Source organism: Streptomyces sp. NPDC002577, from assembly GCF_053594815.1.
In genome coordinates this window covers 170990-228660 of the sequence record NZ_JBSFWK010000005.1, presented here as the reverse complement: position 1 = coordinate 228660, position 57671 = coordinate 170990, and the positions used below count along the sequence as shown (strand labels likewise).

42 protein-coding genes, 1 tRNA gene and 1 pseudogene (2 of these 44 running past the window's edge) are annotated in these 57671 nt (G+C 69.4%); 21 read left to right on the top strand and 23 right to left on the bottom strand.

Features of this window, described 5'->3' with window-relative positions:
- Positions 1 to 363, top strand: partial view of a DUF1707 SHOCT-like domain-containing protein gene (locus ACWD4J_RS10255; protein ID WP_451394884.1) — the end only. Its footprint begins 582 nt before the window's first position; 363 of the gene's 945 nt are visible here — the last part of the coding sequence; its start codon lies off the left edge, out of view; the stop codon is at positions 361 to 363.
- Positions 364 to 393: 30 nt separating this feature from the next.
- Here the strand turns inward: ACWD4J_RS10255 and ACWD4J_RS10250 are convergent, their stop codons facing one another.
- Positions 394 to 1737, bottom strand: a complete 1344-nt coding sequence (locus ACWD4J_RS10250; protein WP_451394883.1) for an SGNH/GDSL hydrolase family protein — start codon at positions 1735 to 1737, stop codon at positions 394 to 396.
- Between the two features lie 330 nt (positions 1738 to 2067).
- Here ACWD4J_RS10250 and ACWD4J_RS10245 point away from each other — a divergent pair, with 330 nt between their 5' ends.
- Positions 2068 to 3417: a DUF445 domain-containing protein gene (locus ACWD4J_RS10245; protein ID WP_451394981.1), complete on the top strand. Its 1350-nt coding sequence runs from the start codon at positions 2068 to 2070 to the stop codon at positions 3415 to 3417.
- A 26-nt stretch (positions 3418 to 3443) separates the two neighbouring features.
- On the opposite strand, the gene ACWD4J_RS10240 is transcribed toward ACWD4J_RS10245, so the two are convergent.
- Positions 3444 to 3758, bottom strand: coding sequence for a hypothetical protein (locus ACWD4J_RS10240; protein WP_451394882.1), 315 nt, complete (start codon positions 3756 to 3758; stop codon positions 3444 to 3446).
- 78 nt (positions 3759 to 3836) lie between these two features.
- On the opposite strand from ACWD4J_RS10240, the gene ACWD4J_RS10235 reads away from it, so the two are divergent.
- Together ACWD4J_RS10235 and ACWD4J_RS10230 are read left to right on the top strand one after the other, a co-directional pair.
- Positions 3837 to 4634, top strand: a complete 798-nt coding sequence (locus tag ACWD4J_RS10235) for an alpha/beta fold hydrolase (RefSeq protein WP_451394881.1) — start codon at positions 3837 to 3839, stop codon at positions 4632 to 4634.
- A gap of 227 nt (positions 4635 to 4861) precedes the next feature.
- Positions 4862 to 6454, top strand: coding sequence for a MauE/DoxX family redox-associated membrane protein (locus ACWD4J_RS10230; RefSeq protein ID WP_451394880.1), 1593 nt, complete (start codon positions 4862 to 4864; stop codon positions 6452 to 6454).
- A 198-nt stretch (positions 6455 to 6652) separates the two neighbouring features.
- Here ACWD4J_RS10230 and ACWD4J_RS10225 read toward each other — a convergent pair whose 3' ends face one another.
- On the bottom strand, positions 6653 to 6850 hold the full coding sequence (locus ACWD4J_RS10225; RefSeq protein ID WP_451394879.1) for a DUF397 domain-containing protein: 198 nt from the start codon (positions 6848 to 6850) through the stop codon (positions 6653 to 6655).
- Complete coding sequence (locus ACWD4J_RS10220) at positions 6850 to 7695, bottom strand: helix-turn-helix domain-containing protein (RefSeq protein WP_451394878.1); 846 nt, start codon at positions 7693 to 7695, stop codon at positions 6850 to 6852. The genes ACWD4J_RS10225 and ACWD4J_RS10220 overlap by 1 nt, the downstream gene beginning before the upstream one ends.
- A gap of 221 nt (positions 7696 to 7916) precedes the next feature.
- Here ACWD4J_RS10220 and ACWD4J_RS10215 point away from each other — a divergent pair, with 221 nt between their 5' ends.
- The gene (locus ACWD4J_RS10215) at positions 7917 to 8585 is read left to right on the top strand and encodes an ATP-binding protein (RefSeq protein WP_451394877.1); all 669 of its coding nucleotides are present in this window, start codon (positions 7917 to 7919) and stop codon (positions 8583 to 8585) included.
- A gap of 140 nt (positions 8586 to 8725) precedes the next feature.
- Here the strand turns inward: ACWD4J_RS10215 and drmB are convergent, their stop codons facing one another.
- The 5 genes from drmB to ACWD4J_RS10190 form a co-directional block, all read right to left on the bottom strand.
- The gene (drmB, locus tag ACWD4J_RS10210; RefSeq protein WP_451394876.1) at positions 8726 to 10591 is read right to left on the bottom strand and encodes a DrmB family protein; all 1866 of its coding nucleotides are present in this window, start codon (positions 10589 to 10591) and stop codon (positions 8726 to 8728) included.
- Complete coding sequence (locus ACWD4J_RS10205; protein WP_451394875.1) at positions 10588 to 13842, bottom strand: helicase-related protein; 3255 nt, start codon at positions 13840 to 13842, stop codon at positions 10588 to 10590. Before ACWD4J_RS10205 ends, drmB begins: the two co-directional genes overlap by 4 nt.
- Positions 13839 to 15743 (bottom strand): UvrD-helicase domain-containing protein, encoded by a 1905-nt coding sequence (locus tag ACWD4J_RS10200; protein WP_451394874.1) that lies wholly within the window; start codon positions 15741 to 15743, stop codon positions 13839 to 13841. The genes ACWD4J_RS10205 and ACWD4J_RS10200 overlap by 4 nt, the downstream gene beginning before the upstream one ends.
- Entirely contained in the window at positions 15740 to 20503 is a 4764-nt protein-coding gene (locus tag ACWD4J_RS10195) for a sacsin N-terminal ATP-binding-like domain-containing protein (RefSeq protein ID WP_451394873.1), read from the bottom strand. Before ACWD4J_RS10195 ends, ACWD4J_RS10200 begins: the two co-directional genes overlap by 4 nt.
- Positions 20504 to 20711: 208 nt before the next feature.
- The gene (locus tag ACWD4J_RS10190; RefSeq protein WP_451394872.1) at positions 20712 to 20921 is read right to left on the bottom strand and encodes a hypothetical protein; all 210 of its coding nucleotides are present in this window, start codon (positions 20919 to 20921) and stop codon (positions 20712 to 20714) included.
- Between the two features lie 733 nt (positions 20922 to 21654).
- Between ACWD4J_RS10190 and ACWD4J_RS10185 the strand changes: the two genes are divergently transcribed.
- Genes ACWD4J_RS10185 through ACWD4J_RS10175 form a run of 3 tightly spaced genes read left to right on the top strand, consistent with a single transcriptional unit; the run spans position 21655 to position 25679 of the window.
- Positions 21655 to 23805, top strand: a complete 2151-nt coding sequence (locus ACWD4J_RS10185; RefSeq protein WP_451394871.1) for a helix-turn-helix domain-containing protein — start codon at positions 21655 to 21657, stop codon at positions 23803 to 23805.
- Between the two features lie 3 nt (positions 23806 to 23808).
- Positions 23809 to 24804, top strand: a complete 996-nt coding sequence (locus ACWD4J_RS10180; RefSeq protein WP_451394870.1) for a hypothetical protein — start codon at positions 23809 to 23811, stop codon at positions 24802 to 24804.
- Positions 24801 to 25679 (top strand): DUF6339 family protein, encoded by an 879-nt coding sequence (locus ACWD4J_RS10175; protein WP_451394869.1) that lies wholly within the window; start codon positions 24801 to 24803, stop codon positions 25677 to 25679. The genes ACWD4J_RS10180 and ACWD4J_RS10175 overlap by 4 nt, the downstream gene beginning before the upstream one ends.
- 51 nt (positions 25680 to 25730) lie before the next feature.
- Here the strand turns inward: ACWD4J_RS10175 and ACWD4J_RS10170 are convergent, their stop codons facing one another.
- The 7 genes and pseudogenes from ACWD4J_RS10170 to ACWD4J_RS10140 all read right to left on the bottom strand — a co-directional run bounded on the left by ACWD4J_RS10170 (position 25731) and on the right by ACWD4J_RS10140 (position 34660).
- Positions 25731 to 27083 (bottom strand): DNA cytosine methyltransferase, encoded by a 1353-nt coding sequence (locus ACWD4J_RS10170; protein ID WP_451394868.1) that lies wholly within the window; start codon positions 27081 to 27083, stop codon positions 25731 to 25733.
- Between the two features lie 11 nt (positions 27084 to 27094).
- The gene (locus tag ACWD4J_RS10165) at positions 27095 to 28090 is read right to left on the bottom strand and encodes a DNA cytosine methyltransferase (RefSeq protein WP_451394867.1); all 996 of its coding nucleotides are present in this window, start codon (positions 28088 to 28090) and stop codon (positions 27095 to 27097) included.
- A complete protein-coding gene (locus tag ACWD4J_RS10160; RefSeq protein ID WP_451394980.1) occupies positions 28087 to 28482 on the bottom strand; it encodes a very short patch repair endonuclease in 396 nt (131 codons plus the stop codon). The genes ACWD4J_RS10165 and ACWD4J_RS10160 overlap by 4 nt, the downstream gene beginning before the upstream one ends.
- Positions 28462 to 28827: pseudogene (locus ACWD4J_RS10155) on the bottom strand (very short patch repair endonuclease); the annotation flags it as partial. The pseudogene ACWD4J_RS10155 and the gene ACWD4J_RS10160, both read right to left, overlap by 21 nt.
- A gap of 54 nt (positions 28828 to 28881) precedes the next feature.
- Entirely contained in the window at positions 28882 to 31815 is a 2934-nt protein-coding gene (locus ACWD4J_RS10150; RefSeq protein ID WP_451394866.1) for a Z1 domain-containing protein, read from the bottom strand.
- A 20-nt stretch (positions 31816 to 31835) separates the two neighbouring features.
- Positions 31836 to 33383 (bottom strand): ATP-binding protein, encoded by a 1548-nt coding sequence (locus ACWD4J_RS10145; RefSeq protein WP_451394865.1) that lies wholly within the window; start codon positions 33381 to 33383, stop codon positions 31836 to 31838.
- 221 nt (positions 33384 to 33604) lie between these two features.
- Entirely contained in the window at positions 33605 to 34660 is a 1056-nt protein-coding gene (locus tag ACWD4J_RS10140; protein WP_451394864.1) for an SEC-C metal-binding domain-containing protein, read from the bottom strand.
- Positions 34661 to 34931: 271 nt separating this feature from the next.
- On the opposite strand from ACWD4J_RS10140, the gene ACWD4J_RS10135 reads away from it, so the two are divergent.
- The 4 genes from ACWD4J_RS10135 (at position 34932) to ACWD4J_RS10120 (ending at position 38209) form a co-directional block, all read left to right on the top strand.
- A complete protein-coding gene (locus ACWD4J_RS10135) occupies positions 34932 to 35747 on the top strand; it encodes a class E sortase (RefSeq protein ID WP_451394979.1) in 816 nt (271 codons plus the stop codon).
- Between the two features lie 192 nt (positions 35748 to 35939).
- Positions 35940 to 36248, top strand: coding sequence for a DUF6412 domain-containing protein (locus ACWD4J_RS10130; protein WP_451394863.1), 309 nt, complete (start codon positions 35940 to 35942; stop codon positions 36246 to 36248).
- A gap of 175 nt (positions 36249 to 36423) precedes the next feature.
- Positions 36424 to 37242: a YidC/Oxa1 family membrane protein insertase gene (locus ACWD4J_RS10125; protein WP_451394862.1), complete on the top strand. Its 819-nt coding sequence runs from the start codon at positions 36424 to 36426 to the stop codon at positions 37240 to 37242.
- 109 nt (positions 37243 to 37351) lie between these two features.
- Positions 37352 to 38209 carry a fumarylacetoacetate hydrolase family protein gene (locus ACWD4J_RS10120; protein WP_451394861.1) on the top strand — a complete coding sequence of 286 codons (858 nt, stop codon included), beginning with the start codon at positions 37352 to 37354 and terminating at the stop codon, positions 38207 to 38209.
- 221 nt (positions 38210 to 38430) lie between these two features.
- On the opposite strand, the gene ACWD4J_RS10115 is transcribed toward ACWD4J_RS10120, so the two are convergent.
- Complete coding sequence (locus tag ACWD4J_RS10115) at positions 38431 to 38907, bottom strand: heme-degrading domain-containing protein (RefSeq protein WP_451394860.1); 477 nt, start codon at positions 38905 to 38907, stop codon at positions 38431 to 38433.
- The gene (locus tag ACWD4J_RS10110; protein WP_451394859.1) at positions 38904 to 39983 is read right to left on the bottom strand and encodes a Gfo/Idh/MocA family oxidoreductase; all 1080 of its coding nucleotides are present in this window, start codon (positions 39981 to 39983) and stop codon (positions 38904 to 38906) included. Before ACWD4J_RS10110 ends, ACWD4J_RS10115 begins: the two co-directional genes overlap by 4 nt.
- Before the next feature lie 332 nt (positions 39984 to 40315).
- On the opposite strand from ACWD4J_RS10110, the gene ACWD4J_RS10105 reads away from it, so the two are divergent.
- The 5 genes from ACWD4J_RS10105 to ACWD4J_RS10085 all read left to right on the top strand — a co-directional run bounded on the left by ACWD4J_RS10105 (position 40316) and on the right by ACWD4J_RS10085 (position 45055).
- Positions 40316 to 41158 (top strand): hypothetical protein, encoded by an 843-nt coding sequence (locus ACWD4J_RS10105; RefSeq protein WP_451394858.1) that lies wholly within the window; start codon positions 40316 to 40318, stop codon positions 41156 to 41158.
- A gap of 111 nt (positions 41159 to 41269) precedes the next feature.
- Positions 41270 to 42049 (top strand): HAD-IIA family hydrolase, encoded by a 780-nt coding sequence (locus ACWD4J_RS10100; RefSeq protein ID WP_451394857.1) that lies wholly within the window; start codon positions 41270 to 41272, stop codon positions 42047 to 42049.
- Between the two features lie 168 nt (positions 42050 to 42217).
- Positions 42218 to 42829: a hypothetical protein gene (locus ACWD4J_RS10095; protein WP_451394856.1), complete on the top strand. Its 612-nt coding sequence runs from the start codon at positions 42218 to 42220 to the stop codon at positions 42827 to 42829.
- Between the two features lie 12 nt (positions 42830 to 42841).
- A complete protein-coding gene (locus tag ACWD4J_RS10090; RefSeq protein WP_451394855.1) occupies positions 42842 to 43510 on the top strand; it encodes a class F sortase in 669 nt (222 codons plus the stop codon).
- A 468-nt stretch (positions 43511 to 43978) separates the two neighbouring features.
- Positions 43979 to 45055 carry a glycoside hydrolase family 6 protein gene (locus ACWD4J_RS10085; RefSeq protein WP_451394854.1) on the top strand — a complete coding sequence of 359 codons (1077 nt, stop codon included), beginning with the start codon at positions 43979 to 43981 and terminating at the stop codon, positions 45053 to 45055.
- A 115-nt stretch (positions 45056 to 45170) separates the two neighbouring features.
- Here ACWD4J_RS10085 and ACWD4J_RS10080 read toward each other — a convergent pair whose 3' ends face one another.
- The 3 genes from ACWD4J_RS10080 to ACWD4J_RS10070 form a co-directional block, all read right to left on the bottom strand.
- Positions 45171 to 47108, bottom strand: coding sequence for a galactose oxidase-like domain-containing protein (locus ACWD4J_RS10080; RefSeq protein ID WP_451394853.1), 1938 nt, complete (start codon positions 47106 to 47108; stop codon positions 45171 to 45173).
- Entirely contained in the window at positions 47105 to 49123 is a 2019-nt protein-coding gene (locus tag ACWD4J_RS10075; RefSeq protein ID WP_451394852.1) for a glycosyltransferase family 2 protein, read from the bottom strand. Before ACWD4J_RS10075 ends, ACWD4J_RS10080 begins: the two co-directional genes overlap by 4 nt.
- A 439-nt stretch (positions 49124 to 49562) precedes the next feature.
- Positions 49563 to 49636 (bottom strand) — tRNA-Lys (locus ACWD4J_RS10070).
- A gap of 207 nt (positions 49637 to 49843) precedes the next feature.
- On the opposite strand from ACWD4J_RS10070, the gene ACWD4J_RS10065 reads away from it, so the two are divergent.
- The 4 genes from ACWD4J_RS10065 to ACWD4J_RS10050 all read left to right on the top strand — a co-directional run bounded on the left by ACWD4J_RS10065 (position 49844) and on the right by ACWD4J_RS10050 (position 55303).
- On the top strand, positions 49844 to 51211 hold the full coding sequence (locus tag ACWD4J_RS10065; RefSeq protein WP_451394851.1) for a peptidoglycan-binding protein: 1368 nt from the start codon (positions 49844 to 49846) through the stop codon (positions 51209 to 51211).
- A gap of 344 nt (positions 51212 to 51555) precedes the next feature.
- The gene (locus ACWD4J_RS10060) at positions 51556 to 52725 is read left to right on the top strand and encodes an SPFH domain-containing protein (RefSeq protein WP_451394978.1); all 1170 of its coding nucleotides are present in this window, start codon (positions 51556 to 51558) and stop codon (positions 52723 to 52725) included.
- Positions 52726 to 52913: 188 nt separating this feature from the next.
- The gene (locus ACWD4J_RS10055; RefSeq protein ID WP_451394850.1) at positions 52914 to 53513 is read left to right on the top strand and encodes a lytic polysaccharide monooxygenase auxiliary activity family 9 protein; all 600 of its coding nucleotides are present in this window, start codon (positions 52914 to 52916) and stop codon (positions 53511 to 53513) included.
- A 242-nt stretch (positions 53514 to 53755) separates the two neighbouring features.
- A complete protein-coding gene (locus ACWD4J_RS10050; RefSeq protein WP_451394849.1) occupies positions 53756 to 55303 on the top strand; it encodes an MFS transporter in 1548 nt (515 codons plus the stop codon).
- Between the two features lie 81 nt (positions 55304 to 55384).
- Here the strand turns inward: ACWD4J_RS10050 and ACWD4J_RS10045 are convergent, their stop codons facing one another.
- On the bottom strand, positions 55385 to 56278 hold the full coding sequence (locus ACWD4J_RS10045) for an SCO0930 family lipoprotein (protein ID WP_451394848.1): 894 nt from the start codon (positions 56276 to 56278) through the stop codon (positions 55385 to 55387).
- Between the two features lie 274 nt (positions 56279 to 56552).
- Positions 56553 to 57671: the 3' portion of a hypothetical protein gene (locus tag ACWD4J_RS10040; protein WP_451394847.1), read on the bottom strand. It continues 447 nt past the right edge of the window; the window shows 1119 of its 1566 coding nt (coding positions 448–1566); its start codon lies off the right edge, out of view; its stop codon occupies positions 56553 to 56555.

The window sequence follows — 57671 nt, the reverse complement described above, 5'->3', positions numbered from 1 at the left end:
ATCGGCATCATGGGCGGCTTCGACCACCGCGAGGAGGGCGTGCCGGGCGAGCCCGGCGCACCGCGCGTCATCGTGACGGGCGTCGCCTTCTGGGGCGGCGTCGGCGTCGAACGCAAGATCACACGCGCGGAGAGGCAGCGGCTGAAGGAGGAACGCCGCCAGGAGAAGCTGGAGCGCAGGGAGGCCCTCAGGGAGCTGCACACGTCGTTCCGTGACGACGTGCATGAGGCTCACCGCAAGATGCTCGACGGGCACCGCGACCTGATGCGCGAGCGGCACGAGGAGCGCCGCGAGCTTCACCGCGAACGCCGGAAGGCCCGCCGCGAGGAGCGCGAGCAGCGGCGTCGCGGGGACTGGGACTGACAGCCCCGGAGCGCCTCGGCCCGCGGCGGGTCACAGTTCGGCGGGGGCCGAGCCCTTCACATGGGCGAGGTTGAACGTCTCCGCCATCCGCCGGTACCCCGCATCGCTCGGATGCAGATGGTCCCCCGAGTCGTACTCCGGCCGCAGCTTGCGCGGGTTGTACGGATCCTGCAGGGCCTTGTCGAAGTCCACGACCTCGTCGAACACGCCACCCGAACGGATCTGCGCGTTGACGGCCTGCCGCACGCTCTCCAGAGCGGGCAGATACCCGCGGTGCCCCTGGAACGGCATCAGCGTCGCCCCGACGACCCGCAGCCCCCGGCTGTGCGCCTGCCGGGTCAGCTCCCGCAGCCCCTCCGTGATCTTGTCGGGGTCGGTCTGGCTCGGTGTGCGCAGGATGTCGTTGATGCCGAGCGCGATGACCACGGCCTTGACGCCCGTACGGCTGAGCACGTCGCGGTCGAACCGCGACAGCCCGCTCGGGTTGTCGGTGGCCTGCCCCTGCCCGGTGGTGCGCTGCTGCCCCAGCCCGTCGGCGAGGATGCGGTTCCCGCTGATGCCCTCGTTGACGACGCTGTAGCGCGGCGCGCCGGACTCGTCACGGAGCCGGTCCGCGAGGACGTCGGTCCACCGGTGGTTGGCCCCGACCGTGGACGTCACCCCGTCGGTGATCGAGTCGCCGATGACGACGACCGTGCCCGTCGACTCGTTGCTCAGCACGTCCAGCGCGGTCAGATACCGCCAGTACGGGCTCTGCTCGGTGTACGCGGCGCCGCTCACGTTCTCGGTCCGGTCGCCCTCCGCGACGTACGAGATCTGGCGGGCCTGCGGGTGGTACGTGACCGGTCCTGAGGGGGTCGGCGAGTACGTCGTGACGAGCATGTCCGTGTCGTGCGGCACCTCCATGCGTACCGCGTCGCTCACGACCTGCTGCCCCGCCGGGATCACCACCGAGGTGCTGCCGGAGAACGTCAGCCGCCGCAGCGTGCCGGCCGCGGCCGTCGCGTTGCTGGGCGCGGCGGCCACGGCGATGGAGGCGTGCGTGATGGTCAGCGGCTGCTGTCCGTACAGGTTCGACAGCGTGATGCGAGCGCTGGTGCCGCCGACGCTGGTGTGCACGACGTTGCGGACGGAGTGGCCCGCGAGCCCCTCCTGCCCCGTGCCGGGCTCGGCGGCCGCGGGCGAGGTGGCCCAGGAGCCGACCCAGGTTCCGGCGGAGGCCGGAGCCGCGGAGTTCTGCGGGTTCCGGGGCCCGGCCAGGGTGTCCTGGGAGCTGGTGTCGGCGCGCGAGACGCCGAGATATATGGCGGTCGAGACCGCCACGACCACCGCGACGATCGCGGCGAGCAAGGCATAACCATGACGCTTGGTCATGCGGTGCGTTTCTCCTCAGGCAATGGGAGCCCGAGGCTCCGATCTTGGTCTCCCCATGATGGGGCATGGGGTGGAGGGCGGCAGACGGCACCCCCGACCTCTCAGACGCCGGGAACTCATGGGGCGTTCCGGGAGTCGGTCAGTAGAGGGCGTGCTCTGAAGCACACGGCGCGGGCGCCGGCACGAGGGGGAGAAGGGCACAGGAGGGAGCAGGAAGGGACAATGCGTACGGGGGGCGGCGACAGCGGTGATGCCGGCGAGAAGGGCGACAGCCGCGACAGCAGCGACAACGGCGACGACGGCAAGGGGTCGAACGGGCCGGTGGATCGAATGGAACGTACGAAAGCGGATGAAGCGGACCTGGACACGGGGCAGCATGCCCGTGCCGCCGGACCGTCACACGAGGTGTCCCCCGAAGGGTTCACCTACAACGCCGCCGACGAGGAGAAGCGCCGCGGCGTGCGCCGTATGAAGGCCACCGCGAGCGGCCTCCTGCTGTTCGTCGCGATCGTCTACGTCCTGGCCAAGTGGGCCGAGAGCTCCGGCGCCGGCCCGTGGACCGGCTATGTCGCCGCCGCCGCGGAGGCCGGCATGGTCGGTGCCCTGGCCGACTGGTTCGCGGTCACCGCACTCTTCCGCCACCCCCTCGGCCTGCCCATCCCGCACACCGCCATCATCCCCACCAAGAAGGACCAGCTGGGCGTCTCGCTCGGCGAGTTCGTCGGCGACAACTTCCTGTCCAAGGACGTCGTACGCAAACGGCTGCGCGCCGTCGGCATCAGCAGCCGCCTCGGCGCCTGGCTCGCCGAGCCCTCGCACGCCGACCGCGTCACTGCCGAGCTGGCCGCGGCGCTGCGCGGCGCCCTGACCGTCCTGCGCGACTCCGACGTCCAGGCCGTCGTCGGCGAGGCCATCACCCGGCGGGCCGACGTCCAGGAGATCGCGCCCGGCCTCGGCAAGATGCTGGAGAAGATCGTCGCGGACGGCGGCCACAAACGGGTCGTCGACCTGGTCTGCGTACGCGCCCACGACTGGCTCGTGGAGCACGCCGACTCCGTCATGGACGCGGTGCAGGGCGGCGCCCCCGGCTGGACCCCCCGGTTCGTCGACAAGAAGGTCGGCGAGCGGGTCTACAAGGAGCTGGTGCGCTTCGTCACCGAGATGCGCGACATGCCCGAGCACCCCGCGCGCGGCTCCATCGACCGCTTCCTCGCCGACTTCGCCGTCGACCTGCAGTCGGACACGGACACGCGGGCGCGCGTGGAGTATCTGAAGCGGGAGGTCCTCGGCCGCGGCGAGGTCCAGGACCTCATCGCGTCCGCCTGGTCCGCCGTCCGCGCCATGATCGTCGCCGCGGCGGAGGACGAGCGCAGCGAGCTGCGCCTGCGGGTGCGGGCCTCGCTGCTGTCGCTCGGCGCCCGGATGGCCGTCGACGGACGCCTGCAGAGCAAGGTCGACGGCTGGATCGAGGGCGCCGCGGTGTACGTGGTCGCGACCTACCGCGACGAGATCACGTCCCTCATCACCGACACGGTCGCCGGCTGGGACGCCGAGCACACCTCGAAGAAGATCGAGGCCCATATCGGCCGTGACCTGCAGTTCATCCGGATCAACGGCACGGTGGTGGGTTCGCTGGCCGGGTTGTTGATCTATACGGTGTCGCGGGTGCTCGGGGCGTAGCCCCCACCCTCGACCGGGCCGGCCGGCTACGAAGCGCGACGGTCGGCGATCGCCCAGGAGGCGAGCGCGACGCCACCCGCGACGGAGAACACGGCGGGCCAGGCGCCCATCTTCTTGGCCAGCGGATGCGACCCGGCGAAGGCGGCGAGGTACGCGCCGGTGAGCGCCCCTGCGGCCTTGCCCCCGGCCTGCCGCCGCCACTGCTGTGCGGCGGCGGCCCCGGCCACGGCGAGCACGGCCCCGCCGAGCTGGCGCTTCTTGGTCCACCGGGCCACGCCGTAGCCGCCGATGAGCCCACTCGCCGCCACGACCGCGGACGGTACCTTCTGTACCTTCGCCATGACCTGTCTCCTTGCCTGTCGGTCTGTTTCTGCAGGCTACGCCGGGCCGGACGGCAGTTCGGAAGGGGGATACCGACGATGGAGCACGTCGAACATGAGGTCGTCGAGCACGAGGGGGTCCGGCTCGCGTACCGGGACCGGGGCGGCCCGGGCAGCCCACCGGTCCTGCTCCTGCACGGCCTGGCCGGGCACATGGGGGAGTGGGACGCGTCGGCGGAGCTGCTGCTCGCCGACGGCCACCGGGTGGTGGCGTACGACGCCCGGGGCCACGGCGCCAGCACGCGCCGCCCGCCGGACATGACGCGAGCGGCATGCGTACGGGACGCGGTGGCCGTGATCCGCGCACTGGACCTCGCCCCGGTGACCTTGCTGGGCCAGTCGCTCGGCGGCCTCACGGCGCTGCTCACCGCGGCCGCGCACCCCGACCTGGTCCACGCCCTGATCCTGGTGGAGGCGGGCCCGGGCGGCCCGAACCCGAATCTCCCGAAGCAGATCGGCGACTGGCTGGACGGCTGGCCGACCCCCTTCAAGTCCCTTGCCGAGGCCGAGCAGTTCTTCGGTAACGAGGCCTGGGCGCGCGGCCTGGAAGAGCGCCCCGACGGCTGGCACGCGCGCGTGGACCGCGACGTCATGGTCTCGGCCGTCGCCGAACTCGCCACGCGCGCGTACTGGGACCAATGGGAGCGTGTGCGTTGCCCGACCCTCGTCGTACGGGGCGCGAACGGCACGATGCCGGAGGCGGAGGCGGCGGAGATGCCGGCGCGCCGCCCCGGAACGACGCAGCTCGCGGTCGTACCGGACGCGGCCCACGACGTGCATCTGGACCAGTCGGCTCGGCTGTACACGCTGGTCAAGGACTTCCTGGCCGGTGCTTGACCGCGTGGCTGGTGCTGGGCTGACGAGCCACACGGCTGGTGCTGCCGAGCCACACGGCTGCTGTTGACGAGCCAACCGGGTGCTGTTCCAGGGCCCGGCGGCTGTTCCCGCGCGAGGGTCGGTACGCCTGAGTCGCGGGCGTCACGGGGCGACCCGCAGGGCGGCCTCGTGTCCCCATGTCGAAGGTGCTGTGCCGAGAGCGATGTGGGGTGAACGGAATGGTCCGTGTGGCAGCGATCGCACTCGCCGCCGTCTTCGGAGTCGCGGCGGTCGCCAAGCTGACCGACCGCCGCGGCCTGCGCCGGGCGATCGCCGACTTCGGTCTGCCGACCCGGGCCGCGGCGCCTCTCGGGTGGCTCCTGGTGGCGTGCGAGTCGGCCGTCACCGTGGCTCTGGCCGTACGCCCGTGGTCTCGCGGCGGAGCGCTGGCGGCCCTGGGACTGCTGCTGGTCTTCAGCGTCGCCATCGCTCTGAACGTGTCACGAGGGCGGACCCCTGCCTGCCACTGCTTCGGCGCGCTGCAGGCGGCTCCGGTCGGATGGCCGACTGTCACACGGAACGGGCTTCTTGCCGCACTCGCGGGGTTCGTCGCCGCCGGCGGTCACTTCGCCTGGCTCTTCGCAGTGGCGGCGGTCGCGACGTCAGTGGCCTGGGCGGTACTGGCCCGCAGGGCGGTACGAGCCGACCGGGCGGGAGTGGACAGACGGGCCGGCCTGTGGGGGGAGTGGAGGAAGCGCAGCAGGAAGGTACGGCCGGGCATGCCCGCACCCGACTTCGCGCTGCAGGACGAGTCGCACCAGCGGTGGACGAGGGACCGTCTGCTGACGGCACGCCGCCCGCTGCTCCTCCTCTTCAGCGATCACGCGTGCGGCGCCTGCACCGCGCTGCTTCCCGAGGTGGCCCGATGGCAGGACAGCTACGGCGATCGCCTGACGATCGCAGTCGTGAGCGGCGGCTCGCGCCCGGTCGCCGCCGCAGACGGCAACGGCACCGGGCCAAGACGCCTCCTGGCAGACCCCCACCGGGAAGTGCTCGCGGCGTACGGAATCACGGCCACACCCAGCGCCGTACTGATCGACGCCGAGGGAATCGTCATGGCCGCCCCCGCGATCGGCGCGACGGAGATCGGCGAGCTGCTCACCAACGCACTGAAGCCCCGAGGCAGGTCGAGGTCGACCATCGCCCGACGGGCGGTGCTGTACGCCTCGGCGACGCTGGTCCCCGCATTCGCCTCGGCCTGCGCGGCGGCCCGCAACGTGACGGGTGCAGCCCCGTCCGGAGTCAGCCCGACCCCCACCGGTTCCGGGCGGCCGAAGGAACTCAAGGAGGGCGACACCTGGTTGTGCGACCAGCGCTACGCCCTGTGCACCTCGGCCGCGTGCGAGCCGTCGCCCACCGACCCCGGCATCGTCATCTGCCGCTGCGAGATCCAGGACGGCTACTCCGCCGGCCTCACCTCATGCGCCGAGCGCGCCCCGGCGGGCGACAAACTCTTCTCCAACTTCTCGGTCCAGAACATCGCCAGCAGTACGCGCGCCATGACCTGCCCGTCCAGCGGCCAATGGGGCAACTGCCTCGACGTGGTCTGCCTGATCGACCCACGCAACCCTCAACAGGCCTTGTGCCAGTGCAAGTCGGTGACGAGCGAGAACTTCCTGACGTTCGGCGGCAACTGCGACACGAGGACCTGCGACACGGTGATCTGGTCGGCGGCGACGCAGCAGTTGCCGGGGGTGGCCGAGTATCAGAGCGGCATGAAGAGGATCGGTCTTCCGGTGACGTTTCCCGAGGCGTGCCCTAGTGGGGCGCCGCGGTCGTGAGCAGCCCGAACAGGCAGGCCACGCAGCCCGGGCCTACGCCTCAGTGCTCGCCAATTGGGTTCTGAGTCTCACCCGAACCCGGCCAAAACCGGGAGATAAAGGAACGGTCGGTGAGACTCGGAACCCACATGTGCTCTTGCCGCTGACGTGTGCGCAGTCAACTTAGGTGCAGATGGCCGAGAATTGCCAAAGGTGGCCCTACGAGGGCCGTATGCCATGCGCGACCGCCAAGAACTGGGTCCACGCCTCCGCCGAGATCTCGATGCGCGGGCCGTCAGGCAGTTTTGAGTCACGTACGAGCATGCCGGTGCCGGTGTGCGCGCATTGCACGCATTCGTTACCACTGCCACCGCTGTATGACGACGTGAACCAGTCCGGTCCTTGCTGAGTGGGCATCAGCACTCCTTGCTTATACGGCGGATGAGCTCGGCCGACGACTCAAGATCAAGGGCCTGTGCGCGAAGGTACTGGAACGCGAGCCTATAGCGCTCCAATTCCTTCGGCTTCTCCATGAACAGGCCGCCGCCCAGAACATCGACATACACCACGTCCAGTTCGGCGGCCGGTCCGCCAAGAATGACGAAGCTTCCGACGGCCGCAGCGTGAGCACCTGTGGCGAACGGCAGCACCTGGACGGTGACCTGCGGTAGTTCGGTGACGGAGAGCAGATGCCTCAGCTGCTCCCGCATGACGTCGCGCCCGCCTACGAGACGTCGCAGTGCAGCTTCGTCGATCACGGCCCAGATGTGCGGAGGCTCTTCGCGTTGGAGGAGCTCCTGTCGCTTCATGCGGATGTCGACCATGTGCTGAACCTCCGATTCGGGGCAGCGCATCTCGGAGGCGCGATGGACTGCCTCCGCGTAGGCGCGGGTCTGAAGGAGGCCCGGGACATACATGGACGCGTAGTGGTCTTCTCGGACCGCTTCGTCCTCAAGCGTGAGCATGAGGTTCATGGAGTCAGGGATGGGATCGGCAAGCGATCGCCACCAGCCCTGGATCTTGGCGCCCTTGGCGAGCTCGACCAGGGCGGAACGCTCCTCGTCGGAGGCACCGTATTCACGGCAAAGAGCATCTACAGCAGGCCACTTGACCGACCCTTCCTTGGTTTCGTAGCGGCTCAGCGTCGCCTTGGAGATGCCGACGCGCGCGCCCGCCTCCTCCAGAGTCAGGCCCTTGCGTTCCCGGAGGCGGCGCAGATCGGCGCCCAGTTGACGCCTGCGCGTTGTTGGTCCCACTGCCATGTCCGACACCCTTCGTGGCGATCTATCAGATCGTGGGCCGTGTCGGGGCGGCGCGGCAAGGTGGTGCGCGCCGGGGGCGCGCGAGCCCTGACCATGCACCAGCCCAGCGTTGATGAGAGTTCCATTTCGAGAGTTCCAGTGCAACTCTGAGTATGGGCCCGGTTGCAAGGCGCATTCCGGTGAACGTGGATGGAGGGCTCGTGGACGGCGTCACTGCTTGCATGTCGAGGAAGCCGTGGGATCTGGACTTCACAGCTGAACCGGAGGCGGTGTCGGCTCTGCGCCGCATCATGCGATCGCACCTGGGCCTCTGGGGCCTCCACGAGGCGGTGGAGGCCGCCCAACTCTGCGTAAGCGAACTCGTTTCGAACGTCATCACGCACGTGGGCGCAGGCACCCCGGCGACTCTCAGCGTCTCCATGAGCGGAATATATGTACGGATCGAGGTGCACGACCCCGACACCCGAGCCCTGCCGACACTCCTCAACGCGACCACGGACTCCGAGTCGGGCCGAGGCATGGCACTCGTCGACGCGATGGCCGACCGCTGGGGCGTCCAACTCCGCGCTGACCGCAAGGTGACCTGGTGCGAGCTGGCGACCGGGCTGTGCTCGCCCGACGGCCACAGCGGCGGTGCCCGCGTGACACGGGTCGAGGCGATGCTCGGCCTCTACGAAGCGGCAAAGCTGCCTCGCCCGGCGAGCCGCGACCGGAGTCCGTTGAGCCTGGCCGTGGCAGAGGCGACGGCGGTCGATGCCATCGCCGATCTACTCCACTGGCTCCGGGCGCACGGTTGTGATCCGGATGAGGCCCTCGACCGGGCCCAGACCCACTTCGAAGCTGAACTGGGCAGCTGCGGCGGACAGTTTGCTCACAGATCGAGCGCCTGATGGAAGAACCCCCACGCAGGCCCCCTCAGTGCACCGACCAGGAGAGTCCCATCGAGGAGGCCGCGCACAGAGGGTCGGTGCTGCACCACCCGGCGCGGTGCAGCGCCGATCTGTGTCGGCGTCCCCCTGCGGGCCGGATCCTAGTGAGCCAGTATGTTCGCGAAGAAGCCCAGGTGAGGATCTTCCGGGGTGCCGACGAGCAGCGCGCGGTCGAGCAGGATGTTGTTGTGCTCGCAGCTCGTCTCCGGGAGCATCACGCAGGCGTGGCAGGCGGCGAGGTTGGTGCCGTCGGTTCCGGAGGCCTCGGACTCCACGCAGAGCGGGTCGGCGGAGCACCAGGAGGCCCGACGGATCGCGGAGCGGATGGTGCCCGCCAGTCGTTCGGGTTCGCCCTGTGCGACCAGACCACCGAGGCTGCCCGCCGAGTCGCTCGTCGCGGTGTAGATGAGCAGGCCCGCCATTTCCTCGTCGGCGTAGAGGCGTTCACGGAGGGCCGCGGCAGGGTATCCGGCGTCCAGGCTCCACTCGTTGATCAGGACGTGGGCCAGGGTGTGCAGCAGCACCATGCGGGGCGTGGCGGGGGACGGCTGCACCTGGGTGGGGTCGGAGGCCCGCTGCTCCATCACATGCTGGTGGGCGCGACGCACGCGCTCGGCGCGTGCCGTCACGGCGGTGAGCTTCTCCCAGGCGGCGATAGGGCTCTCGGCCAGCCGGAGGAAGACACCTTCGCCGCGTACCTCCATGGCGGGCAGCCAGTTCAGCCGGGCCGAGGAGAGCGCAGCCTCGTCCGCCTCGGTGGTCGAGTCGGGGTCGGTGAGGCGGGTGAACGCCTTGAGAGCGCGGACCTCGCGGAGCTTCTTGACCAGCATGGGTCCGGTGACGCCGAGACCGTCGAGGGCGGCCGGGTCGCCGAGCGGCGTCTCGCAGATGAACTGCTCTTTACGGGAGCGCTCGCGCTCGTCGTTGCCGGCCCGGAGCCGTTCGTACTCCTTGTTGCGCAGGGCGCGGTAGCGGTGGTCGAAGGTGGGGGCCTTGTCGCTGTCGGCGTCCTCCTCCTGCTCGGCGGCAAGGAGTTCCATCACCTCGTCGAGAGGGACGGGGCATTCCCCACCGAAGGCGAACTTCAGGCACATCTCGACCTCGGCACGGCTGCTCAACTTGCGCAACTGGTCCCAGTACGGGGTGAGGGGATCGGCACGACCGTCGCTCCACGGCGGAATGGAGAGCGCCGACTTCAGCACAGGCTGCCAGACGGCGGAGGAACCGCGCTGGAGCGTGCGCGGGGTGAGGCCGCAGGAATCGGCGGGCACGGAGGTGCCGAGCCAGGGACGGGTGCCGCGACAGCGCAGGCCGAGATCCTTGAGGGCGCTCCTGCGGAAGGAGCCCTCCATCGACACCTCGGGCACGCTGCCGCAACTGCAGGAGACGCGGATCGACCGGAGCGAGGAACTGCGGCCGGAGGCACGCAGCGTGAGCGTGCCACCGCACGATTCGGCGGTCGACGTCCCGCGCCCTGCGGCACGGTGGACCCAGTGCCAGTAGGGGAACTCGTCGAGGTGTCCGGCCTCGCAGGCGATGACGAAGCGAGAAGGGACCAGGTCCGCCTCGCACGTTCCGCAGACGCTCTTCCCGGGCGGCGGGTTGAAGTCGCGGTGACGACGCAGCTCGTTGCACTCGGGGCAGGAGTGCATCAGAGGGAAGCGGCGGACACGGAGGCCGTCCTTGCTGGAGTCGTCGGAGGCGGGCGGCAGCCGGAAGTGCTCGACGTCCAGGATGCGGGCGAGCCGACGCTCGTAGACGCGCGGTGCCTCGTCCGCGTTCCAGTGCTCGTCGGCGCCGTCCAGCCCGGAGACGACGAAGGATTCGTGGTCGACGGCGATCAGCGAGCCGACACCGTACGTGGTGATCGCCTGGGCGCGACGGACCGCGCCTCGACGCGGCAGGTTGCGGGCGGGGGCGGAGCCGTCCGCGCCGGAACGACGGCGGCGTGCGGGGGGCGGGGTCATCGGGTTGCCTCCATGAACAGGGCGGACTCGGCGTCGACGTCGCGCAGGCTCCACAGGGTCGGCCAGGCCTCGCGATCCTCGGCCTCGTCGTTGTACGACTTCAGGAGAGAAGGGCTGCGTCTGCCCTTCTTCGGTTCGAAGAGCAGACCGTTGTGCACGTCCGCCTCGTCGAGCCACCGGTTGATGAACTCGTCGAAAGCGCGGGACACCGCCTCGGTCTCCTCGGGGGTGACGGCGCGGACGCGGTCGAGGAGGACCGGCTTGATGTCCTCGCGGATCAGGTGCTCGTAGGACTCCACCCGGCCCGCGGCTTCGTTCGGGCGGGCCTCCGGGATCAGGATCCGGGTCAGCGCGACGATCACCGCGTGCAGGCCGCGTTCGCGGGCCCGGGCGGAGAACGGGGTGACGGAGGTGGACTCGACCTCGCGGTACAGGGCGGAGTGGAAGCGCAGGAAGTTCTCGTAGTGCGAACGGTCCCGGGGCCGCGTCGCGTTGAGCATGACGGCGACCAGGCCGGGGTGGGCGCGGCCGACACGGCTGGTGGCCTGGATGTACTCGGCGGTGGTCTGCGGCTGGCCCATCACCGCCATCAGGCCGAGCCGGTCCACGTCGACACCGACCGCGATCATGTTGGTGGCGAGCAGGACGTCCACGGTGTCCGGGTCGGGCAGCTTCCGCTCGATGCCCTTGAGACGGGCCGGGATGTCGCTGGCGTCGACGCGGCTGGTCAGTTCCGAGTAGTTGGCGGTGGAGCGGACGGTGGTCCCCTCTCGCGCGGCGAGAAGTTCCAGATACGCCACTACGTCGTCGTGGACCTGCAGTTCGGCGGCCGACAGCAGCCGGAGGCTGTTGAAGTAGCCGACCAGACTCCAGTAGGCGTCCCGCACCTCGTCCGAGGTCTCCGCCTGCTGCGCCCGGTGCAGCAGAGTCGCGTACGTGCGGATCAGGAGGGTCGACTGGCTGGTGCCGGGGGCGAGGAGGCCCACGTAACGACGGCTGGCCTTTTCCGCGCGCGGGGTCTCCACGGCGAACCAGGAGTCCCGTGCGTCCAGGCCGGCGGGCGGGAACTGACGGACCTCACGGTCGAAGAGGCTGCGGCCCTGGTCGGCGGCGCGCCGGATGGTCGCCGTCGAGGCGATCACCTTGGGGCGCCCGGCGAGCTCGTCGACGGCGGTCTCGTAGAGGCCGGTGAGCGTGCCCAACGGCCCAGAGATCAGGTGGAGTTCGTCTTGGATGATCAACTCGGGCGGCGGCGTACGGTCCTTCGGATCGTCCCGGTTGAAGAGAGCGGCCGTGGCAGGACGCCACGGCATGGAGGCGAACTTGTCGACGGTGGCGATGACCAGCGTCGGCCGTGCGTCGTAGACCGCCTCGTCGATCAGGTGGACGGGCAGTCCGCGGGCGAAGTCGCAGTCCGTACCCGGGCAGCGGACGTGCATGCGCTTCGCTTCCTCGTCGACCTCGTAGGAGCGGGCGTCGAGGCGGGTGCCGCACCAGGGGCAGGCGTGCAACTGGACCGGGTTCTCGGTGGCGAAGCGCTTGTCGAGGTCCTTGTGGAGCTCGGCCAACCGGCCGGCCGCCTCCTCCAAGGTGTTGGGGGTGGCGGAGCGGCCGACCCACATGCCGAGGGAGAAGGGCTCCTTGCCCAGCTCCGACTCGTTGTCGCGACGCATCCGTTCCATGGCGCAGAGCAGGATCGCGGCCCGCTCGAACTGTTGGAGGGTGAGCAGCCGCAGGGTGTACCGCATCAAGACGGTGACCCCGCCGCCCTTCTTTCCGAGACGGATCCGACGCAGGCACGAGGTGAGAGCGATCAGGCCGAGGTACGCCTCGGTCTTACCACCACCGGTGGGGAACCACAGCAGGTCGGAGACCTCCCGGTCGTGGTGCTCGGGGGAGTCGATGCCGGCCAGGCAGAGCAGGACGAAGGCGATCTGGAACGGACGCCAGTACGCCTTGTCCAGTTCGGGGGATCCGACGCGGCCTCCCTTCACCCAGGCGCTGCGCGCCCGCTGCTCGGCCATGGCCCGGTTGGCGAGACGGAAGGCCCGCATCAGGTCGGGCTTGGTGAGCAGGAGGTCGATGCCCTCACGGATGCGTTCCAGAGCCTCGCGACAGGCGCGGAGCTGGGCGTCGGCGGCGTCGGCGTACGCCGGATCCAGGCCCGCGGTCTCGACCTTCTTGCGGTCGATCCAGCGCTCGTAGCCCGCGGCGAGCGCCTCCAGCGCGGCCAGGACCTCGCCGTCGGGACGCTCCGCCAGGCCGACCATGGACAGGGCGGAACTGTCGATCTCCGGGTTGGAGTCGGTGAGCAGTACTTCCACGGTCGGCACGAACTCGCTCCGGACCTCGGGCACACCGGCCGGCTCGGAGTCCGTCACGCCGATCGGCGGCGGCATCCAGTCCCACTCGGCGGCGCAGCCGTGGCCGACGGCGAAGGTCGGGGCGTGCCGGTGGAGCAGTCGGCTGGTGGCGACCTCGGGATCGTGCGCGACCTCGGGGGCGGGACGCTCCACGAAGGCACTGGAGCCGTTCGCCGCACGGATGACGAGCCCGCACTGGAACAGGGAAAACGCGTCCTGCAGCTCCCGCTCGCCGATCTTGTGGGTGTTGACCAGGGTCACCGTGAGGGTCACCGTCTTCGTGGCCCTGTCGGGACGACGGACGTTGACCCGCAGTGCGACCCCCTTCGCCAGGTCGAATCGCAGGTCGGGGGCGGGTGTGGTCACGTCCACCGTGGTGTCGGGCAGCGCGAGCTCCTCGCGCCGCCAGTGCTCCTGCTGGTCGGACGTGGTGCGGGCCTCGGCCCGCCGGGCCGGTACGGGTTTGCCGTCCGCATCGGTGGGCCGGTAGACGGCGGCCCGTGCGGCGACGACGACGGCGCCGCTTATGGCCGGGCGGACCGCGAAGGTGAGCCCCATGGAGGAGGGCCGACGGGATCCGGCGGCGCCGACCTCCTGCGCGGTCCCGGACTCCTCAAGATTGTCGCGTGTACGCAAGGGCTCGCTGTCCGTACCATCCTGCTCGCGCTCGTCGTCCGCCATCCGCTCCTTGGCCTTGTCGTCCACCGGCCTCGGATAGAGGACGCCGGTCAGATAGCGGTCGATGGGGGCGTCCTGGGTGAGGACCTCCGCGCGGTCCTCCGGCGCCGCGTCCGGGGCGGGGCCGAGCAGTTCGCGGCGGAGGCCCACCAACAGTTCCTCGTCCCGGACCCGGTAGTGCTCGGCGTGCCGGTTCTCCGTGTCGCTCATGCGCGCTGCTCCTCGTCGTCGTTCGCCCGTCGGTACCTTCCGATACCGGTGATCCGGGGCGCGATCCACACACCCCGGTCACCGAGGCCGGCGTTGGCGCCGGCGGCGGTGCTGCCCGCGACGGACTCCAGGGTGTCCACCCGCAGCCCGTGGATCTCGTCGGGCCACCAGGGGTCCCACGTACGGCTCACCTTCTGCACCTGGAACAGTTCCTGCCGGAACCGCTCCGAGGCCTCGCCGATCTCCCGCCCGTTGTGCAGCAGGACGTACGCCGGGCTCTGCCACTCGCCGAGCGGCAGGTCGTGGCGCCTGCGCAGCACCACCTCATGGCCGGGGGCGACGTGCTCGAGGAGGTAGGCCTGGGTCGCCACGGCGTCGGTCTCGTGGCCGGGAGGGTTGTCCGCGCACACGTCGCCGGACTCGCCTACGATCCCCTGCCGGTCGTACGACTTCCAACCACCGAGGAACCTGCGGCCGTTCGGCCTGCCTGCGGCCCGCTTGAAGATCGGCAGCGTGGGCGGATTCGCGTGGTACAGGTCCTGGCGGGCCCGGGTCATGGCAACGTACAGGGCACGGGCCTCGGCCGGCAGGTCCAGCTGCTCCTTGAACTGCTTGCGCAGCTCGGCGGTCGTCGGCGGGGCAAGGACGATCACCCGGTCGAACTCCAGTCCCTTGGAGCGGTGGACCGTGGAGACGACGATCCGTTCCCTCTCCGGGATGGCCAGCTCATCGGGGAAGCGGCCGTCGGAGACCAGGCGGCGCAGCACGTCGAGGTCGAGAACACCACGCCCGGGGCCTCGGGCAGCCCGGCGCAGCACGGCCCACAGTGTGTCCAGGTCCGGCTCGTACGGCAGGGGTATCTCCGCGAGGAGTGCGCGGAACCGATCCTCGGAGAGCGTGACGGAGTCGGTACGGCGCAGCAGCTCGGCCACCCAGTACGGCACCGGACGGTCCTCCAGAGGACGCCGCAGCCGGTGCTCCACGCCGTGTTCGTGGAGCAGCTCGGAGACAACGAGGGCCTGCCGGTTGTCACGGGCGAGGACCGCGCAGGTGTCGGGGAAGATGCGCAGTCCGTCCAGCGTGAACGGGTCGGTCAGGTCGCCCATGCCGTTCGCCGGGGCGAGCAGCAGTTCGCGCAGCTCTTCGTAGCGGGCCGCGGCCTCGTCGGCATCGGTGACGTGCTGCAGGAGAGGCCCGTGTCCCAGCGCGATCCGGGCTTCCGGGGTGACCGCCCGGAAGTTCCCGGTGAGGCGGAGCTCGACGAGGTCGTCCGCGTAGGAGGCGCGCAGCCAGTCGAAGAACCGTCCCGTCTCGTCGGCGCGTTCGGCCAGGTCCGCGATCTGGAAGCCGTAGACGGACTGCGCGGCATCGCCGACCACGGTGAAGCCGCAGCTCTCCTGATACCGGTCGAGCAGAGCCTCCACGAGGTCCCGGCGGTCGCCCAGCAGGTCCTGTACCTCGTCGATGACCACGTGTGAGGGAGGTACGGCATCGCCCGCCTCGACAGCCCCCTTCTCGACCGCACGGGCAGCGCCCTCGATCCGCTCCACGAAGGAGGCCGCACCCCAATCGATGTCCGGGTACGCCTGCCGCAGCAGCCCGTACGCCCAGGCGTCGAAGGTCTGCGCCCGCACCCGACGCGCACGCTCCCCGTGCCGGGCGATCCGCTCCCGCAACTCCCGGGCCGCCGCCCGGGAGAAGGTGAGCACCAGGATCTCGGACGCCTCCAGCGCCTCTTCGGGATCCTCGTGCCCGCACAGCGCGTCGAGCCGCCGCACCAGCGTGTGGGTCTTGCCGGCCCCCGCACCGGCGGTCACCAGGACGCGGGCGCCCCAGGGCTGCTCGACGACGGCCCGCTGCTCGTCGGTGAGCGGGGGGCTGTCGAGGTAGGCGTCGGTCACTTGCTGCTCCACAGGTGCTCGAACTGGGTGAAGACGAGCTGGGTGTCGAAGTTTTCGATGTTGTCGCTGACGTTCAGGATCAGGCAGCTGTCCTTGCCGCCGTTCCGGGGGCCGCGCAGACCGCGGCCGATCATCTGCTGGTACACGTTGGTGCTGAAGACCGGCCTGGCCACCACCACAGCGCGGGTGGCGGGAGCGTCGAACCCCTGGGTGAGAACACCGTAGTTGGTAAGTACACGGATGTGACCGTTTCGGAAGTTCTCGATGCGGTTGCGACGGTCCTGGGTGCTGGTGGTCGAGTCCACGGCGGCGGATCGGATACCGCGGTCGTTGAGCATCGCCGCCAGGTACTTGGCGTGGTCCACCGAGGTAGCGAAGAGCAGCGTCGGCCAGTCCTCCGGTAGTTCGGCCACAGAGTCGACGATGCGACGGCTGCGCTCGTGGTCGTCTGCGAGTCGCTGCTCTGCCGAGCGGGAGAGCACCGCCATCCGGTCGGCATGCGTCTTTTCGTCCCGGGTCAATTCGATCCGGCCACCCTCCAGGGTGCGGTGCTCGACCTGGGCGAGCATGCCCCACTCCTGGAGGTCTCGGTACGGGTCACCGGACGGGAAGACGCCCTCGTCGAGGCGTCGGTTGCCGAAGCGGCTGACCAGGCGACGGGTCTCCTCCTCGTTGGTGTTGCGGAACGGGGTCGCGGTCAGGCCGAGCAGGTGCCGCTCGGTCTCGTACTGGGTGAGGCCCAACTGGCCCAGGAGCTGGGTGTACCGCTTGGAGATGGCGGTGTGCGCCTCGTCCACGATCACCAGCGCGGCCTGGCGCAGCCATGCGTACTGATCGGTGTCCAGGCACCGCTCCAGCTTGGCGTCGATGGCGACGACCAGGTGCGGGTGGTCGACGACGTCTCCGACCTCGTTGCTGTTCCACAGTCGGCTGATCGTGAGAGGGCCCTGGGGGCCGACCTTGTTCCACACGAACTTCCAGCTCTGGACGGCCTGTTCGCACAGTTCCTCTGTCTGCGCGATCCACAGCAGCGGACCCTTGAGGTCTCCGACGCGCTTGACCCAGCGGATCACGGCCTCGGCGGTGACCCGGGTCTTGCCCGCGCCGGTGGGTAGCGAGAGCATGCCGCGCTGTGGGGCCAGTCGGTCGAGCATGGTGGAGATGTTGCGGACCAGGTCCTCCTGGTAGCCGTGGAGGATCGGAAAGTCCCGAGGACCTTCGACGGTCTCGGCCACGGGCGGGGACGGATTCCGCGAACCGGCGAACGAACCGGGCAGCCTGAGATCTGAGACGAAAGCGATGGCCGCCGACGAACCCGTGTAACCAACCGGTGCGTTCGGGAACCGTGCCTGGATGTCCCGGGCGTGCTGATGGAGCACGCCGTCGCCATGCGCGTTGAACGCCATCTGCGCGATCCGGTGACCGGACGGCTCCACGCCGCCGGTCGCCTGCAGCTCGGCCTCCATCAACCCTTCGGGAAGCCCGGCGCGCAGCGCGTCCGCGCCGATCAGCAGCTCGATCTTGGAGACCACGTCCTCGGCCTCGCGTACCGCCTTCTGCGCGGCCTGCATCGCACTGTCCCGTGCCATGCGGTCCTGGTGCTCCAGCACCGCCCGGCAGCCGGCCGGTCCCAGCCCGAGCCCGAGTTCGTGGTCGATCAGGAGCAGCATCTGCTCGGGGTCCAGCGGGACGCGGACCTTGACGACGTCACCCTGACGGGCGGCCTTCAACGGGGTGGCCCGCGTGCCGTTGGGCGTGCGGGTGATCTCGTCCAGCTCCGTGCAGCGCTGCACCAGACTGTTCCGGTTCCCGCTGTTCAGGCGTTGACGCAGGCCCGGGTACAGCTCGACGAGCGGCACCGCGTCGCCCTCGGCCACTTCGCGGGTCTCCCGGCTGATCACGTCCTTGTAGCGGAGCATGCCCCACTTTTCGACCATCAGTTCGGCGTCTTCGGCGGTCGGCACGAGCAACGCGGGCAACTGCTCGGCACGGAGCGCCCGGTATTCGGTGGCATTGACGGCGAGAGTGATCTCGTCATCGGGGCGGGTGCCCCAGGTGTCGCCGATCCGGCAACGGGTCAGGGAGTCCTCTGGGAAGTCCGCTTCGAACCGCGTCAGCATCACGTAGGTGGCGCCGACGAAGGCGTCGTCCTCACTGTGGGACACCTCGTCGAGGAGCGTGTTCCAGCGGTCGGAGGGCACCTCGTCGACAGTGGTGGGCAGGCGCAGCTTGCGCGCCTTCTCGGGGGAAAGGTCGGCGACCGGCAGCACGTCGCGGTAGGCGGCGAGCTGGGGGCCGACGGCTTCCTTGAGCGGCTTGATCCCCTGGGAGGTGGCGACCGTGCCGTACTTCTGCAACATCCAGCGGATCGGCGACATGACGGCCTGCCGGGTGTTGGTCTGCGCACCGACCTGACGGGTCCAGTTGTCCACCACGGCGTCGTCGGGGAGCACCTTCAGGAAGGCTGCGCGGGACTCCTCGGAGAGTGCGCGGAAAAGGTGGAGCGGGCCACCGATCGCGGCTCCCTCGACCTTCATACGGTTCAGTGTGGGACGGGGAGCATGACTGTTCAGGCCGCGCAGGTAGGCGGCGTGGACGGCCTCCCGGTACTCCTCGAACCAGGCCTCATCGGTCGTGGGCTGTATGCCGGCGGTAGGTCGCTCCTGAAGGCCGACTTGGGAGAAGAAGGGCGTGTCGTCGGAGTGGAACTCCATATCAACGGCGATGCTCCGGTCGCGTTTGGCGTCGACGACGACACCCGGCAGCATGCAGTCCTCGATCGGTCGGAACCGCCGGTCGGCGGTCCGTACGCGCAGCGTCGAGCGCGGTGCGGGCACCCGCTCCAGGACCTTGTGGGCGAGCCGCCGCACCCCGGCCTGGCGGAACAGTTCCCAGAACCGCTCCCAGTCGGATTCGCTGTAGTGATCGAAGCCCTGGTCGAGAACGCTGACGAACCGCCCCTCGACGTCCGCCTCCCGAATGCCCAGGACGTTGAGTGCATGTGCCAGCGACGGGTCCTGAGCGAGCGCATCGACCACGTACACCATGGACTCGCGTAGCCCACCCTGGTCGGCGCGACGGAACACCTTGCCGGGCACGGGGGCAACCAAACCGTGCTCCTCGGTGAGCACGATGTGCGCCTTGTGAGCCTCCTCTGCGTACGGGGAACGGGACTCGACCATGTCCGCGAGAATCCTGATCGCTACCGCCGAGGCCTCGGGTGTACCGTTCGCGACCAGGGCCTCCAGCCATTCGCGCACGTCGACCCGCCCATGCCCTGCCGCAGCGAGAATGTGCTCGACCTTGCCTGAACGCAGAGGGTCCGCTTCGACGCTCGGGTGCAGCCAGTTCGACGGTCGCCCAGGGCACTCGTGCCACATCCGCAGCCAGCCGGACAGTTTCTTCAGGTCCTTGTCGAGCCGTGGGTGGATACGCAGATCGGACGGTGAGCGCAGGACTCCGTCCTGGTCGGGAAGCGACGGGCGGTCCGCGGTGCGGGCCCAGATCTCTCGAGTCAGGAACTCGTCGGCCCAGCTGATCGCCTCCTTGACACGACCCGGCAGCAGCGGGAGGTAGGCGGCCGGGTCCTCGGAGGGAGCAAGAGAGGGGAGGGAGTCGACGACCAGCTTCGCCGCCACCCTGATCATCTCCTGGTTGAACGGTGAGGAGTCGAGCAAGTTCTGTCGGTCCTCGTTCGTCTTCCAGGCGCCGTTGAGGATGCCGCTGAGTGACATCTCGTACTTGGTCGGGAAGAAGGACCAGAACTTGCCACGACCGCGCGAGCGCGGGCTGAGGTACAGACCGCTCTCAGGATCCTTCTCCTGGGCGGGGACACCCCAGGCGAGTTCGAGTGAGAGCCGGCCGTGGAGTTCACCGGCGTCTGCACGGGCAGCCGGGCCCGGCTCGTGGGTGATGGTGAACACACGCCACTTTTCGGTGGCGACCGCCTTCCCGGTCCGCTCTTCGATCACGGTGTGCAGATCGCCGGTCTGCTGGGCGGTCAGTGTCCGGCGGGCAACGGGCCGGGGACGGCGGTCCTCCAGCACGACCTTCGCGACATGCGGCGAGAAGAGTTGGAAGCCGACGGGGAACTCGTCCCGGAGCTCTCCGTGGTCTTTGGCGCGACCACCGTGCATGTCCCGGCCCAGTCGATCACCGGCCTTCGGGAGCAGGGGCAGGCGAACGACGGTGGTAGCCCAGGTCAGCAGCTCGTTCAGGACGGGGTCGCCGGCGCGCTCGGACTGCATGTCGAGCGGGCGCGCCATCCGCAGCACGGGGGCGTCGAACTCCGTGCCGTACCGTGCCGTGACACCGGGAACTGCCTTGATCTGCCCGTACGACCAGGCGCGGTCGAATCCGAAACTTCCGCTGCGGCTGAAGAACTGGGGAGTGTCGGTCACCACGAGGACCGACTTCACGCCGACGCCAAATCGGCCGATCTGCCCTCCGCGTTTCTTCGACATGCTCATTCGGAGAATTGTTTCCGCGCCCTCAGGAGTAACTGGATTTCCCTCGTTTGCGCAGTACAAATACGCGTCCGTGAGAACGACATGGACGCGCCCGCCCGGCTCGTCGGCGATTTCGTCGGCCGCATTCTGAACGAGCTCGAAAAGCTGGCGATCGCCATATCCGCCCTGGGTGATACGGCGCTCGCCATTGGCGTGTTCTGCTACGAGGCCGGCATCCACGGCGTACGTCTGCAGGACGCGATCGGACTGCTCGAGAACTGTTTGAATTACCGAAGAGGATGAAGGTCGCACTGCTTCTACACTCCTGGGGTGTCAGGGTTCGAGCGAAGGCGAAATTGGCGGGCCGGCTGCCAACTTCAGACAGCCGGCCCCCGTTGTTGCGGTGCCGGATTGCGTCAGTGCGCCTCCACGATCCGGTTGATCCGGTTCCCGGACGAAGGCGTTCTTTCATGGCGGTGACGGGCTCTGGAAGCCTGGAAGTTCCCTGTGTCCCGCAGCGTCAGGCCAGGTGAAGGGGGTCGTCCGGCAGATCCCGAACCAGCTTGGCCAACTCGGGGAACCTGTCGGAGAATTCCTCGTCGGAAAGGTCGTGCTCGTAAAGGATCCCCGCTACCTCGGCCTTGCTTGCCGCCAGCTGAACCCTCAATTCGAATCCGCCCAGTTCCCGGAAAGATTCCAAGTGGCAGCTTTCGCAGTCCTGCTCATCCATCGGGTTCCCCACCCCTGTCTCTTGCGATCGCACAGGGGGTTGATTAGCGTACAGGTCCCCCGTGGAGCGGTTGTTTGTCCTTAGCGGAGATTCTTTTCCAGTCAAACACGCTAGCGGGTGAAATTCTTCGGCCGCCACCCTTTGGAGAAAACGTATCTGCGTGAGGTTGATGAAGTTGTCGACTGGCTTTGGACACACCGGTCCCCTGTCACCCGAAGGTAAATCCGAGCGGAGTTCTCCCCCGGTCGCCCGCTTTCCCTCGAAGTTCGGGTTCTGCGAGCGAGACGAATTCTGCGTCACCGTAGAAGCTAGCGGCAGTTCAGTCTGGATCGCAACCCCGAACTCCCGTTCCGCTGAGGGGATTTGATGATTCCGCTTATCGGGGCTGCTGTCACCGGCCGGGGAGTCGGTTGGATTGGAGGGGGACGCTGTGCGGGATCAAGTGGGTTCGCGGAGCGTGAGGTCGTGGTGCCGGTCGATGCCGGGTGCTGTGGCCGTGGGTGCGGTGTGGAGTGAGGCTTGGCCCTGGGGTGGATCGTGAGCGGCGCCCGGGGGGCGTCGAAAGGGGAGGCGCCTCCAGGGGTGGGGTGAACGCCTAAAGTCTGGACAAGTCGGACGAACGGTCTAAGTGCTCGGGCGATCGAGTCTTGTTAATTGTTGGTTGACGGCTGAGCCTTCGTCAAATTAGCCTCATGGTCGGCAACATGCGACCGAGGTCAGGAGCGGGTGGCTCGTGGAGACAGGTGAGGAGTTCGGGCCTTGGTTGGCCCGCCAACTCAAGCTCGCGGGAAAGACGCAGGCCGAGTTGGCGGAGGAGCTAGGGCTGACCCGAGCCGCCGTCTCTGCGTGGATCACCGGAAGGTCCACCCCGCGCCCGACCGTCATGGTGGACATCGCCAAGGCGCTCGGTACAGATGTGGGAACGGTTCACACCCGTACCACCGACACCCAGGCCGGCCTCCCGGTCACCTGGTACCACCGTCCCGGCTACCTCGATGGGGGCCGTGACCTGGGCAATGCCGCCGCATTCGCTTTCGACGCCGACGTGCAGGTCCTCGCCCGTGAGACCTGCCAGAACAGCCTCGACGAGCGACGGCAGAACGGCCGTCCGGTCAGGGTCCGTTACACGCTGCACGAGTTGACGGGCGAGGCGCTGGAGGACTTCCGCGACGCGATTCTCTGGAACGACCTCTTCCCGCACTACTCCGCTGTCTCGGAGAACGCCGGTAACCAGAAGGTCGGCCGGGTCGTGGACGCCGGAGTGCGCGACATGTACGAGAAGGGCCGTCTGATCCTGCTGCGGGTCGACGACTACAACGCCTCCGGACTCACCGGTGACGACTACACGGACGGCAAGTTCGCCGCAGTGGTCAGACGCCAACTGGAGAGTCTCAAGTCCGGGAACAACGCTGGTGGTTCATACGGTCTGGGTAAGGCGACGCTGTGGGCGACCAGCGCTCTCGGGCTCGTGCTCGTCAACTCCACTCTGTCCGAGCCTCACGAGGGACGTACCGAGCGGCGGATGATCGGCCGTCTCGAACTGCCTTGGCGAGAGGTCGACGGCAAGCCGTACGCGGGGCCCGCCTGGTTCGGGCGCCCCGATCCTGATTCGCCTGGCGCCGAGGTCGCCCGTTCCTGGTGGGCGGACGAGGAGACCGCGGCCCGTCTGCACCTGACCCGGGAGAGCGACGAACCCGGCACGTCCTTCCTCATCGTCGGCGCGCACGACGTGGCCATCCTCGACGAGAAGTCCTCCAACGTCGACGACGAGTCCGGGGATGTGGATGAGGAGGGCGGCGAGGACACGCATGACATTCGCAGGATGCACCGCCGGCTGGTCAAGGCCCTTGGGCGTGATTTCTGGGCCGCAATGACCGGAGGAGGTGGCAGACTGCCGCTTCTGGAGGTCTCGGTCCGCACCATGCGGAACGGCGACGTTGTCGTACCGGATGAGCAAGTGGACCCGTCCGCCGAGCAGCCCGCCCGGACGCGCGCCCTGCGGGCGTATTACGAGGGCACCACCGTGGAGCGGGTCACCGAAGCCGGGCAGGTGGCGGCACGAAGCGTTCCACTGCGGCTGCCGCTCGCCGGAGGCGCTCGGGGCACTCTTGGCACGCACCAAGCGACGCTGTTGGTCACTGAGGCCACCAGTGACGCGGACGCGCCGAAAGATCAGGTGCACTCGTTGCGCGGCAACCGCATGACCGTGAAGAAGGCAGGGGTCTCGAACGTGCCGCTCGGGACCAACCCTTTCCAGGCCGTGCTTCTCGTGGGCGAGGCCGCCGGTGATTCGGCCCCCTTCGCGAAGGAAGCCGAGGATTTCCTGCGTGCGGCGGAACCGCCTGAGCACGATCGTTGGGGGCAGACGGAGGAGCTGACCTTGCGCTGGTCGCCCTCCGCGTACCGGCGGATCAATGCGCTGACCTACGAGGTCAACAGTGCGATCAGGGAACTTGTCGCACGACCGAAGCGCAGCAGCCGTGAGGGTGGTGAGGCCCTGCGCAAGGCACTCACCGTGAAGAAGACGAGGTCAAAGGCCAAGGCGCCCATCGGGCCCGTGGTTCCCGTGTTGGCAGGACTCGATGCGACGATCGGTGACGACGGGGAATGGCGGATCACCGCCGAGGTCAGCATCCCAAGGGGTGACGAGGTCACCCCTATGGTGCCGGTCGCTCAGTTGGACGTGCGCTCCGGAGGACGCCCGAAGCTGGACTGGGCGGAACTCGTGGCTGTAGAGGGCTGTGATGTGGAGGACGGGATCCTGCGTTTCGCACCCGGTGCGCGCCGCGCGAAGTTCCGAGGCTCCACCGATGTCACCAGCCACCCGGTCAGGACCGCGCTCACTCGCCTCGTCCTCGAACTTCGCACGAGCAAGGGGGAGTAGCGCGTGAAGTCCTACCCGTACAAGCGTCCCAACCGGCCGGTCACTGTCAGGGTGACCTCGGTCTCTCTCAAGCTCGACGACGGTACACGCGACCAGCTGGAGACCACCGCGTACTCCACCCAGCAGCAGGCCGTCGCACTCGGCATCGCGGGCCACTCCGACTGGGTGAGCGCCACGATCAGTCTCTCCGCGACGCTGCCGCCCGGGGCGACCGCGACGGATGAGCCCTGGTCCGATCTGCGCGTCCTCGCTGTGCTGACCGACGGCGAGACCAATGTCCGTACCTCCGTGGATCTCACGCGGGACACGGAGAGCGGTCGGGACTGGTCTGGCTTCCTGGAGGTGCTCCGGGACGATCACATGGGGCGGGCCTCCCTCGCCGTGCACGCCGTCGCGACAGTGGACGGAGTTGCCGGCCGGGCCATCGCAGAGACCGACCGGAGCTGGACCATCGACACGGTCTCCGACGAGCCGGTCAATGGGCTCGAACTGGAGGTCCAGCGAACCTCGTTCAGGAAGAGCGCCCGGGAGTGGCTGCACACCTATGGCGACGCACCCTGGATCGTGGACACCTCTGCCAGGGTTCCCACCGTGTACGTGAACACCGATGTCGAGGGCGTCATCGGGCTGCTGGACACCAGCGGCTCCGGTATCGACAGCAGGGTTCGTGACCTCCTGGTCGCTCAGATGACCACCGACGCCTGGACCGCGGTTTTCCACGGCGCCATCGGTGATCTGGAGGTCGAACCTGGCAGCGGCCCGGTCTTCCCGACCGACTGGCAGGGCGAGGTCCTCCGGGAGATGCTCCCGGACGTGATCCCCGGCGTCCATGTGGAGGAAGCTCTGCGACAGGTCCATCAGCGGCGCACCGGCGATTCGGGCTGGGTGGAGCTCCAGACCCGCATCCACTACGCGGCGGTCCGTCGTGCCGATGCCGCCAAGGCGGTCGGCTATGCCATCCGCGGTCTGGAACAGATGAACCGGGAGAGCGAGACGTGATCACCAAACCGAACCACGTGCCGGAGCATCTCGCGCTGCTTGCCGCGTCGGCCCTCGATCCGTTCCTCACAGAGGAACTGCTCAGAGGCGAGGAGGTGCACGGCGGCATCGACCTGGCCAAGGTCGTCGAGGAACTTCCCGAGGACGACGCCAGGTGGTTGGTCGAGCCGATCCGGAGCCTTGTGGAAGACGCCATGTACGAGTTCCGGGAGGACCGCACCGGAGCCGATGCATGGCTTGCACCACGACTCCACGCCACGCTGCGCCTGACACGGCGAGAAGCGGCGGACAAACGTCTGTGGAACCACATCGGTCTGGCCGTAGCCCCTGACTACGTCGCTTGGCGCCACCTGTCGGAGCCCACGGCGAAGAGCCCGGGAAGACGTATCGCGGCAGAGCGCTTCCGGGGCCCAGCGGATCGGCAGTGCTTCTCCCGCCTGTGGTGGGCGGCCGAACTCTTCCGGAACGGGCCGGACTACCAGCCGGTCGTGGCCGCTTGCGGAAACCAGGACCTCATCCACACCGTTCTGCGGATGGACCTGATCGACCATCGCCCCACCGCCCAGGCTCTCGTTCGCCTCCTGAAGAACGGGCTGGTGGCCAAGGGACGAGAGGTCGCCGGTCTCAGCGCCGCGGTCAATGCGGCCGGAGCAACCTTGATCTACGACGTGCTCGCACCGGACGAGCCCAGGGATCCTGCCCGCTTGCGCGACTGGATCGCGGAGGCGGGGTCGGCGCCACCGGTCGGGCGACGCAGCCTCCCGGACGGGCCCGACGAGGACCCCGCCCCTGAGGAGTCTGTGGCCGCGCTCACTGATTACTTCGCGGAGCTGATCGAGACGGCGCCGATCAGGGGCAGGAAGATCGCTGACTGACTCGGCGCAGCAGCGCCCCGTCCGAGAGTCCTCCGGCGCCGGGTTCGCGAGCTACTTGACCGACGCCTTCTTGCTCTCGTCGTTCTTGCGTGGGTGCGGGATCGCGCGGGGCGGCGCCTGATCCTGGGAGTCGGGGCACCTGGCGGTGCAGGCGTCGGCGGCTCCACAGCCGTGGCTTCGCAGCTTGGCCCGCTGTTCCTCGGTGGCCGGTGGCCACGGCTTCGCCAGGAGATCCGTGCCCGGCGTGGGAAGACCCAGTGCGGCGCTCAGCAGGTGCGCGCCGAACAGGGGCGGTACGGCGTTGCCCACCTGTTGGGCCTGCGCCGTGCCTGACCACGGATAGTCCGGCGGGAAGCTCTGCAGCAGGCCTGCCTCGTTCATGCTGAATCGCGCGCCCTCGTAGACGATGTTCTCGTCGAGGTGCTGGAAGACCACGAAGCGGGAGATGCGACCGGTGACGGTGAATGCAGGCTGCCGGTCGCTCCGGACACCACGCCTCCCTGAGACTCCGGAGCTGCCGTAGTTCGAGCGGACGAGGAAGGGAGTGTCACGCCCCGGGAGGACATCTCCCATCGACCTCCAGTGCTCCCGCTTCTCTTCTCCGGCTTCCTGGGCATCGGGCTCGGGAGTGGTGTCCTCGTCGTCGAGGGTCGGCTGATGGACCGGGCTCAAGGGCTTGTCGGTCCTCCGGTTCCACTTCTTCGGTTCGTAGGCGTGGTGGGTTGCCTCGGGAAGAAGGGGCTCACCGAGCCCTTCACGTCGAGCGATCAGTACCGCGCGGGATCGCGTCTGCGGTACCCCGTAGGTCTCGGTGTCGAGGACATCGACGACGACCTTGTACTTGGTGCCGTCGGGAAGACCGGTCCTCTCCAGCACCTTGGCGTAGTGGTCCCAGAGGTCGACGACCGCGGGGACCTGTTCCAGGACGATGACGTCGTACGGGCGCTTCTCCCGGTTCACGCTCCTGGTCGCCTGAATTGCGTACCGGAGGGGTTCCAGGACCATCGCGGTACGCGGATCACTGAGGGACTTCAGATCCTTGTCGATCGCCGTGTCGGAGTCGCCCGCCATCAGTCGTTCGATGTACCTCTTGACCTCGTCCAGGGCCTTGCGGCCAGCGCCCTTCCCAGCCACGGAGTACGTCTGGCACGGAGGCCCACCGGCGAGCACATTGATCTCCGGCGGCAGCGACTCGAAGGATTCCCTACGCACCGTGCTCACATCGGCGTGCAGGGTGTCCAGCCCGGCCGCGTACCGCGTCAGACACGCGCTCCTGTCCCACTCGATGCCGAGACTCGGGATGTCGAGCGCGTGTCCGGCGACGTCCAGCCCTCCAGGACCTGCGAAGAGATCCAGGACAAAGGGCTTGTCGAGGATGGGCTGGTGGGACGCCGTGCTGGTCATGTGGCGGAAGTCTAGCCGGCAACGGAGATCGCCGGATCCCCGTCCAGCGCCTCGGCGACGGCTCGACCCAGGGCCTTTCCGACGGGCGGCGGCGTCGCGTGCCCGATCTGGCGGTACCGGGCGGTCTTGAGCCCTGGGATCTCCCATGATTCGGGGAAGCTCTGCAGCAGCGCCGCCTGTTCCGGTGTGATTTTCACCATGTTGTCCCTGCCGAGTTCGGGATCCCACACAAAGTCCGCGCCGGGGATCTCGTCGCCCACGGTGTGACCGTTGACGCCCATGGTGGCCCACTTCTGCTTGGCTCCCGTCGGCCCCAGGTCGGCGCCGCCCCGGTTCTTCGAGCCGCCGACCAGCGTCGGAGCCGGTTGATCGGCTTGGGCGGCCCAACGGGCGGCGTCCTGCCAACCGCGTAAGGCCATGGACGACCCCAAGGCGGCACCGACCGTCGTCGGCTGCTGCACGGTCGGTGTCGGCGGCCGGAACGCCTTGGCTCGCTGCCGTTCAACGGCTACCAGGACGCCCTGCTTGCGGTTCTGCGGTACGCCGAAGTCGACCGCGTTCAGGACGAACCAACTGAACTCGTACCCCAGGTGAGCAAGTTCGGCTCGGGCGAAATCACGGAACTGCTGGTACTCGTCCGAGTGAGCGAGCCCGGGAACGTTCTCGATGAGTACCGCCCGAGGCCTGATCGCATGGACGAGATAGACGGTGGCCTCCAACAGCCGCTCCTCCACACGCGAATCCGTCCGGCTGACGGTCGCACTCGACTTCACTCGTGGCAGGCCGGCCGAGAGGAGATCCACGTCGTAGCTGACGGGGTGCTCGACCGGGTCGAAATCCAGGAGGTCGGTGTGAAGCACGTTCCAGTGAGGCCGATTGGTCCGCAGAGTGGTGACGGAGAGCTCGTCATCGTCCAGCAGCAGTCGCGGCTCGAATCCCGCCTGCTCGAGCCCCAGAGCGAGCCCGCCTGCCCCGGAACACACGTCCACGAAGGTCAGTCCACTCATTCTTTCCTCCCCCTCGTTCGTTCTGTACGCCACCGCTCCACAGTGGCCTCCACCTGTACGGCCACTTCTTCAGGGGCTTCGTGCTCCCAGAAACGCAGCACCGTCCACCCCTCCGCGATCAGGTGTTCGGTCGTCTCCCGGTCGCGGGCCATGTTCCGGTTCAGCTTGATGCGCCACCAGTCCGCGTTGGCCTTCGGCTGAGTGGCGTGCTGAGGGCAGCCGTGCCAGAAGCAGCCGTCGATGAGGACCGCGACCTTGGCCCGGGGGAATGCCACGTCGATCCGTCGCCGGGGCATGCCCGGCACGGGGTAGTCCACGCGATAACGCAGCCCGGCCGCGTGCAGCAGCCGTCGCACGGCCGATGTGTGGCACCGCTCCACCGCGGCCTCCACCTGTACGGCCACTTCTTCAGGGGCTTCGTGCTCCCAGAAACGCAGCACCGTCCACCCCTCCGCGATCAGGTGTTCGGTCGTCTCCCGGTCGCGGGCCATGTTCCGGTTCAGCTTGATGCGCCACCAGTCCGCGTTGGCCTTCGGCTGAGTGGCGTGCTGAGGGCAGCCGTGCCAGAAGCAGCCGTCGATGAGGACCGCGACCTTGGCCCGGGGGAATGCCACGTCGATCCGTCGCCGGGGCATGCCCGGCACGGGGTACTCCACGAGATAACGCAGCCCGGCCGCGTGCAGCAGCCGTCGCACGGCCAATTCGACTGCCGTGTCCTTGCTCGGCTGCCTGCTCATGCGGGCCGAGACGCCAGGAGAGGAAGGCGTCACGATGTTCACTGTCGTCGAGCCTCACGAGCGCATGTCGTCACGGTCGATTATCGCCGCTTCCGCCCTGGTCGAGTCGATCGCACGGAACCGCACCAAGGGACGGTCGCCCTGAGCCGTCGACGGCGGGGCGACGAAGGCGAAGGCCATGACGAGGTCACGCGGATCGACCGATCCGTCGGACAGGATCCGGGGTTCCGATTCCACCACGGGATAGAGCACCAGCGCACCCCGACGCGGACGGACGTTCTGCTCGACGGCCGTGTTTCCGGTCAGGTTCGGGGCCCCCGCCAGGCGCTGCGCCGCCGCGACGTGCTTGGGGTCTCGGATTGCGCCGAACACAGGCCCGCGGCGGCGCTTGCGGCGTGCGAGGGAGAAGGGGCCGTGCCCCAGGATGCGCGCCTCGTTCCGGCGGGCGGACGTCTGCATCGGAGCGATCACGAACCAGTCGTCGATCGTGCCCGGTTCCCGTCCGGCGTTCAGCAGGAACTCCAGGTGGGGCGAGAACTGCTCCGGGGCGGACCAGCGCAGGTCGCACAGCACCGTGAGCAGATCCTTGTGGGACACCGTGCCCACCCGCGCGTCGTACTGCGGGCTGCCGTCCACGCAGAGCGAGACGGGAGCATCCGACAGAGCTCCGAGGACCGGCGCCCAGCACCCCGTGTTGTGACGCAGGGCGTCGGGGTCCTCGGGGTAGGCCGTGGGCTCCTCCCAGACGCCCGGCGACCGCACCTCCACCAACTCCGCATTGAACATCTTGTTCCGAGCCGACGGCTTCACCCACGGCAGATGCTGGGCCACCAGTGGCGGGATCTGGGCGGGGGTGACCTGGGGCCGGCCGTCCACCAAGGGCGCGTAGCGGCCCAGTTCGGCGCGGAAGAGTTCCTCGTCGCGGCAGATCGCTTCGAAGGCCTCGTACAGGTCGACCGTCTTCGCGGCGCGGCCCTTGCCGAGCTGCTCCTCGCGGCCGATGTACAGCCGTACCAAGTCCCGGTAACCGGGCCGGAAGCCGAACCAGCGGCCCATCTGCATCAGGGTGTCGGCCTGCTGCGTCGTGCGGCGGTAATACGTGATCGTCAGCCCCTCGACCGTGAAGCCCCGGGACAGCTTGGTGCCACCGACGAGGATCTTCCAGACATTCGGAGTGCGGTCGAAGTCCAGGTCGGGCTGGGCGTAGTCGCGCTCGCTCTCACCGTTGACGACTATGACGGGGGAGCCGCCCTTGTTGATGAGGCGGCGGGCCTCATGGACGTACGGCTTGAGATCCGCGTACGTAGTGGGAGTGGGCAGGGAGTCGTCCGCGTGGGTGTGGAAGTCCCTCTCGAAGAGCGAGGCCAGGCGCGTGTGGCCCTCCGGGCCCGTATACGCGGCGTTGTGCCACATCGTGTTGATGCGCAGGGCGAGCGCGGCGTGTTCGGCCATGCGGACCGATTCGTGCACGAGCATCGTGTGGTGCCGGAACGGTCCGGAGGGTACGCCGTGATCGGCGCGGTAGAGCTTCAGAGCGCCCGTGAGGACGAAGGCGTCCAGGGCTTCCTGGAGACGGTCGTCCGTGGAGTCGTAGATGCCTCGGACATGCTTCCTCTCGGCCTCGCCCTCGCCGTCGTCGACGGTGTCCAGGTCATGGAAGTCCTGAACGCCCATGTAATCGGAGGGACGGGGGAGGGAGATCAGGAAGTCGCGCGGGAAGAGGTCCTCCTCGTCGCCCGGGTCGATGAACACGTTGGCAAAAGGAGTCGCGGTGTAGCCGACGTACTGGGCGCGAGGCAGGAGCTTGAGGAGCTTGCTGATCTGGCCGTTGATCGCCGTGCGGGTGACCGTGCCGGCCTCCCACTTCTTCGGGTCCGTCGTGTTCACCGAGGCCTGGTCCGACTCGTCGTCGATGATCAGGGCCGGTATCTCGCCGAGGATCGGGCCTATCTTCTTGAGGTCCTTGACCAGCTTCTCCAGCACCGACTTGTTCTTCTTCACGACCATGACGCGGGCGCGGGCCGCATGCAGGTTCGCGGGGTCGTACAGGGGCCGGGTGCGGTCAGGCTTCTCGAACTCCAGGGCGCTGATGCCGCGTTCCAGTGACATGTAATCACGGTCACGGGAGGTCAGACGTTCGATGTCGAAGGCGCCGAGCGTGGAGGGGCGGGCACCGAACGAGACGAACTTCGCGGGCCAGTCCTCGTCGTCCTGGTAGTCGATATCGACCAGGGCGTCCAGGTCGTTCGGGTCGGCGGCGCCCAGGATGTTCTCCTGACCGATCAACTCCATGTCGAGCCGACGCTGAGTCTGCGCACGAAGCAGGTTGAGCGTGCCGCCCAGGACGATGACGAGGCGGTAGCCCGCGTCAATGGCCTTGGCGGTGACGCCGGTGAAGTTCGCCGTCTTTCCGGACTGGACGTATCCGACCACCAGGCCACGGGCGCCGTACGGTTCCTCACGCGTGGGGTCGGACAGCCGCTCTACAACGCTGTGTGAGGCCTCATCGAGGCTGGATACGGCGGCATCGTTCCAGCCCTTCTGGCGCAGCATCTTCTCGTACGCCGTCCAGTAGAAAGAGCGGGCGTCAGCGCCCTCCCTGGTGTACCAGGGCTCGAACTCCCTGCTGATGACTACCGGACCGGGCTCCTTGAAGACAGGTACGACTGAGTCCAAGGCCTTGCGCAGGTCCGCTCCGAAGCCGAGACGGTTGTAGGCATCGGCACGACGGTCATCGGTGCGCGCAGGGGAACTGGACCAGCTGGGGTTCTCTGCGAAGTCCCAGGCCGTGAGTGTGCGGCGCCAAAGGGCGGTCAGCTCGTCGCTGGCCGTGGCAGACAGCAACCGGTCGCGGAAGTGACCGAGGTCGATGTCCGTAGGCTCGTGCTCTTCGGAGAGCACGAAAGCGAGCTTGGCGAAGTGCCTCGGGCCCCCTCGGTGCATGGCAGCCAGAACATCTACGTGAAGGTTGAGAAGGTGATCAGTCATCAGGGAATCTCCAGTCCCGCTCAGCCGGCGGCAGCGTCGTAACGGGCTATTTCGCAGCGGGCGGCTGAGACAAGAACGCTGTTCCACAGCGCCATCTCGTCGTCGCGCTGGGCGCTGGAACGTCCCATACGGAAGTTCTTCTCGAGCAGGAGGTAGAGCAGCCCTTTGAGTACGGGTGCGTCGTTCGAACCAGCGCGGCGGTCGCCGTTGAAGGCCTGCCGGTATTCCTTGTTGAGGCGTACGACGTGTTCGTCGCGGTCGATGCCGAAGAACACGTCGGTTGGCATGGACTCCCACCGGAAGGTGATCGGGTCCTCGCCCTCCAGCTGCGGCAGTTCGTCGCGCAGCGTGCGCTTCAGTTTCGGATCGACTCCCTTACCCGGTGGAACGACCTCGGGGCGCTTGACCTCCGTAGAGCGTCGGGCAGCCTCCCGGTAGGCGGTCTCGGCTTCCTGAAGGTACGCGGCAAAGGTGTGGCCGTCCGTGTCGGCCGCCTTCTCCAGGCCCCGGGCGAATGCCGGGGTGACGTTCACGCCGTCCTTCTTCACCGTAAGGCTGAAGACGCCGTTCGGCGCGGACGGCAGATCGACCGCGATCCGCGCCAAGTTGTGGTGCGCCTCGGCGCTGCGCGTGCCGTTCCAGCCGCCGGCCTGGACCAGGCGGTCGTGCCTGTAGATGTAGAAGCCCTGGCGGTCGGCGAGTGCGCCGATGCCGCGGTAGGCGACAAGCGGGGACTTGGGCGGCCATATGTGCGCAACCAGCGGAACTTCGCCGACACCTTCGACAGGCGCTGTGTACGTGCGCGGGTAGCCGGCCCGCCCCGGAACGCGGTAGCCGAACGGGTCGATGGGTTCGATACCGCGGTGGTCGAGCTCTTCGCGCGTATGGACGTCCTCCACGACGATGTCGATGTGGAAGTCGTCGCGGGACAGGAACCGGTGCAGGTAGAGCCCCAGGTGGGTCTCCAGCTTCTCGATCGCGTCGTTGAGGAAGCGGTCGGTCTGGCCTGCCGTGATGGTCTCGAAGGCGCGCACGCCGTCCCATCGGACGATCGTGCCGTGCCATTCGATGACGCCGTCGTAACGGTCCACCAAGTCCTGGCAGTAGCCGGCATCCACGATGTCGCAGCTGAAGTCGGCCTGTGCCGCCTCCGTGCGCCAGCGGCGGCCCGCTGACGGGCTGCGCTTCGTACGGCTGATCACGGTCAGCGAGTCACTGTGCGAGAGAGATGCGGCCTTCAGTCCTGCGCCGAAGTGGCCGAGTGCGGAGTCCGCGTACTCCTTCTGACCACCGACCGTCATGGCGACGTCCAGTGCAGCCTCGTCCATGCCGGAGCCGTCGTCGATCACGAGAAGACTGACCAGGCGATCGTCGTCGCGCAGGAAGCTCACTACCACCTTGTGGGCACCCGCATCGATGGAGTTGTCCACAAGGTCTGCGATGGCTGCTTCAAAGCCGTAACCCTGATGAGACAGCGATTCGACGTAGCGTGCGGCAGGCGGAAGCCTCTTGCTGCCACTGGTAGGGACGTCGTACTGCCAGTCTGCTGAGGGCGCGTAAGGCGACATGAGCTGCTGCTGCTCCTGGGCACACAGGACGGGGCCTGCGTGGGGGAGGAGGACGCCCGTCAGTTCCTGCTGGAGATTTGAAGATACTGCAAAGGTCAGACAAACAACCCTGCGATTTTCGAAAAGCTGCAGCTCAATCGCGTACTCGGCGGCGACAATGTGGCCAATACAACTTCAATCAGACAGCGTGAGGTCTGGTGGCGGGGGCGGTTTCGGGTCGCTCACCCGTCAGTCGCGGGCATCCCGTGACACTCCCCATAAACCCGCCCAGACCCGCACCAACACCCCTCATCCCGCCGCGGCGGCCAAGCCACCGCCCGCCCGCGGGCCGCCAGCGTCGTCGCGTACTGCGGGAGCAGCGACGCGTCCGACGGCGACGATGCCTCCGAGGCTGCGAAGGCCTCGTACGACGGGACCGTCGCCGTGACGATGCCGAGGTTCGGGGTGCCGGAGGCGGCGAGTTCGCGGAGGGAGGCTTCCACCGTGGAGAGGTGCTGCTCGTGCGAGGGGTACTCCGGGGACAGGTCCGGGTACGCCGTGAGGAGTTCGGTGAGCTCGGGGGCCGGCCAGTGGAGTACCGCGACCGGGAAGGGGCGTGAGAGGGCCTCTCGGTAGGAGCCCAGTTCCGCTTGCAGGCGGGAGATCTCCGCGCGCAGCTCCGCGGGGTCGTCCGAGCCCAGGGACCATACGCGCTTGGGGTCGTGGAGTTCGTCCAGGGGCACCGGGGCGGGCGCGGGGGAGGACGTGCGCGCCGCGTGCAGCTCGTCGGCCAGCGTGTCCCACTCGTCGTGCGGGGCGCCGAGCATGCGGCGGACCCGGTGGCGGCCGAACAGGACCGGGTGCACGGCCTGCGGTGGCTTCGGGTCGCCGGCCAGCAGCAGGGCGACCGCCTGAGTGAACGTTTCCTGGGCCGCCTCGAGTTCGTCGTGCGATTCGAGTGCCTCGGCGACGATCACCCACGGTGCGGCGTCCTTCGGTGCCGCGGCCCGTACGCCGTCGATGATCGCGCGGGCCTCCGCCTCATGGCCGTACTCCCAGAGGTTGGCGGCCTTGAGGGCCTTCACCAGCTGGGGGTTCTCCAGAGTCGCGGGCGACGACGGCGAGAGCAGGCGGTCGTAGAGCGTCGTCGCGCGTTCTCGGTCCTCGGCCAGCTCGAGGTGGGCCGCGGCCTGCAGCAGCAGGTGCTCCGCGTCCTCGGGGTAGAGCCCGGCCGTGCGCACCATGCGCTCGGCTTCGGCGATGTGGTCGACATGTTCGGCAGGCGTGTCGGGGCGCATGGGGGACACCGTACTGCGGTCAGGTGGCTGTGAAGAGGCATGTGCGCGTCAGTGTGGCGGCGGTGCGTGATCTTAGGGCTGTGTCATGCGTGGTCTTCGGGCTGCGCCATGCGTGGTCTTTGCGCTGCCCCGGACCTTTCCCGGACATTCCTTGAACCTTGCCCGGCCCTTCGCGGCCCTGGTCACTTGAAGGCGCAGCCCCTATGGTGCGGGCCGGCCGGTGTGGGCCGGTGTGGGCCGGTGCGGGCCGGCGGAGGGAGAGGCCGTGCGGGTGTGGTGGCGGGCGCGGGTTCCGGTGGTCGTGCAGGGGCAGCTCCGTCGGCGCCCGGCGGCCGTCCGGGTGCTCTGGACGGGGGCCGAGGTCGCCGTCACCGTCGGACTCGTCCTGCTTCTCCTCGTCGTACACCAGCTGTGGTGGACGAACCGGCAGGCGCAGCAGGCCGCCGGCCGGACGGTGCAGGCCCTGGAGCGGGAGTGGGGGAGCGGCGGTACGCCGGGCGGTCAGGACGGGGGCGGGGACTCCGCGGACGGCGACGGTGGGGAGCCGGGTGCGGATGACGACGGGGCCTCGGCCGACGCCGCGGGCCAGACCTCCGGTACCAGTACCCGCACGCAGCGCGCGACCGCGCCCCGCTGGGACCAGGCCTACGCCGTCCTCACCATTCCCCGCCTCGGCCTCCGCGTCCCCGTGGCCGAGGGAGTCAGCAAGACGGGCGTCCTCAACAAGGGGTACGTGGGGCACTACCCCGGCACCGCCCAGCCCGGCCGCGCCGGGAACTTCGCCCTCGCCGGGCACCGCAACACGCACGGCGAACCGTTCCGCTACATCAACCGCCTCCGGCGCGGGGACGAAGTGCGCGTCGAGACGAAGACGGCCGTCTATACGTATGTCGTGGACAAGACCCTGCCGCAGACCTCGGCGCGCGATGCGGGTGTGATCGCGAGCGTGCCGCGCAGCCAGGTGCGGAGCGGATACGGGTACCACGAGCCCGGCTACTACGTGACGCTGACCACGTGCACGCCCGAGTACACCTCCAGGTACCGGCTCGTGGTGTGGGGCAAGCTGCAGTCCATGCGGCCGCGCTGACCGTGCGGCCGCGCTGAGCCGGCCGGATCCGATCCTGTACTCGCCTGTACTCCCCTGTACTCGGGAATCCCGTACTTGGGGCGGATCCTGAATTCCGGGCGTTCCTGTATAACGGCGGGGAGGTGTGTGAATGCCTGTGCACTGCACACGTGTGTACGGCGCAGGTGAGTGGGAGAGGAGGTCGTACCGCACATGATCGGAACCTGGTCGCCGCTGCGTCCGGCCGTTCTGCTGCTCTTCCTCCTGGTCGAGACGGTGCTGGCCGACACCGGCAGCCTCACGGCCGCCGTCGCCCTCGCCGCCACCGCCGCGGCCGGCTCCGCCTTCGCCGCGTGCTCCCTCATCGCCTCGCGCTGCGCGCCCGCCGTGCCGACCACCCGGGTACGCACGGCCATCCGCGACCGTGAGCACCGCACCGCCTTTCTGCCGCAGCGGGACCCCGACGCGTCGGGACGCCCTCGGCCCAGGGCACCGGGCCGTTCCCTTCTGACGGCCGCATAAGGGACCCGCACCCGCGCACGTTGCGGGGAGCGCCTTTGCGCGCTGCGGGGCGCGCCTAGGCGCGCCTTCGCATCGCGCGGTCGTCATGCCGACCTCTCATCTTTCCGGCCGTACGGGAAATCTCCCGCCGTACCGGCCGTTTCCGGCACGATGAGACCCTCGGAGGGGCTCCCGCATGTCCGTTTTCTCAGTTTTTGCCGATCTCGTCGAGCATTTCGCCGACCTGCTCCAGCCGCTGTTCCACGCCTCGGCGGCCGCCGCCGCGATCGTTCTGTTCACGGCGTTCGTACGACTCCTCGTTCATCCCCTGTCGCGGGCCGCGGCACGCGGGCAGCGGGCGCGCGCCGAGCTCCAGCCCCGGATCGCCGAACTGCGCAAGAAGCACGGGAAGGACGCCGAGAAACTGCAGAAGGCGATCATCGAGCTGCACAAGGAGGAGAAGGTGTCGCCGCTCTCCGGCTGCCTGCCCAGCCTGTGCCAGGTGCCCGCCTTCTTCCTGCTCTACCACCTGTTCTCCAACAGGACGATCGGCGGCGAACCGAACGCGCTGCTCGGCCACGCGCTCCTCGGCGCACCACTCGGGGACCGGTGGGCGGACGCGCTCGCGGACGGCGGGATGTTCGGCACGCGGGGTCTGGTGTACGTCGGGCTCTTCGTGGTCGTCGCGGCGGTGGCCACGTTCAACTTCCGGCGTTACCGGCAGCAGATGGCGGCCATGCCGATGCCGGTGCTGACCGCCGGGGGCGACGGACAGCAGGCGGGCTCGCAGCAGCAGGTCCCGGGCATGGGTGCGGTGACCAAGGTCATGCCGCTGATGTCGTTCCTGACCCTGTTCACCGTGGCGGTGGTGCCGCTGGCGGCCGCGTTGTACGTCGTGACGAGCACCACCTGGACCGCGGTCGAGCGAGCCGTTCTCTACCGGGGCATGCCCGGGGCCGCGGGCGCAGTCGGAGCGCCGTCCGCTTCCGGGGCGGCACTGCGGTCCAGTACGTGAACCGGGTATTGCGGACTGCACGCGGAGATTGGAGGATCAACCAGTCCTCCGATGGCTGCGTGTGGCGCACCTCGGCTGGGCTGGCTGCAACCAAGGGAGATGGACAAGCATGAAGCTGCTGCGTGTCGGTACGGCAGGGGCGGAGCGCCCTGCTCTGCTCGATGCCGACGGGACCCTGCGCGACCTGTCGGGGATCGTCGAGGACATCGACGGTGAGCTGCTGGCCGACGGGGCAGCGCTCGGCCGTGTCCGGGCCGCGGCCGAGTCCGGTGAGCTGCCCGCGCTCGACGCCGCCGGGCTGAGGGTCGGGCCGCCGCTCGCCCGTATCGGCAAGATCGTGTGCATCGGGCTGAACTACCACGACCACGCGACCGAGACCGGTGCCGAGCCGCCCGCCGAGCCGGTCGTCTTCTTCAAGGCTCCCGACACGGTCGTCGGGCCGTACGACACCGTGCTGGTGCCGCGCGGTTCGGTGAAGACCGACTGGGAGGTCGAACTGGCGGTCGTCATCGGGCGTACCGCCCGCTATCTGGAGTCGGAGGAGGAGGCGCTCGCGCACGTCGCGGGGTACGCGGTGGCGCACGACGTGTCCGAGCGCGAGTTCCAGATCGAGCGCGGCGGCACCTGGGACAAGGGCAAGAACTGCGAGACGTTCAATCCGCTGGGGCCCTGGCTGGTGACGGCCGACGAGGTGGCGGATCCGCAGGCGCTCGGGCTCCGGCTCTGGGTCAACGGGGAGCTGCGGCAGGACGGGAACACGTCCGACCAGATCTTCTCGGTCGGTGAGGTCGTCCGGTACGTCAGTCAGTTCATGACGCTGTACCCGGGTGACGTCATCAACACGGGTACGCCGGCGGGGGTTGCGCTCGGGATGCCCGAGCCCAAGCCGTTCCTTCGGGCGGGGGATGTGGTGGAGCTGGAGATCGAGGGGTTGGGGCGGCAGCGGCAGGAGTTCAAGAACGCGTAGCGCCTCCGGCGGGGTGCAGGTGTGTGACGGGCCTGGCCACTGGGGTTTCCCCCGGTAGCCGGGCCCCGTCACGTGAGGTGTGGGCCGCCGTCGTGGGCTGTGCCCACCCTCCCCCAGCTAACGCTGGGAGGTGCCCCCAGCCCTGCGGAACGATTGCCCACAGGGGTAGCGGCGTGCTTGCCCACAGCGGCGGAGCGCCGGTGTGCCTGCCCGTAGCCGGGTTACGCCTTGAAGCGTTCCAGGGCCTCTACCACCAGTGCGTGGTCCTCGATTTGAGGGAGGCCTGAGACCGCCACCGTGCCGATGACGCCTGCGCCCTCGACCGTGATGGGGAAGGCGCCGCCGTGGGCCGCGTATACGTCGGGGTCCAGGCGGGAGGCGGCCTCGAATGTGGTGCCCTTGGCGCGGAAGCGGGAGCCGACCAGGTAGGACGAGCAGCCGTAGCGCTCCACGACGCGGCGTTTGCGGTCGATCCAGGCGTCGTTGTCGGGGGTCGAGCCCGGCAGCGCGGCGTGGAAGAGCTGCTGGCCGCCGCGGCGGATGTCGATCGCGACCGGCGCGTTCCGCGAGCGGGCCAGCTCCACCAGCAGCGCCCCGAGGGCCCATGCGTCGTCGTACGTGAACTGCTTCAGGACCAGGCGGCGCTCCTGCTCCTCCAGCTCGGCGATGTCCGGGGCGCCGGTGCTCGCGGTACTCACAGGGCCACCGCCACACCGTCGCGGGCCGAGCGGCGGGCCGCCTCCAGGACGTCGAGGGCCGCGGCGGCCTCGTGCGCGGTGACCGGGTTGGGGCCCTCGCCGCGCAGGGCGGCGGCTACCGCCGCGTAGTACGCCGGGTAGTCGCCGGGCAGTGTCGGCTCGGGGCGGCCGCCGCCGGTCAGCGGGGACTCGCCGGCCCCCACCGTGCCCCACAGCGACTGCGGTTCCACGCCCCACTCGGCCTCCGTGGCGGGGCGCTTGCCCTCGCGCAGGGCGGCCTCCTGGGGGTCGAGCCCGTACTTGACGTAGCCGGCCGACGAGCCGAGGACCCGGAAGCGCGGGCCGAGCTGGGCCGTTGTCGCGGACACGTACAGATGCGAGCGCACGCCGTTCACGTGCGTGACCGCGATGAACGTGTCGTCGTCGGTCTCCGCGCCCGGCCGCCGCACGTCCGCCTCGGCGTACACCTGCACCGCGGGGCCGAAGAGCACCAGGGCCTGGTCGACGACGTGGCTGCCCAGGTCGTACAGCAGACCTCCGATCTCTTCGGGGTCACCGGACTCGCGCCAGCCGCCCTTGGGCTGTGGCCGCCACCGTTCGAAGCGCGACTCGAAGCGCCAGACGTCGCCCAGCTCGCCCTCGGCCATGAGCTTCTGGACCGTACGGAAGTCGTTGTCCCAGCGGCGGTTCTGGAAGACGGACAGCAGCAGACCGCGGTCCTCGGCGAGCTTGGCGAGCTCGCGCGCCTCGGCCGCCGTACCGGCGACCGGCTTGTCCACGACGACGGGCAGCCCCGCCTCGAGTGCGGCAGTCGCGAGCGGTACGTGCGTCTTGTTCGGCGACGCGATCACGATCAGGTCGAGCTCGCCGGCGCGGGACCACAGCTCGTCCGCCGTGGCCGCAAGGCGCACCTCGGGGAAGGCGGCGGCGGCCTGCTTCTGCCGGTCGGGGTTGGAGGTGACGACCGTGTCGAGGACGAGGCCGTCGGTGGCGGCGATCAGCGGGGCGTGGAAGACGGAGCCCGCGAGGCCGTAGCCGATGAGGCCGACGCGCAGCGGGGAGGTGGTGCCATTCATGCCCTCCACTAAAGCAAAGGGGGGCGGGGTGGCGCCGTCCGGGCCGTGGCCGTCACCCTGGGTGGCGGCTTCGTGGCGGCCTGGTGGCGGCCGCCCCGGGCATGGCGGCGGCCATCCCGGACATATCGGATTCCTCCGATTTCCGGCTGATCGGGCGGACTTTGGCGGCCGATCGGCCCTGGCGGCCGGTGTCGGTGCACGGGTCGCGGTCGAATGGCGGTACCAGCCGTTGCTCGTCCCGCGATCAGCAAAGGCCTTCCATGCGACTGTGCCGGTCCTCCCTCGCGTCAGGCGGCAGTGCCGTCACCGCTGCCCTCGCTGCCACGGCGGTCATGTTCACGCCCGCCATCACCCTCACGCTCACCTCCGCCGCGCCCGCGGCCGCCGCCGCGGCTGCCACCAACGAAAGCTCCGCCACCAACGACGGCTCCGTCACCAACGACAGCTCCGCCGCCCTGCAGCCCACCTGCGCCGGCGCGAACGGCGGCGACTTCCCGATCGACACCCGTATCCACGGCGGTCCCGGCACCTACGAGGCCGGCGGTGGCCGGCAGGAATGGCTGATCGACCTCACGAACACCACCGGCGAGGCGTGCGGCAACATCCATCCCGTCGTCGTCCTCGTCGACGACCGGCGATCGCTGCAGCCCCGGCAGGTGCGGCTGGAGTTCGAGGACAGTACGCGCATGCGGGCCGTCACCTTCGAGCACACCGACGAGGACGAGAACGTCGGCGTCTTCGGCGACGACTTCGGCGGATTCACCGTCGCGCCGGGCGCGACCGTCACCGTCAAGGTCCGGCTGTCCTTCACCGGCGACGCCCAGCCAGGCCACGTCGTCGCCAATGCCGCGATCGTCCAGCGCCGCGGCGACGACGGCGACTGGGTGGGCGAGTCCAACAACTATGCGTTCACCGTCGAGCCGATCGCCGCCACGCCCAGCCCGAGCACCAGCCCGGTCCCCAGCACCGAGCCTGAGCCCAGCCCCGGCACGGCCACCCCGGACAGCTCGCCGTCCGCCCGTGAGCCGAAGGGCAAGGAGGCCGACGACGAGCTGGCCGGAACGGGACGGCGCCGGCGCGCCCTCACGGGGATCGCCGTCACCGCGGGCGCCCTTCTCCTCGGCGGCGCCACCCTCGTGCTCGCCGTCCGCCGTGTCCGGCTGCGCAGGCGCTGAACAGGCCGGGACGTCTGCTGGCTACTCTGTGCGAGTCGGACAGAGCCGACACCGCAGTCAGTACTCGTCGGCACACCGCAGCACCGCGTACCGCGCACGGCAGGAGACGGCATGGCAGAGCGCAAGCCCATCGATTCGTGGCTCACCGACATGGACGGTGTGCTCATACACGAGGGTGTGCCGATTCCCGGCGCCGACGCTTTCATCAAGAAGCTCAGGGAAACCGGCAGACCCTTCCTCGTTCTCACCAACAACTCGATGTACACCCCGCGTGACCTGCACGCACGCCTGGACCGCATGGGCCTGGACGTGCCGGTCGAGAACATCTGGACGTCCGCGCTCGCCACCGCCAAGTTCCTGGACGACCAGCGGCCGGGCGGCACCGCGTACGTCATCGGAGAGGCCGGCCTGACGACCGCGCTGCACGACATCGGATACGTCCTGACGGACCACGAGCCGGACTACGTGGTGCTGGGCGAGACCCGGACGTACTCCTTCGAGGCCATGACCAAGGCGGTCCGGCTGATCAACGCGGGCGCCCGCTTCATCTGCACCAACCCCGACGAGACCGGTCCGTCGACCGAGGGGCCGCTGCCGGCCACCGGCGCGGTCGCTGCGCTGATCACGAAGGCGACCGGCAAGGAGCCGTACTTCGCGGGCAAGCCGAACCCGCTGATGATGCGGACCGGGCTCAACGCGATCGGGGCGCACTCGGAGAGCAGCGCGATGATCGGCGACCGCATGGACACCGATGTGCTGGCCGGCCTGGAGGCGGGGATGGAGACCTTCCTCGTCCTGACCGGTCTGACGACGTCCGAACAGATCGAGAGGTACCCGTTCCGGCCGTCCTCGGTCGTGAACTCGATCGCGGATCTCGTCGACCGCATCTGAGCGCAGCCGAGTCCTTCACACGGCGACGTCCTTCACACGGGCGTCCTGCACACGGCGGCGTCGTTCACACGACCACGCTACGTAACCCCTCGTTCGGCGCAGTCGCGCGCCCGCTGCGGATGCGCTGCGGGCGCGCACGGAGGACCCTCCTGTTACAGGAGGTTCACCATGGGCTCACTGCGACTCACTCTCTGTGCCGGGGCGGTGGTCGCTACCGCCGCGACGCCGATAGCCGCCTGGGCGGCACACCCGGCACACGCAGACGACACGGCCGCCGGTGTCTCCGTAACCCCGTCGGGCCCCGCGCCCGGCAGTGACGTCGAGCTGCAGGCGCGGGGCTGCGCGGGCAGGACGGCCGTCGCGCGGTCGTCCGTGTTCGTCGCCGACGCCGAGCTCACCGTGCGGGAAGGCGCCGCCAGCGGCGCCGGCACCCTGCTCTACGGCGAGACCACGATCAGGTCGACGGTGACCGCGGGAACGTACGAGATCAAGATCGCCTGCGACGGGCAGGAGGACAAGACCAAGGGGTCGGTCACGGTGGCGAAGGGCTCGGCGGCGACGACGACCGCGAGCGTTCCGCCGTCGCCGACCGCACCGGTCCACGCCGGTGGCGGCGGTGCCGCGGCGCAGCTCGCGGCCTCGCACCCACTCGCGGCCTCCCACAGGGACGTCGAGAAGGCCGGGCCCGGCAAGGTACAGGCGGTGGTCGGCCTGGTGCTCGCCGCCGTCGCGGCGGTCGTCGTGGCGTTCCGAAGCGTCCGGCGCCGTCGCTCGGAGTAGGGCGAGGCCGCCATGTCCGGCGAAGAGCGTTCTTCCTCCGGCACCGGCCGTCTGCTCACCGGACTCGCCTGGGTGGTGCTGCTGCTCGGGCTGTGGCTGTGGGGCAGCGGGATCACCGGCATGCCGAGCGGCCTGTCGGCGCCCACCACGGGCGACGCGGCGGCGGTCGGGCGGCCGCTCGGCGTCCAATTGCCGGGGGCCCGCAAGCCGTTGCCCGCCGCGAAGCCGCTGCGGATCGATGTGCCGTCGATCCGGGTGCAGGCGCCGGTCGTGGCCCGCGGGCTCGGCCCGGACGGGGCGGTCGAGGCGCCGTCCTATGAACAGGCCGGGGCCGTGGCCTGGTACGCGAACGGCACACAGCCCGGAGCTGCCGGCGCCGCGGTGTTCGTCGGCCATGTCGACACCGAGACGCGGCCCGCGGTCTTCTTCAACCTCAGTGCGCTGCGGCCGGGCGACAAGATCCGGGTCAGCCGGGACGACGGGACGGTGGCCGAGTTCACCGTGGACGATGTGCTGGTGCTCCCGCGTGAACGGTTCGACGCGCAGCAGGCGTACGGGGTGCGTCAGACCGGGCGGGCGGAGCTGCGGCTCATCACGTGCGGGGGCACGTTCGACAAGGCCAGTCGTACCTATACGGCGAACGTGGTGGTGTCCGCGTACCTGACCGGCGTCGGGCCTTGAGGCACGCAGGCACTCCTCGCGACACAGGCGTGCGAAGACCCTGTCGGGAGTGCGGAGTGCGGTCACCCGGCCCGGCCGACGGCCCGCTTCCCCCCGGGGAGCCGCCGGCCGGGCTGGTCCTCGACCGCGCGCGCACGGGCCGCGGGAGAAACCCGGCGCCGGCGCGGGAGGCTCGTCGGCCGGTCCCGGACGCCGGTGATCACGGCCGGTCCAGACCTGAGCCGACTCTAGAACGGATGGTGGGCGGGGGCAGAGGCGATTTGACGCCAAGTCGCATGCCGGTTGCCCTCCGTTCACCGGCGTACGGTGCGGCCGAGGCCCGGTGCGGGTGCACCCAGGGGCGGTACAGGGCCGGTACCGGTGTGCCGCGGCCCCGTAACAGCTCTCCGACGAAGCCGAAGCGATCTCGTGGGGATGGGCCACCTATGTCAGGATTGAGAGCCGGACTGTGCACCCAAGGGGGAGTGGATGTACCGCAATTCAGGCATTTTCCGGGGGAGTTCGGGGAATTCCCCGGAATTCCGCGGATCGCGGCCGGGGGCCAGGGGGGTGAGGGCGTCGGCGGTCGTGGCGGGGGCGGCACTGCTGCTGGCGGGGTGCTTCTCCTCCGGTGACGACGAGCCGAAGAAGGACGCGGCGGAGACGCCCGTCCAGCAGCAGCCGAAGGGCAACGATCCGTACTGGGTCAATCCGGACGGCAACGCCGCGAGGCAGGTCGCGGCGTATGCGAGGGCCGGCAAGGAGGAAGACGCCGAGCAGATCCGGAAGATAGCGGAGCAGCCCACCGGCGAGTGGATCGGCCCGGAGAACCCGGAGCAGGAGGCGCGCGGTTTCACCGAGGCGGCCGAGAAGGCCGACCGGGACGCGATCCTCGTCCTCTACAACATCCCGCACCGCGACTGCGGCAACTACTCGGGCGGCGGCGCCGCCGACGGCAACGCGTACCGCGCCTGGATCGACGGGGTCGCCAGGGGCATCGGCGACCGGGGCGCCACGGTGATCCTGGAGCCCGACGCGGTGCTGCACCTGGTCGACGGCTGCACGCCCGACGAGTTCCACGAGGAGCGTTACGACCTCCTCAAGGGCGCCATCAAGGAGCTCAAGGCGCTGAAGAACACCAAGGTGTACCTGGACGCGGGCAACGCGGGCTGGGGCAAGCCCGACCAGATCTTCGAGCCGCTGACCTGGGCGGGCGTCGAGCTGGCCGACGGCTTCGCGGTGAACGTCTCCAACTTCTACACGACGAAGGACAGCATCACCTACGGCAAGGAGCTGTCCGCGAAGGTCGGCAACAAGCCGTTCGTGATCGACACCAGCCGCAACGGCAACGGCCCCTATACGCAGGGCGCGGCGGACGAGCGCTGGTGCAACCCGCCGGGCCGCGCGCTCGGCGAGGCGCCCACGACCAAGACGGGCGACGACCTCGTCGACGCGTATCTGTGGGTCAAGCGTCCCGGCGAGTCCGACGGCACCTGCAAGGGCGGCCCGAAGGCCGGCGACTGGTGGCCGGCATACGCGCTGAAGCTGGCCAAGGCCTCCAAATAAGGCCTCCAAATAGCGGCAGTCCCCGCGCCCCGAAGGGGGGCGCGGGGACTGCGCCGATATGCGGGTCCGCCGCGTGAGCGCGACGGACCCGCCGAGCAGGAGACCCGCGGGAGCGCTACGGCACCTTGACCCACACCGCCTTGCTCGGCGTCCCCTGATCGTCCGTCACGAACAGCATGTACCAGCCGGACTCGACCAGATTGCGGTTCTTCGGGATCGTCACCGTCACGCCGTCCGCCGTCTTCTTCAGGTCCAGCGCGATGGAACGCTGGTCGACGTCGGTGACGTGCGTGGACGCGCTCGGCCGGATCAACCGCGCCGCCCTGATGGACGACGCGTGCTCGGACGCGAACGTCGCCGACTCCCCGCGCTTGATGGTCTTCGGACCGCCGCTCAGCGACGGACGCGAGTCCCGGTACAGGTAGGGCGGCGTGTAGATCTCGATGCGCTGCTCGAACGTGCCCGGCTTGGTGTTGGCCTTGTCGCCGTAGAGCGAGTCCGAGCCGAAGAACATCACGCGGCCGTCGGGCAGCAGCAGCGATCCGGAGTGGTAGTTGCGGCCGACCAGCGGGTCGGCGACCCGGTCGAAGGTGTTGGTGTCCGGGTGGTAGATCCGCGCCTGGTGGATGTTGGAGTCGCCGCGTCCGCGGTAGTCCTCGGAACCGCCGGAGACCAGCACGGTGTCGTCGGGCAGGATCGAGGACTGCGGGTAGCGGGTGCCCTCCTCCAGCTCGGGACCGTCCACGAAGTGCGGGTTGTCGGCCTTCAGATCGATGATGCGCGTCTTCTTGCTGGACTTGTTGGACTCGCCGACCCCGCCGCCGCCGATCACCATGTACTTCTCGTCCTGCGCGGGCGGCAGCAGCACGGTGCCGGCGGTCTCCAGCAGGTTCTTGTCGCTCATGCCGGGGACCTTGGTGAACTTGTTCGTCTTCAGGTCCCAGATGCCCGGGTCACGGCCGACGTCGTCCGGGCCGTAGCCGGCGTTCGCCCCCGAGTAGAACATCCGGCCGTCCTGCATCAGCGAGATCGCCGGATACGTCGGGAACTGCCGGACGTCCTTGCTGTACGTCCATTTCTTGGTCTTCGGGTCGAAGACCTCGTTCTTGCCGGGGACCAGCTGGCCGATCTCGTCCAGGCCGGAGAGGCTGAGGATCTTGCCGTCGCTCAGCGTCGTGAGCGTCGGATACCAGCGGGCCTCGTTCATCGGGTCGACCTTGATGTACTTCTCGGCGACCGGGTCGAATTCGTAGGCGTCCCTGATTCCCTGGAAGTCCTTCTTGTCCAGGGCGAGTTTCTGTGCGATGCCGTACGTGTTGCGGGCATCCACGCCGGTCAGGCCCTGCACACGGTAGTTGTCCTGGGTACCCGTCTCGTACTTGGCGCCGCTCTTCTGCGCCTCGACATAGATACGGCCGAGGCCCGGGTCGTTGCGCAGGAACTTGCCGGTCTTCTTGTCGAAGACCTTGGTCGCCCGCTCGACGACGATCGGATCCTTGGAGACGAACGTCTTGCCGTTCTCCTTGCCGGTGAACTTGGTGCCCGCCGGCAGCGTGATCGGCTTGTCGGGGTTCTCGTTGTGGACGATCATCAGGCCGCCGGCCTTGGTGACGTCGCCCTTCAGTTTCTCGTACCGCTTGGTGCCGCCGGCGATGAGCAGATTGCCGTTGGCGAGCTGGGTGTGGCCGGTGCAGAAGAGGTCGCTGGGCGTGGGGATCTTCTTGATGGTGTTCTTCACCGGGTCCCAGATCCGGGTGTCGAACTTCTTCGCGTTGAAGTTCGTCTGGTTGTTCCCGGAACCCGCGACCAGCAGGACCTTGCCCGTGTGCAGCAGCGCCGCGTGAATCGTGTTCTGCCGGAACTGCTTGGGGAATTCGATGACGTCCCAGTGGCCGTTCTCGGCCATGTACTCGGGTCTGTTGATCTTGTACTGGTGGTACTGCTCCGACCCGAACCGGTAGAGAGCCGGTCCGTTCATGCCGGCCAGAGCTAGCACCACCGCCGTGCCTATCGCGATGCGGCGGGCGCGGCGGCGGCTGGAATGGTCCTTCACTTCTTACGTCCCCCAAGGGCGATCTGCATGGTCTGGTCCGGGGCAGCCGGCTGGTCGGTGCCGGTGGCCTGGCGATCGGAGCCGGTCGCCCGGTCGGCGGCGGCCCAGGTCGGCTTCTGCTGCGGCGTGTGCGGGCCGCCCGGAGCGTGCGGGGCGCCTGCGGCCCCGGTGCCGGGAGCCGGCGCCTCGCCGGGCTCGACGGCCCCCGGCTCCGGTGCCATGGCCCGCTTCTTCTTCTCCTCGCGCAGCGTCCAGCGCCACGCGAAGATCGGCGCGGCCGTGATCAACAGGGCGATCGACGCCCACGTGAGCATCGCCGGGTGCGAGTGCCCGAAGTAGAACGAGGCAGCCATCGAGCCGCCGAAGACCAGAATGAAGAACAGGTGGATGCGGAACGTCCCGAACAGCGTGTCCGGGCTGGCCGAATCCCCCTTCGGGGTCACCACGAACTTGCTCTTGCGGCGCAGCACGGCGTCCATCAGCGACCGCGCGTAAATGGGCGCGGAGAGCGCGGACATCACCATGCCGGCCACACCGCCCGAGCCCTCCGGCTCGTGCGGGGAGACGTTGTGGCGGCGGTTCCAGACGTACAGGCCGATCTGCAGCGCCGACGCGTTGCCGTACAGCATCAGCCAGATCGTCGGGTCGATGTTCACGCCGGAGGCGCCCAGGCCCAGGAACAGCGCACAACTCAGCGCCGCGAGGATCCAGTTGAGGGCGGACATCGGATAGAAGATGACCATCATCGTGTAGTTGAAGAAACGCCCGGGCGGCAGTGTGAAGGGTGCCTTCCAGAACTGCTTGAGGATGGTCTCGTACGTACCGCGGGACCAGCGCAGCTGCTGCGTGAAGAAGTCCGTCCAGGCGTTCGGGCCCTCACCCACGGCGAGCACGTCCGGCGTGTAGACCGACTTCCACTTCTTTCCGGTGGCCGGATTCCGGTGGCGGTGGATCTCGAAGCCCGTCGCCATGTCCTCGGTGATCGAGTCGTACAGGCCGCCGACCTGCTTGAGCGCCTTGATGCGTACGGCGTTGGAGGTGCCGACGAACATCGGCGCGCCGTAGGCGTTGCCGGCGCGCTGGATCAGGGCGTGGAACAGGAACTGCTGGGACTCGGCCGCCTTGGTGACGAACGTGTCGTAGTTGCCGTACACCTGAGGGCCGATCACGAAGCCGACGTCCGGGTCGCGGAAGAAGCCGAGCATCCGCTCCAGGTAGTTCGGCAGCGGGACGTGGTCGGTGTCCACGGAGGCGAAGTAGTCGTAGTCGTCGCCGTGGGCGTCCAGCCAGGCGTTGTAGTTGCCGTGCTTGGTCTTCGCGCGGTGCGGGCCCTTGGCCTGGTTCCACTTGGCTATGCCCTTGCGGGTGAAGTGGTGCACGCCCAGGCGCTCGCAGACCGCCTTCACCTCCGGGTCGTCGCCCTCGTCGAGCAGCCAGACGTGCAGCAGGCCGCGGTGGCGCAGCTTGACCGCGGCCTCCAGCGTCCTCGTCACCATCTCGAGCGGCTCCTTGCCGGGCACGAACGAGGTGAGGAAGGCGACGCGGGTGCCGGTCTCGGGCACCACCGGGATCGGGTCGCGGGCGACGAGCGTCGCGTGCGCGTTCGACAACACATTCATGCAGCGGAAGAACTCGATCAGGCCGATCGAGACGAGCATGACGACGTCGAGGGCCGGCAGGAAGTCGTACGCCGGGTAGTCCCGTTCCGTCCAGTGCTCGGGCTGCATCAGCCAGGCGAGCAGGACCAGGGAGAGCAGCGGGGCCGCCCCCAGCATCAGGGCGGCGCGGATGCGGTGCGGCTCCTGCGAGAGCAAAGAGCGGTACCGGACCTTGTACGGCTTGGTCGGATCGGGTTGAGTGAGGGGGCCGGCGAGCCGGCTGTAGTGCTCGTAGTCGTATCTCGGAAGACTTTTCTTGAGCCGGAGAAAGCCGCCCGTACGCTGCGAAACCACCCTCAGCTGGGTGGTCTGGGACGTGTCGGACTGCTGCCGGGCGCCCGTTGGCGTCGACGTCATGAGTCATCCCCCCACACGCGAGTCACCGCGTGCTCGTTGTTCCGAACGCCCGGTGCGGTCCCCCTCGACCTTTCCGGGCGTGTCAGTGGCAGGCCACCGTCACCTGAGACATGGAGCAGCGACCGTCCGGTTGCAGGATGCCCCCCTCGGCATCCGTTCGTGAACGGGGCCCCTTCCCCGTCCTTTGCGGCAACCGGTTCGGGCATCCAACTGCCCTGTACCTGCTGTCTCATAGGAGCCAATAGCTCACAGCCAGGGTTCTACGCCGTTCATCATGATCGCAAGAGCACTTCTGGCTTATCGGGCGTGACGGGCCGGATCCGGGCCGTCACGCCCCGTGGCAGGCGGGGCCCGGGCCGCAGGAACGTTTGACCAGGTGGTGAGGCGGTGGCGGGCAGCAAGAAGGCCCCCCGCTTTCGCGGAGGGCCTTCCTTGTCTGTGCGCCGCCAGGGACTCGAACCCCGGACCCGCTGATTAAGAGTCAGCTGCTCTAACCAACTGAGCTAGCGGCGCCTGCTGACCCGGAGAACTCTACCCGAGCCCGGAGGGTGCTCGTGACCACGCCGTGCCGGAGGAAAGCCGAAGAAGGCACGGTCGGCCTACCCGAAGGGGGCCCGATCCATCATTCGGACCGTCAACATGCGGTATCGCTGGACAGTTGAGAAACTGACGATCGTGCAGATGCGCGGACATTTCTTTCAGGGGTGTGAGGGAAATCTCATGGCTGCTCCGGTATTCGAGGAATTCGATCCCGCGCGCGGTTGTGACTGCCCCGGCTGTGTTCAGTGGCGGCGTATCGCGCCGCATTCCCTGCCGGTCCGCCTCGGCGGGCATCCCGCGGCTCACAGGGCACGTCGCGCCCTGGTGCTCGCGGCCGCGGCAGGAGCCATGTTCGGTACCGGTCAGCCGGTCGCGGCCGCCCCCGCGGACCTGCGTCCGGAACGGCCGCCCGGCGCTCCGGCCGCCGACGGGCCCGATACCCCGCAGGGCAGCCGGGCGCCGCTCTACGGGGGCAACCGCCCCACGGGCAGCCGGGTCCCGGAGGTGACCCCGACGACCCGGACGGAGATCATCAACAGGGCCAAGCAGTGGGTCGCCGCGAAGGTGCCGTACAGCATGGACAAGTTCTGGGCGGACGGTTACCGGCAGGACTGCTCGGGGTTTGTCTCGATGGCCTGGAATCTCGGCACCAACGAATGGACAGGCACCCTCAGTACATACGGGGTGCGCATCACCAAGGAGCAGCTCCAGCCCGGAGACATCCTTCTCTTCCACAACCTCGCCGACCCGGTGGACGGGTCGCACGTCACCGTTTTCGGCGGCTGGACGGACTACACGCACACGTATTACGTGGCGTATGAACAGGTCCGCCCGAATACCCGGAAAAAGTCCACTCCATACGCCTATTGGAGCCATTCGGCGAGCTATGTGCCGTACCGCTACAAGGGCATCACGACAGGGACGGGCGGCGGGCCCGCGGCGACCCCCTTTCCCGGGGCCTCGTACTTCGGGCCGGGCGCGAACAACGAATACGTAACGAAACTGGGGCAGATGCTGGTCGCACGCGGCGGTGGACGCTTCTACACCACCGGTCCGGGGCCGCGCTGGACCGACGCGGACCGCAAGGCGACCCAGGCGTTCCAGCTGGCGCAGGGGTGGAAGGGCAGCGGCGCCGACGGGATTCCGGGGCCGAAGACCTGGGACTACCTGGTCAACGGCAAGGGCCGGGACATCCCGAAGGCGACCGGCACGACCGGGACCGGCACGACGGGGACCGGCACGACGGGGACCGGCACGGGCACGACCGGAAGCGGCACTACCGGGACCGGCACGGGTGCCGGGAAGACGGTGCCCGCGTTCCCCGGCACGGCGTACTTCCGGCCGGGGCAGTCCAACAAGTACGTCACCCAGCTCGGGCAGCAGCTGGTGAAGAAGGGATTCGGCAAGTACTACACGAAAGGGCCGGGGCCCAGCTGGAGCGAGAGCGACCGGCGCAACGTCGAGGCGTTTCAGCGGGCCCAGGGCTGGCGCGGCGGAGCCGCCGACGGCTACCCGGGACCCGAGACCTGGCGACGGCTCTTCTCATGACGGAGGCACGGATGAGAACGACCACATCGGAGTCCCCCCGGCCCGAGGGAGCCGGGCCGAAGGGCGCGCCTCTGTCGAAGGCGACGAGGAGGAGGGAGCGAAGCGACCGCTCGACGGGGTGGGGGCGCCCCCGGCCGGAGGCTGGGGGAGTCGACAGGGGGCACGAGCTCCCGGAGGAGGTACGACGGGATCCGGCTCCGGAGCCCGGGGCCCGGCCGCCGAGGCTCATCCAGAACGAGTCCACCACCGAGATCCCCGTCCATCTGCTGTTCCGTGACGATGCGGGGGCGGCCGCGGCCGCGGCCGCCGCTGCCGCGGGCGTCGGAGCGGGAGCGGGAACGGGCCTGGGCGCGGACGGAGTCGGCGTGCCGCTGGGGTCCGCCGTCGTGGGGCGCGGCGGTCCACGGCCGGGCGGTCCGCAGCCGGCCGGCGTGCATGCCGGCGGGTCGCAGACGGGAGGGCCGCAGATGGAGGGCGCGCCGTCCCAGCCGTATCCGCGTGCCGTCCGCCGGGCCGCGGCGCGGGCCGTCGGGCGGGTGCCGGTTCGGGCGGCCCTGCGGGTGGGGGTGCGTCCGGCGTGCGCGGACGACCCGGAGTTCACCGAGTGGCCGGGGCGGGCGCTGCCCGGTTCCGCCGGTGTTCTCGCCGGGGTCCTGGGCGCGGCGGGCGGTGTGGCGTCGCTGTGGTGGTCGGGCGTGCTGCCCGATCTGGTGGCGCGGGCGATCGGGCTGTCGGGGTACACGGGGTCGGGTTTCGGGGCCGCGCAGTGGGCGGCGCTCGCGGGTTCCGCTGCGCTCGCGACGTTCGGCTTCGGCGGGCTGACCCGGGGTCAGGTCGGACGGGCCTGGGCGCTGACGCACTTCGGCCGCTACCGGGGGACCGTCCGGCGTACCGGCCTGCTCTGGATCAACCCGCTGCTGCTGCGGCGGCGCGTCGACGTACGGCTGCGGCACTGGCGCAGCGAGCCGATGCCCGCGGTCGACGCCAACGGGGTCGCGCTGCGTGTGGTCGTGCTCGTCGTATGGCGGGTGAAGGACACGGCGCGCGCCGCGCTCGGTGTGGACGACCACCAGGAGTATCTGCGCGAGTGCGTCGAGGCGTCGCTGGCCAGGGTGGCGTCCCAGCGCCCGGCCGACGCCCCGTTCCCGGGCACCGGCGGCGGGGTCCTTCTCCAGAACGCGCCGACGCTGCGCGACACGGAGGCCGTCGCCGACGCGCTGACCCGGTATGTCGCGGCGGACGCCGAACCGGTCGGCGTCGAGGTGTTCTCGGTGCAGCCGGTCAGGATCGAGTACGCCCCGGAGGTGGCGGCCGTGATGCAGCGCCGCCGGATCGCGGCGCTCGACGCGCAGCACCGCGACACGGTGCTCACCTCGGTCGTCGACTCGGTCGAGGACACCGTGACCCGGCTGACCACCCGCGGTCTCGTCGAACTCGACGACTACGAACGCAAGGCGCTGGTGAAGGACCTGACGGTCGCCTTCTACACGGGGCGGGCGAACGACGGGGGGTGAGGATCCGGCGCCGAGCCCGTCTCTGCAATTGGTATGGACATGTTCAAGGGACACCCATAATCTGAACTTGGTCTAGACCTGAAGTGAAACAGGCCTGCCCGGCCTGACGTCCCGTCATGCCCGGGTCCCGGGTCCACCGCGGTGTGCACGTGCTCACGGAACTCCCCACGTTCTCCAGGAGCGACAGCATGCGACGCAAGAAGACATACGCGGCCTTACTGGGCCTCACCACGGCCGGCGCCCTCGTGCTCTCGACGGGCGGCGCCAGCAGCCACGGCTACACCGACCTCCCCATAAGCCGGCAGAAACTCTGCGCCAACGGCACCGTGACCGGCTGCGGCGCCATCCAGTACGAACCGCAGAGCGTCGAGGGGCCCAAGGGCTTCCCGGCCGCAGGCCCCGCCGACGGGCAGATATGTTCCGCGAACCACACCAACTTCGCGGCGCTGGACGGCCCGAAGACCCCGTCGGGCGGCGCCTGGCCGACGACCGCGGTCACCAGCGGGCAGAGCTACACCTTCCGCTGGCAGTTCACGGCCCGTCACTCCACGACGGACTTCAAGTACTTCATCACCAAGAACGGCTGGGACGACAGCCAGCCGCTGACTCGGGCGGCCCTCGAGACCACTCCCTTCCTGACCGTGCCCTACAGCGGTCAGCCGCCCGCCACCCTCTCGCACACGGGCACGCTGCCCTCGGGCAAGAGCGGGCACCACGTCATCCTCGCGGTATGGACCATTGCCGACACGGCGAACGCGTTCTACGCCTGCTCGGACGTCCAGTTCTGACAGCTCTGACGTCGTCCCCCTCCCGGCCCCGCTTCGGCGCGGGGGCCGGGAGGGGGCGGCCTGTCAGGGGCGCGGTATCACCCGAAGAGATCTGTTTTCATCTTTTTTCCGCCGTGCCACGCCCTGCCGCACGCAAATCCGGCGACCTCACGGGCTTCATTGGGAGGGAGCCGTCATCGGATGCCGTGGTTCCCCGCGCATCCGGCCGGACGGTGCCGGAGCGAGGACCGCGGAGGTTTCCGATGCGCAAGTGGCTGCCGCTGACCGCGGTGTGCTTGGGCGCGTTCATGCTGCTCGTCGACATCACGATCGTGACCGTCGCCCTGCCCGACATGGCCGCCGGCCTGGGCACCACCTTCGCCGACCTGCAGTGGGTGATGGACGGATACGCCCTCGCCCTGGCCGCCCTGCTCCTCGGCGCGGGCTCCCTCGCCGACCGCATCGGCCGGCGCGCGGTGTACGTGGGCGGCCTCGTGCTGTTCGCCGCCGCCTCGCTGGCGTGCGCGCTGGCGACGGGACCGGGCGCGCTCATCGCGTTCCGCGCCGTCCAGGGCATCGGCGGGGCCGCCATGTTCGCCACGACCATGGCTCTGCTCAGCTGCGCCTACCAGGGCCGCGACCGGGGTGTCGCCTTCGGCGTGTGGGGCGCGGTCAGCGGAGCCGCCGCGGCGGCGGGACCCGTGCTCGGCGGGCTGCTGACCGAACACCTCAGCTGGCGGTGGATCTTCTACGTCAATCTGCCGATCACCGTCGTCGCGGTGCTCGTCACCGTGCGCGCCGTCCAGGAGTCCCGCGATCCGCGGGCCGCCCGCATCGACGTACCCGGCATGGCCGCCTTCACGCTGGCCGCCGGGGCGCTGACGTACGGGCTGATCCGGGCCGGCGAGCACAGCTGGCTCGAGGCGGCGACGCTCGGGCCGATCGCGGTGAGCGCCGTGGCCGCCGTCGTCTTCGTGCTGATCGAGCTGCGCACAGCCCATCCGATGCTCGACCTCTCGCTGTTCCGCAACCGGTCCTTCACCGCGATCATGATCGGCGGAGTGCTGCTGGCCCTCGCCGCGTACTCCTGCCTCGCGTACCTGTCGCTGTGGCTGCAGTCCGTACGCGGCATGGGGCCCGTCGCCGCCGGTCTCGCCCTGGTGCCGATGAGTGTGGCCGCGTTCACCGCCTCCGCGCTCACCGGGCGCTTCCTGCACGGCGTTTCGCCCCGGCTCACCATCGGCGGCGGCCTGCTGCTCGTCGGCGCCGGCGCGCTGCTGCAGTCGCTCCTGGGCGCCGACTCGACATGGATCACGCTGCTGCCGGGCCTCGCCGTCACCGGGATCGGCGTCGGCCTCGCCACCCCCGTGATGGCGTCCGCCGCGATGGCCCAGGTGGCGTGGCAGCGCGCCGGAATGGCGGGCGGAGCCCTCAACACGGGCCGGCAGCTGGGCAACGCGCTGGGCATCGCCCTGCTCGGCGCGATCTTCCAGGCCGGTATGGAGCAGGTCCTGCGCGACGGCAGCGCCCTGCCCGACCCGGAGCGGGCGGCCGCCGCGGTGAGCGGCGGGCGGGCCCAGAGCGTGATCGCCGGCGCCCCACCGCAGGCGCGGGCCGCCGTCGCCCACGACGTGCATGCGGCCTTCGCCGCGGGGCTGCAGAACGCCCTGCTGCTCGCCGCGTTCGCAGGTCTGCTGGGCGGCGGGATCGTACTGGCGCTGATGCGCCGCCCGGATCCCGCGTCCGACAGCGAGGGCCGGCGCTCCGCGGCGGAACCGGCGGCGGCAGCCCCGGCGGCCGGTGCGAGCTGAGCGCACGCGGAGGGGGCCCCTGGTCATGGGCCCCCTCCGGTCGTACGCAGCCGGGGCCTTCCGATCCCGGCCGCAAGCACGTCACTTGACCAGCTTGCCGTCCGCCCGCACGGTGAACCACGTGCCGCCGACGCCCTGGCCGCTGGTGTCGCCGGGGTTCTGGTCGCCGGTGTACCAGTAGAGCAGCCAGCAGTCGAGCGCGAGCTGCTTGGTGCCGTCGGGACGGGTGTAGGTGCTGATCAGCTTGGACTTGATGCCCTTGATGTTCTTCACGTCCACCGGCCCCGCGGGCTTCCAGAGCTTCAGGCAGTCGCCGACGCAGTTGGACTTCATGGGCCAGGCGGTGTCCTTGGTGAAGCGGTAGAGCGTACGGCCCTTGCCGTCCCGGACGATCTCGCCGAGCTCCGGGTCGTTCACCGTGGACAGCGCGGGCAGGTTCTCCTGCGCGGCCTGCGCCTTCGTCGCCTTCTTGCCGTCGGGTGCCGCGGCGAACCAGGTGCCGCCCACACCCTGGCCGTTCGTCTGCCGGGGCTCCGTGTCCTGCACGTAGCGGTACAGCGGCCAGCCGGCCAGTGTGAGCTGCTTGGTGCCGTCGGCGCGGGTCACCGAGCCGAGCAGTGCGGAGTCGACGCCCTGGCCCGCCGACGCCCCGTCCGCCAGGACCGGCGGCCAGGTGGCGGCGCAGTCGCCCGAGCAGTTGGAGACGGGCGGCGACGCCGTGTCCTTGTCGAACCGGTAGAGGGTGAAGCCCGCGCCGTCGGTCACGACCGGGCCCAGTTCGGCGCTCTCCCAGACGCTCAGCCGGCCCGCCTGCGAGGGCTGCGCCCCGGCGTCTGCTGCGGCGGCGGGTGTCGCGGAGGCCGTGGCCGGGCTCGCGGCCGCGGCGGGCGCGGCCGCGTCCTGTGCACCGCACGCGGCCGTCGTCATGATCGCCGCCACCGTCAACGCGACCGGAACCAAGGTGATTTTGCGCATGGCTGGGCCTCTCTCTGGCTTCGTTGGATTCGTCTTTCGGGCTGCTGCGCCGGCGCTTTCGCATTCCGCCGGACAGGTCCGCCCCGGCTGCCGGGGAGGAGGTCGACCGGCTGCCGGGGCGGAGATCAGGTCCCGGATTCCTTTCCCCCGGTTCATCGGGGGCCTGGGAGTCGCCCTCAGGGCCGGTCACTGTGAAAACGGCCTCAGCGACAGGGCGGTTCAGTTCCGGGGCGGGTTTTTCAGTTCTTGCGTCGGACGGCTGGTTCTCCGCGGGTCACACGCGGCCGGTTCCCGCGCCCGTCAGCGTCTGCGTGGGCACGACCACCTGGAGGCCCAGCACACCGAGGTCCACGTTGCCGTCGGACTCGGCGTACCACCGCCAGTGCGCCCCGGGGACGTCGCCGACCGTGAGCACGATCCAGCCGCCGCCCTCGGGCGACGTGAGGTCCGCCAGGGTCCGCGCCTCCTCCGCGGTAGGCGGCTCGAGGAGCACGATGAAGCCGGTGACCTCACCCGTCCGGGCGGCGCCCCGCACCAGCCCGACGCCCAGCTCCTCGGCGGCGTTCAGCACCTCGTCGGGGGCCTTGCCCTGCACGTCGGCCACCGTGCGGACCCGTACCAGGCTGTTGAGTCCGGGCAGGGCGGTCGCGGTCGGGTCCACGGAGACCACCACGGTGCGCTGCCGGGGGAGTTCCATCAGGCCGCGGACCAGCGACGCCACGGTGTCCTGGGCGACGGTGAGGTCGCCGGAGACGCTCAGCGCGCCGTTGATCTGGCCGAGGTCGACCATGACCTGCGCTCCGCGCTCGCTCACGCCGACCCGGGCGAGGTGCGGCAGGGCCAGGCCCGCGTCGGCCGCGGGGTCGCCCTCGATGACCGAGGGCAGGTTCGTGCGCTCCCAGCGGGTCGGGGCGAGCGCGGTCCACGGCGCCGGGGCCTCGTGCGCGGCCGAGACCGAGGCGAGCAGCTTGGTGGGCTCGGCGAGCACGCTGTAGACGCGGACCGGACGGGCCGTCTCCGACGCCTCGGCCGGGACCAGTTCGCGCAGAGCCTGGCGGACCACCACCGGAGTACGGGTGTCCGCCGCCAGCCGCCTGGCCAGCGCGCCCCGGCGACGGCGGCGCAGAGCGAGCGCCATGCCCCGGGGCAGCCGCGGGCGAAGCGTCCGGCCGGCCTTGGCGACACCGCCGCCGGTGGCGCGCGCGGCACGTCCGAGCGGGCGTCGCGCGACGATCCCCACGGTCAGCGCGGTGACGCCGGCGATACCGCCGATCAGTACGGGGAGCGGAACCCCGTTGAGGCCGGCGAGGGGATTGGACGCCTGGCCGGCCGCCGCCCCGGCCGCCGGTGACGCGCTGGGCGTGGCAGGCGAGGCGCTCTGCTGGGACCGCTC

Bases quoted from the DNA above. Each gene is read 5' to 3' on its own strand.
- ACWD4J_RS10250 (WP_451394883.1), bottom strand. From the start codon at position 1,737: ATGACCAAGCGTCATGGTTATGCCTTGCTCGCCGCGATCGTCGCGGTG.
- ACWD4J_RS10245 (WP_451394981.1), top strand. From the start codon at position 2,068: ATGGAACGTACGAAAGCGGATGAAGCGGACCTGGACACGGGGCAGCAT.
- ACWD4J_RS10240 (WP_451394882.1), bottom strand. From the start codon at position 3,758: ATGGCGAAGGTACAGAAGGTACCGTCCGCGGTCGTGGCGGCGAGTGGG.
- ACWD4J_RS10235 (WP_451394881.1), top strand. From the start codon at position 3,837: ATGGAGCACGTCGAACATGAGGTCGTCGAGCACGAGGGGGTCCGGCTC.
- ACWD4J_RS10225 (WP_451394879.1), bottom strand. From the start codon at position 6,850: ATGCCCACTCAGCAAGGACCGGACTGGTTCACGTCGTCATACAGCGGT.
- ACWD4J_RS10220 (WP_451394878.1), bottom strand. From the start codon at position 7,695: ATGGCAGTGGGACCAACAACGCGCAGGCGTCAACTGGGCGCCGATCTG.
- ACWD4J_RS10215 (WP_451394877.1), top strand. From the start codon at position 7,917: ATGTCGAGGAAGCCGTGGGATCTGGACTTCACAGCTGAACCGGAGGCG.
- drmB (WP_451394876.1), bottom strand. From the start codon at position 10,591: ATGACCCCGCCCCCCGCACGCCGCCGTCGTTCCGGCGCGGACGGCTCC.
- ACWD4J_RS10205 (WP_451394875.1), bottom strand. From the start codon at position 13,842: ATGAGCGACACGGAGAACCGGCACGCCGAGCACTACCGGGTCCGGGAC.
- ACWD4J_RS10190 (WP_451394872.1), bottom strand. From the start codon at position 20,921: ATGGATGAGCAGGACTGCGAAAGCTGCCACTTGGAATCTTTCCGGGAA.
- ACWD4J_RS10170 (WP_451394868.1), bottom strand. From the start codon at position 27,083: ATGACCAGCACGGCGTCCCACCAGCCCATCCTCGACAAGCCCTTTGTC.
- ACWD4J_RS10165 (WP_451394867.1), bottom strand. From the start codon at position 28,090: ATGAGTGGACTGACCTTCGTGGACGTGTGTTCCGGGGCAGGCGGGCTC.
- ACWD4J_RS10150 (WP_451394866.1), bottom strand. From the start codon at position 31,815: ATGACTGATCACCTTCTCAACCTTCACGTAGATGTTCTGGCTGCCATG.
- ACWD4J_RS10145 (WP_451394865.1), bottom strand. From the start codon at position 33,383: ATGTCGCCTTACGCGCCCTCAGCAGACTGGCAGTACGACGTCCCTACC.
- ACWD4J_RS10140 (WP_451394864.1), bottom strand. From the start codon at position 34,660: ATGCGCCCCGACACGCCTGCCGAACATGTCGACCACATCGCCGAAGCC.
- ACWD4J_RS10130 (WP_451394863.1), top strand. From the start codon at position 35,940: ATGATCGGAACCTGGTCGCCGCTGCGTCCGGCCGTTCTGCTGCTCTTC.
- ACWD4J_RS10125 (WP_451394862.1), top strand. From the start codon at position 36,424: ATGTCCGTTTTCTCAGTTTTTGCCGATCTCGTCGAGCATTTCGCCGAC.
- ACWD4J_RS10120 (WP_451394861.1), top strand. From the start codon at position 37,352: ATGAAGCTGCTGCGTGTCGGTACGGCAGGGGCGGAGCGCCCTGCTCTG.
- ACWD4J_RS10110 (WP_451394859.1), bottom strand. From the start codon at position 39,983: ATGAATGGCACCACCTCCCCGCTGCGCGTCGGCCTCATCGGCTACGGC.
- ACWD4J_RS10105 (WP_451394858.1), top strand. From the start codon at position 40,316: ATGTTCACGCCCGCCATCACCCTCACGCTCACCTCCGCCGCGCCCGCG.
- ACWD4J_RS10100 (WP_451394857.1), top strand. From the start codon at position 41,270: ATGGCAGAGCGCAAGCCCATCGATTCGTGGCTCACCGACATGGACGGT.
- ACWD4J_RS10095 (WP_451394856.1), top strand. From the start codon at position 42,218: ATGGGCTCACTGCGACTCACTCTCTGTGCCGGGGCGGTGGTCGCTACC.
- ACWD4J_RS10090 (WP_451394855.1), top strand. From the start codon at position 42,842: ATGTCCGGCGAAGAGCGTTCTTCCTCCGGCACCGGCCGTCTGCTCACC.
- ACWD4J_RS10085 (WP_451394854.1), top strand. From the start codon at position 43,979: ATGTACCGCAATTCAGGCATTTTCCGGGGGAGTTCGGGGAATTCCCCG.
- ACWD4J_RS10075 (WP_451394852.1), bottom strand. From the start codon at position 49,123: ATGACGTCGACGCCAACGGGCGCCCGGCAGCAGTCCGACACGTCCCAG.
- ACWD4J_RS10065 (WP_451394851.1), top strand. From the start codon at position 49,844: ATGGCTGCTCCGGTATTCGAGGAATTCGATCCCGCGCGCGGTTGTGAC.
- ACWD4J_RS10055 (WP_451394850.1), top strand. From the start codon at position 52,914: ATGCGACGCAAGAAGACATACGCGGCCTTACTGGGCCTCACCACGGCC.
- ACWD4J_RS10050 (WP_451394849.1), top strand. From the start codon at position 53,756: ATGCGCAAGTGGCTGCCGCTGACCGCGGTGTGCTTGGGCGCGTTCATG.
- ACWD4J_RS10045 (WP_451394848.1), bottom strand. From the start codon at position 56,278: ATGCGCAAAATCACCTTGGTTCCGGTCGCGTTGACGGTGGCGGCGATC.